Origin of the sequence: Rothia sp. HMSC069C03, from assembly GCF_001811075.1 — a bacterium.
Taxonomy (GTDB): Bacteria; Actinomycetota; Actinomycetes; order Actinomycetales; family Micrococcaceae; genus Rothia; species Rothia mucilaginosa.
Map to the genome: position 1 here is coordinate 326,727 of NZ_KZ627137.1, position 57,671 is coordinate 384,397.

42 protein-coding genes (1 of these 42 only partly in view) are annotated in these 57,671 nt (G+C 61.7%); 20 read left to right on the forward strand and 22 right to left on the reverse strand.

The genetic code is table 11. The features are described from left to right. The first annotated feature begins 454 nt into the window (after positions 1–454). Positions 455–775, forward strand: coding sequence for a ferredoxin (gene fdxA, locus HMPREF2779_RS05570; protein ID WP_049354209.1), 321 nt, complete (start codon positions 455–457; stop codon positions 773–775). A 194-nt stretch (positions 776–969) separates the two neighbouring features. Then, the gene (gene dapC / locus HMPREF2779_RS05575) at positions 970–2,109 is read left to right on the forward strand and encodes a succinyldiaminopimelate transaminase (protein ID WP_105361017.1); all 1,140 of its coding nucleotides are present in this window, start codon (positions 970–972) and stop codon (positions 2,107–2,109) included. A 152-nt stretch (positions 2,110–2,261) separates the two neighbouring features. Here dapC and HMPREF2779_RS05580 read toward each other — a convergent pair whose 3' ends face one another. From HMPREF2779_RS05580 to dapD, 7 genes are all read right to left on the reverse strand, one after another. Then, positions 2,262–3,200 (reverse strand): amino acid ABC transporter permease, encoded by a 939-nt coding sequence (locus HMPREF2779_RS05580; RefSeq protein WP_105361018.1) that lies wholly within the window; start codon positions 3,198–3,200, stop codon positions 2,262–2,264. Next, the gene (locus HMPREF2779_RS05585; RefSeq protein WP_070685415.1) at positions 3,197–3,880 is read right to left on the reverse strand and encodes an amino acid ABC transporter permease; all 684 of its coding nucleotides are present in this window, start codon (positions 3,878–3,880) and stop codon (positions 3,197–3,199) included. Before HMPREF2779_RS05585 ends, HMPREF2779_RS05580 begins: the two co-directional genes overlap by 4 nt. Before the next feature lie 20 nt (positions 3,881–3,900). Next, entirely contained in the window at positions 3,901–4,731 is an 831-nt protein-coding gene (locus HMPREF2779_RS05590) for a glutamate ABC transporter substrate-binding protein (protein ID WP_105361019.1), read from the reverse strand. Between the two features lie 15 nt (positions 4,732–4,746). Continuing rightward, a complete protein-coding gene (locus tag HMPREF2779_RS05595) occupies positions 4,747–5,511 on the reverse strand; it encodes an amino acid ABC transporter ATP-binding protein (protein WP_105361020.1) in 765 nt (254 codons plus the stop codon). A 375-nt stretch (positions 5,512–5,886) separates the two neighbouring features. Further along, positions 5,887–6,900, reverse strand: a complete 1,014-nt coding sequence (gene galE / locus HMPREF2779_RS05600; protein ID WP_105361021.1) for a UDP-glucose 4-epimerase GalE — start codon at positions 6,898–6,900, stop codon at positions 5,887–5,889. Positions 6,901–7,101: 201 nt separating this feature from the next. Continuing rightward, positions 7,102–7,986, reverse strand: a complete 885-nt coding sequence (locus HMPREF2779_RS05605) for a DUF4253 domain-containing protein (RefSeq protein ID WP_105361022.1) — start codon at positions 7,984–7,986, stop codon at positions 7,102–7,104. A 265-nt stretch (positions 7,987–8,251) separates the two neighbouring features. Next, positions 8,252–9,217 (reverse strand): 2,3,4,5-tetrahydropyridine-2,6-dicarboxylate N-succinyltransferase, encoded by a 966-nt coding sequence (dapD, locus tag HMPREF2779_RS05610; protein WP_005505235.1) that lies wholly within the window; start codon positions 9,215–9,217, stop codon positions 8,252–8,254. A gap of 101 nt (positions 9,218–9,318) precedes the next feature. Between dapD and dapE the strand changes: the two genes are divergently transcribed. The 4 genes from dapE to HMPREF2779_RS05630 all read left to right on the forward strand — a co-directional run bounded on the left by dapE (position 9,319) and on the right by HMPREF2779_RS05630 (position 13,048). Then, on the forward strand, positions 9,319–10,497 hold the full coding sequence (gene dapE / locus HMPREF2779_RS05615; RefSeq protein WP_105361023.1) for a succinyl-diaminopimelate desuccinylase: 1,179 nt from the start codon (positions 9,319–9,321) through the stop codon (positions 10,495–10,497). Positions 10,498–10,602: 105 nt separating this feature from the next. Then, positions 10,603–11,004, forward strand: coding sequence for a taurine ABC transporter substrate-binding protein (locus HMPREF2779_RS05620; protein WP_105361024.1), 402 nt, complete (start codon positions 10,603–10,605; stop codon positions 11,002–11,004). Between the two features lie 5 nt (positions 11,005–11,009). Next, positions 11,010–12,365: a hypothetical protein gene (locus tag HMPREF2779_RS05625; RefSeq protein ID WP_105361025.1), complete on the forward strand. Its 1,356-nt coding sequence runs from the start codon at positions 11,010–11,012 to the stop codon at positions 12,363–12,365. A 305-nt stretch (positions 12,366–12,670) separates the two neighbouring features. Further along, the gene (locus HMPREF2779_RS05630; RefSeq protein ID WP_070685402.1) at positions 12,671–13,048 is read left to right on the forward strand and encodes a twin-arginine translocase TatA/TatE family subunit; all 378 of its coding nucleotides are present in this window, start codon (positions 12,671–12,673) and stop codon (positions 13,046–13,048) included. A gap of 122 nt (positions 13,049–13,170) precedes the next feature. On the opposite strand, the gene HMPREF2779_RS05635 is transcribed toward HMPREF2779_RS05630, so the two are convergent. From HMPREF2779_RS05635 to HMPREF2779_RS05645, 3 genes are read right to left on the reverse strand one after another with little or no spacing between them, the layout of a single operon-like run. Next, complete coding sequence (locus HMPREF2779_RS05635; protein WP_105361026.1) at positions 13,171–14,373, reverse strand: P-loop NTPase; 1,203 nt, start codon at positions 14,371–14,373, stop codon at positions 13,171–13,173. Next, the gene (locus tag HMPREF2779_RS05640) at positions 14,363–15,295 is read right to left on the reverse strand and encodes a DUF1003 domain-containing protein (protein ID WP_105361027.1); all 933 of its coding nucleotides are present in this window, start codon (positions 15,293–15,295) and stop codon (positions 14,363–14,365) included. The genes HMPREF2779_RS05635 and HMPREF2779_RS05640 overlap by 11 nt, the downstream gene beginning before the upstream one ends. Further along, entirely contained in the window at positions 15,288–16,616 is a 1,329-nt protein-coding gene (locus HMPREF2779_RS05645; protein ID WP_105361028.1) for a magnesium transporter MgtE N-terminal domain-containing protein, read from the reverse strand. The genes HMPREF2779_RS05640 and HMPREF2779_RS05645 overlap by 8 nt, the downstream gene beginning before the upstream one ends. Positions 16,617–16,746: 130 nt before the next feature. Between HMPREF2779_RS05645 and HMPREF2779_RS05650 the strand changes: the two genes are divergently transcribed. Next, the gene (locus HMPREF2779_RS05650) at positions 16,747–17,733 is read left to right on the forward strand and encodes a hypothetical protein (protein ID WP_105361029.1); all 987 of its coding nucleotides are present in this window, start codon (positions 16,747–16,749) and stop codon (positions 17,731–17,733) included. A gap of 138 nt (positions 17,734–17,871) precedes the next feature. On the opposite strand, the gene HMPREF2779_RS05655 is transcribed toward HMPREF2779_RS05650, so the two are convergent. Then, positions 17,872–19,401, reverse strand: a complete 1,530-nt coding sequence (locus tag HMPREF2779_RS05655) for an aminopeptidase P family protein (protein WP_070685394.1) — start codon at positions 19,399–19,401, stop codon at positions 17,872–17,874. A 214-nt stretch (positions 19,402–19,615) separates the two neighbouring features. On the opposite strand from HMPREF2779_RS05655, the gene HMPREF2779_RS05660 reads away from it, so the two are divergent. Both HMPREF2779_RS05660 and HMPREF2779_RS05665 read left to right on the forward strand, forming a co-directional pair. Continuing rightward, a complete protein-coding gene (locus HMPREF2779_RS05660) occupies positions 19,616–20,584 on the forward strand; it encodes a PHP domain-containing protein (RefSeq protein ID WP_105361030.1) in 969 nt (322 codons plus the stop codon). A 632-nt stretch (positions 20,585–21,216) separates the two neighbouring features. Beyond that, the gene (locus tag HMPREF2779_RS05665) at positions 21,217–22,875 is read left to right on the forward strand and encodes a transcriptional initiation protein Tat (RefSeq protein WP_233992286.1); all 1,659 of its coding nucleotides are present in this window, start codon (positions 21,217–21,219) and stop codon (positions 22,873–22,875) included. A gap of 50 nt (positions 22,876–22,925) precedes the next feature. On the opposite strand, the gene HMPREF2779_RS05670 is transcribed toward HMPREF2779_RS05665, so the two are convergent. The 5 genes from HMPREF2779_RS05670 to HMPREF2779_RS05690 all read right to left on the reverse strand — a co-directional run bounded on the left by HMPREF2779_RS05670 (position 22,926) and on the right by HMPREF2779_RS05690 (position 29,193). Continuing rightward, positions 22,926–23,753: an S-layer homology domain-containing protein gene (locus HMPREF2779_RS05670; protein ID WP_233992287.1), complete on the reverse strand. Its 828-nt coding sequence runs from the start codon at positions 23,751–23,753 to the stop codon at positions 22,926–22,928. A gap of 205 nt (positions 23,754–23,958) precedes the next feature. Next, on the reverse strand, positions 23,959–25,224 hold the full coding sequence (locus tag HMPREF2779_RS05675) for a DNA-methyltransferase (protein WP_105361031.1): 1,266 nt from the start codon (positions 25,222–25,224) through the stop codon (positions 23,959–23,961). Between the two features lie 8 nt (positions 25,225–25,232). Beyond that, complete coding sequence (locus HMPREF2779_RS05680) at positions 25,233–26,975, reverse strand: DEAD/DEAH box helicase (RefSeq protein WP_105361032.1); 1,743 nt, start codon at positions 26,973–26,975, stop codon at positions 25,233–25,235. Positions 26,976–27,480: 505 nt separating this feature from the next. Further along, positions 27,481–27,708, reverse strand: a complete 228-nt coding sequence (locus HMPREF2779_RS05685) for a DUF3107 domain-containing protein (protein WP_005505268.1) — start codon at positions 27,706–27,708, stop codon at positions 27,481–27,483. Between the two features lie 222 nt (positions 27,709–27,930). Further along, positions 27,931–29,193 carry a glutamyl-tRNA reductase gene (locus HMPREF2779_RS05690; protein ID WP_070685381.1) on the reverse strand — a complete coding sequence of 421 codons (1,263 nt, stop codon included), beginning with the start codon at positions 29,191–29,193 and terminating at the stop codon, positions 27,931–27,933. A 221-nt stretch (positions 29,194–29,414) separates the two neighbouring features. On the opposite strand from HMPREF2779_RS05690, the gene hemE reads away from it, so the two are divergent. The 7 genes from hemE (at position 29,415) to hemB (ending at position 37,932) form a co-directional block, all read left to right on the forward strand. Beyond that, positions 29,415–30,608, forward strand: a complete 1,194-nt coding sequence (gene hemE / locus HMPREF2779_RS05695; protein ID WP_105361033.1) for a uroporphyrinogen decarboxylase — start codon at positions 29,415–29,417, stop codon at positions 30,606–30,608. Positions 30,609–30,746: 138 nt separating this feature from the next. Further along, the gene (gene hemG / locus HMPREF2779_RS05700) at positions 30,747–32,297 is read left to right on the forward strand and encodes a protoporphyrinogen oxidase (protein WP_105361034.1); all 1,551 of its coding nucleotides are present in this window, start codon (positions 30,747–30,749) and stop codon (positions 32,295–32,297) included. A gap of 132 nt (positions 32,298–32,429) precedes the next feature. Beyond that, positions 32,430–33,251, forward strand: a complete 822-nt coding sequence (gene hemQ / locus HMPREF2779_RS05705; protein WP_005505272.1) for a hydrogen peroxide-dependent heme synthase — start codon at positions 32,430–32,432, stop codon at positions 33,249–33,251. Further along, positions 33,248–34,672, forward strand: coding sequence for a ferrochelatase (locus tag HMPREF2779_RS05710; protein WP_105361035.1), 1,425 nt, complete (start codon positions 33,248–33,250; stop codon positions 34,670–34,672). Before hemQ ends, HMPREF2779_RS05710 begins: the two co-directional genes overlap by 4 nt. A 175-nt stretch (positions 34,673–34,847) precedes the next feature. Next, positions 34,848–35,981, forward strand: coding sequence for a hydroxymethylbilane synthase (locus HMPREF2779_RS05715; RefSeq protein WP_105361036.1), 1,134 nt, complete (start codon positions 34,848–34,850; stop codon positions 35,979–35,981). A 5-nt stretch (positions 35,982–35,986) separates the two neighbouring features. Next, complete coding sequence (locus HMPREF2779_RS05720) at positions 35,987–36,895, forward strand: uroporphyrinogen-III synthase (protein ID WP_105361037.1); 909 nt, start codon at positions 35,987–35,989, stop codon at positions 36,893–36,895. A gap of 35 nt (positions 36,896–36,930) precedes the next feature. After that, on the forward strand, positions 36,931–37,932 hold the full coding sequence (hemB, locus tag HMPREF2779_RS05725; RefSeq protein ID WP_105361038.1) for a porphobilinogen synthase: 1,002 nt from the start codon (positions 36,931–36,933) through the stop codon (positions 37,930–37,932). Between the two features lie 106 nt (positions 37,933–38,038). Here the strand turns inward: hemB and HMPREF2779_RS05730 are convergent, their stop codons facing one another. The 4 genes from HMPREF2779_RS05730 to HMPREF2779_RS05745 form a co-directional block, all read right to left on the reverse strand. Then, a complete protein-coding gene (locus tag HMPREF2779_RS05730; RefSeq protein WP_105361039.1) occupies positions 38,039–39,220 on the reverse strand; it encodes a sugar dehydrogenase in 1,182 nt (393 codons plus the stop codon). A gap of 32 nt (positions 39,221–39,252) precedes the next feature. After that, positions 39,253–40,602, reverse strand: a complete 1,350-nt coding sequence (gene hemL / locus HMPREF2779_RS05735; RefSeq protein ID WP_105361040.1) for a glutamate-1-semialdehyde 2,1-aminomutase — start codon at positions 40,600–40,602, stop codon at positions 39,253–39,255. Positions 40,603–40,811: 209 nt separating this feature from the next. Continuing rightward, positions 40,812–42,179, reverse strand: a complete 1,368-nt coding sequence (locus HMPREF2779_RS05740; RefSeq protein ID WP_070685364.1) for a threonine/serine exporter family protein — start codon at positions 42,177–42,179, stop codon at positions 40,812–40,814. Positions 42,180–42,345: 166 nt separating this feature from the next. After that, the gene (locus HMPREF2779_RS05745; protein WP_049353292.1) at positions 42,346–43,041 is read right to left on the reverse strand and encodes a 3'-5' exonuclease; all 696 of its coding nucleotides are present in this window, start codon (positions 43,039–43,041) and stop codon (positions 42,346–42,348) included. A gap of 190 nt (positions 43,042–43,231) precedes the next feature. Here HMPREF2779_RS05745 and HMPREF2779_RS05750 point away from each other — a divergent pair, with 190 nt between their 5' ends. Beyond that, positions 43,232–47,110: a UrvD/REP family ATP-dependent DNA helicase gene (locus tag HMPREF2779_RS05750; RefSeq protein ID WP_105361041.1), complete on the forward strand. Its 3,879-nt coding sequence runs from the start codon at positions 43,232–43,234 to the stop codon at positions 47,108–47,110. A gap of 79 nt (positions 47,111–47,189) precedes the next feature. Further along, positions 47,190–51,971, forward strand: a complete 4,782-nt coding sequence (locus HMPREF2779_RS05755; RefSeq protein WP_105361042.1) for an ATP-dependent DNA helicase — start codon at positions 47,190–47,192, stop codon at positions 51,969–51,971. A gap of 1,054 nt (positions 51,972–53,025) precedes the next feature. Here HMPREF2779_RS05755 and HMPREF2779_RS05760 read toward each other — a convergent pair. Continuing rightward, positions 53,026–54,027: a phosphotransferase gene (locus tag HMPREF2779_RS05760; RefSeq protein ID WP_105361043.1), complete on the reverse strand. Its 1,002-nt coding sequence runs from the start codon at positions 54,025–54,027 to the stop codon at positions 53,026–53,028. 327 nt (positions 54,028–54,354) lie between these two features. Between HMPREF2779_RS05760 and HMPREF2779_RS05765 the strand changes: the two genes are divergently transcribed. Then, on the forward strand, positions 54,355–56,286 hold the full coding sequence (locus HMPREF2779_RS05765) for an ATP-dependent helicase (RefSeq protein ID WP_105361044.1): 1,932 nt from the start codon (positions 54,355–54,357) through the stop codon (positions 56,284–56,286). After that, entirely contained in the window at positions 56,270–56,908 is a 639-nt protein-coding gene (locus HMPREF2779_RS05770) for a M48 metallopeptidase family protein (RefSeq protein ID WP_070685357.1), read from the forward strand. Before HMPREF2779_RS05765 ends, HMPREF2779_RS05770 begins: the two co-directional genes overlap by 17 nt. Positions 56,909–57,083: 175 nt before the next feature. Here the strand turns inward: HMPREF2779_RS05770 and HMPREF2779_RS05775 are convergent, their stop codons facing one another. Continuing rightward, positions 57,084–57,671: the final stretch of a zinc-dependent metalloprotease gene (locus tag HMPREF2779_RS05775; protein ID WP_105361045.1), read on the reverse strand. The gene runs 876 nt beyond the window's last position; only the last 588 of its 1,464 coding nucleotides appear in the window; its start codon lies off the right edge, out of view; the stop codon is at positions 57,084–57,086.

Sequence of the window (57,671 nt, forward strand, 5' to 3'; positions counted from 1 at the left end):
AGGGGCGTTCCGGCTAGCCGGAACGCCCCTCCTGCTGTTTTTGGGTGCTACACCGCTGCTGTCTTCTAAACCCGCCGGATAGAGGGTAATAGGGAAGAAAATTTATGCGTTATTCGGTGAATTTAGCGGGGTGGAAATAGTGGTGACTTCATCAAAAAATTCATGTGACGAAGATTTCATTTTTGGCTTAATCTATTTTTAAAAGCCAGCCGACTAGTCATAATGTAAATAAATACCAGGTCAGCCTAGCCTAAAAAATACCCCCGCAAACCCAATGACCCACTGTCTGATACACCACGAAAATACTGTTAAACAGTCAGCGCGCGATAGACTATACACAGACTTCCCCGCCGGGTACCAACCACTCGGCGGTTTATTCTGTAGATTTTGCCCTGCAGCAGACGACCCGCAGAACGGCGGGCACGGGGCGAACAGCTTCTAGAAAGGCACACCAATGACCTACGTAATCGCGCTTCCCTGCGTGGATGTCAAAGACCGCGCATGCGTTGAAGAATGCCCCGTCGACTGCATCTACGAAGGCGAACGCACCCTGTACATCCACCCCGATGAGTGCGTGGACTGCGGCGCCTGCGAGCCCGTCTGCCCCGTAGAAGCAATCTACTACGAAGACGACGTCCCCGAAGAGTGGACCGAATACGTCAGCGCCAACGCAGACTTCTTCGACGACCTGGGTTCCCCCGGCGGCGCAGCAAAGCTCGGCCCCACCGGCAAGGACGTGCCCTTCATCGCGGCACTGCCCCCTCGTGGTGAGTAGTAGCCTGCGGCTAATAATAGGTACAACCGCATAGACTGCCCGCACCCGCTAACGGGTGCCAAGAGCCTCCATCACAGCACCCGGTGCCCACGCACCGTCTAGGCGCTGGAATGGAGGCTTTTGCTGTAGGCACGCCAGCGCCCGGACGCTAGACTAAAATGACGAAAACTATTCCCAAGCAACCAGGTGACACAATGACTTACGGCCTGAACCTGCCCGAATACCCCTGGGAGGCGCTCGCCCCCTACCGCGCAACCGCGGCCGCCCACCCGGACGGCCCGGTGGACCTGTCCATCGGCACCCCGGTTGACCCGACCCCGCAGAACATTCGCGAGGCGCTGGCGGCTGCCTCTGACGCTCCCGGCTACCCGACCACCCACGGCACCCCCGCCTTGCGTGAGGCTATTGCCGAGTGGTTTGAGCGCCGACGCGGCGTGAAGGGCCTGAGCCCGGAGGCAATCATGCCCACGGTCGGCTCGAAGGAGCTTGTGGCGTGGCTGCCGTTCCTGCTGGGCCTGGGCCCGGGCGATGTGGTCGTGTACCCGCGCGTTGCGTACCCCACCTACGATATGGGTGCCCGCTTCGCCCGCGCCGAGTCTGTGCCCGCCGATAGCTTGGATGAGCTGGACGCTGACACCCGCAGCCGTGTGAAGCTGATTTGGGTGAACTCCCCGGCGAACCCGAACGGCACGGTCCGTACCGTGGAGCAGCTGCGTGAGATTGTGGCGCAGGCGCGTGAAATCGGTGCCGTGGTGGCATCCGATGAATGCTATGCGGAGCTTGGCTGGGGTGCTTGGGATGAGGCGCGCGGCGGTCAGCCGGTGCCGTCCATCCTGGATCCTCGCGTGTGCGATGGTGATTTTACCGGCCTGTTTGCCGTGTACTCGCTGTCGAAGCAGTCGAACCTTGCCGGTTACCGTGCCGCGTTCATTGCCGGTGCCCCCGAGCTGATGCCGAACCTGATCAATAGCCGCAAGCACGCCGGCATGATTGTGCCCGCCCCCGTGCAGGCTGCCATGATGGTGGCGCTGGCTGATGAGGCGCACGTGGCGGCGCAGAAGGACCTGTACCGTGCCCGCCGCGAGGTACTGCAGGAGGCGATTGCCGCCGCCGGTGGCCGCATTGAGAATTCTGAGGCTGGCCTGTACCTGTGGACCACCTTCGGTGAGTCCACCTGGGATTCGATTGGTCGCCTGGCGGAGCTGGGTATTATTGCTGGCCCCGGCGTGTTCTACGGTGAGGACGGCGAAGACTACGTGCGCATCGCTCTGACCGCCTCTGATGAGGCGGTGGCGAAGGCTGCTGAGCGTCTGAAGGCATCTGCATCTAAGTAACGTTGCCGCTAAGTAGTCCCGACAGGCATGTAGTCCCGACGGGTCTAACTAGCCCGCATAGCAGAAAGCCCCCGCACCCTCCCGAAAGGGGAGTGCGGGGGCTTTGCCGTATCTGCTGATTGTCGTTGGCCGAGGGGCCCGAACGAGAAGGGCTACTTGCGGTCGCCGGGCAGAACGAACATCTGAACGGTCGGCGGGTTCGGGTTATCCAACGCATCCGGAATCAGGTTTCGGGTCACCTTCGCGGAGGTGCGCGACGCCAGCCTGTCCGTAATGCCGGTTGCTACAGCCGTCAGAACAAAGTTCACCGTTACGAAGAGTGCCGCCGCCAGAATCAGGGTCTGCAGCACGTTGCCGTCACCGGAACCGATGCGGCGCGCCGAGGCGAGTAGCTCCGGGTAGGAGATGATGTAACCGAGTGCGGTGTCCTTCAGAATCACCACGAACTGGCTGAGCATCGAGGGCATCATTGCGGTGAACGCCTGCGGAAGCAGAATCCGAATCAGCGTCTGGGTCGGGGTCAGACCGATCGCAAGACCCGCCTCGCCCTGACCGCGAGGAAGCTGCTTCACGCCCGAACGCAGCAGCTCAGCAATCACCGAACCGTTGTACAGGGTCAGACCAATGACCACGGCGATGAAGGGCAGCTGAGCAGGCGGAAGACCGCTGTACTTGCCCAAAAAGAGCCAGAAGAAGATCATCATGATCAGCACCGGCACGGCGCGGAAGAACTCCACCACCACGGTGCCGAACCAGCGGATAACGCGGTACTGGGAGAGTCGAGCAATACCGAAGACCACACCGAACGCAACCGAGGTAACCACCGAAACCGCTGCCGCCGACAGGGTCGAGGCGAGGCCCGGCAGGTAGTAGGAACTCCAGGCGCGGGCGGTGAACAGATCAGTCCACTTTTCTGCCTCCAGCTGCCCCTTCTGACCCATCACGGTCAGCACATACACCGCAAATAGTACAAACAGGACTACCGCAGCAATGTTGAAGATGCGGATACGACGCTGCGCAATAGGACCCGGCTCATCGAAAAGCACCGAAGAAGCGGCGCGGGTGTCATTACTGATAAAAGGGTTTTTCATCGCTTTACCGCCAGCTTACGGGATGACCAAGTGGTCAACGCACCAATGGGAACAACAATGATGACGAAGCCCAACGCAAACATGATGAAGATAGCGAGCACCATGTTCGCGTCGAACTCAATCATGGATTTCATCAGCCCGGAGGCCTCAGCCACCGACGCGACCGAAGCGACAGTGCTGTTCTTCGTCAACGCAATCAGAGTATTGCCGAGCGGGGTAATGGCGCCGCGTAGAGCCTGAGGGAAAATCACCAGGCGGGCGGTATCGAAGAAACCCAGACCGATAGCGCGTGCCGCCTCAGCCTGACCCTTCGGCACGGTGTTCACACCCGAACGGATCGCCTCGCAAATAAACGCCGAATGGTAAATCGACAGGGCAATGACCGCGTACACGAAGAAGTTCGTGTCGAAATCGTGCGAGAAAGAGAGCTGGAACTGCGTCCACACACCCAAAATGGCGAAAGTCATCATGATGGTGAGCGGAGTATTACGGACAGTGTGCACATAGGCGGTGCCCACCCAGCGCAGGGACGGGACGGGGCTGATGCGCATGAGCGCCAGCACGGTACCGATGACGAAGGAGCCAATAGCCGCCCAGAAGGTCAGCTGAATATTGGTCATGAAGGCACCAACCACATCGTACTTGGACAGGAGGGTGCCGAGTTGGTCAAAGAATGACATTCGTGAACCTCTCTAGAGGCCTAGGCGCAGGAGGTGCCCAGGTGCGGCGGGTTGGTTTCGGTGTTGTAGTGGTAGCCGGTGCCTTCGGTGTACTTGGTGATGAGCTTCTCCCAGGTGCCGTCGGCAACCATCTCGTTGATGGCGTTGTTCACGGCTTCGCACTTGTCGGTGCCCTTGGGCAGGCCCACGCCGTAGCGTTCGGTCGTAAAGGGGGAGCCGACCACTTTCAGCTTGCTCTTGTTCGCTTTGGTGGCTGCCAGACCGGCGAGGGTAATGTCGTCGGTGGTGACGACGTCCACCACACCGCCGTTGAGGGCGACCACGCAGTCGGAGTAGCTGTTCTGCTTGACCAGGTTCACGTTCTTAGCGAACTTATCCTGCACCTTCTGGGCGCTGGTGGAGCCGGTGACGGAGCAGAGGTTCTTGCCGTTGAGGTCGTCGGGGCCGTGAATATCGGTGTTATCGGCACGCACGAGCAGGTCCTGACCAGCCGTGTAGTAGGGGCCGGCGAAGTCCACGGTCTTCTTGCGGCTTTCAGAGATGGAGTAGGTCGCAAAAATCATGTCTACCTGACCGGTGTTGAGCATGTTTTCGCGGTTAGCGGCGGGGGATTCGACGAACTCAATCTGCTCTTCGGAGTAGCCGAGCTTGCCGGCGACGTAGCGTGCCACCTCCACATCGAAACCGGTGTAGGTGTTGCCGTCCTGGTAACCGAGGCCGGGCTGGTCTACTTTGATGCCGATGCGGATCTTGTGGTCGCTGTCTGCGCTGGAGCATCCGGCGAGGACGCCGGTCAGAGCGAGGGATGCTGCTGCGGCGAGTGCCGCGAGCTTGCGTGAATATTTTTGCATGGTGGTCCCTCTGCTTCAGTGGTTGATGATCTTGGAGAGGAAGTCCTTGGCGCGCTCGCTCTTCGGGTTGGTGAAGAACTCGTCCGGGTGCGCCTCTTCGACGATCTCGCCGTCGGCAAGGAAGACGATGCGGTCTGCAGCCTTGCGGGCAAAACCCATTTCGTGGGTCACCACGATCATGGTCATGCCCTCCCTCGCGAGGGAGACCATGGTGTCGAGCACTTCGTTGACCATTTCGGGGTCGAGCGCGCTGGTGGGTTCGTCGAAGAGCATGACCTTAGGTCTCATGGCGAGTGCGCGGGCGATGGCGACGCGCTGCTGCTGACCGCCGGAAAGCTCTGCGGGCATCTTGTGCACCTGGGAATCCACGCCGACTTTCGCGAGCAGGTTCATGGCTTCTGCTTCTGCCTCTGACTTGGATATCTTGCGGATTCGGCGGGGTCCAAGGGTTACGTTATCGAGGATGTTCTTGTGCGCGAAGAGGTTGTATGACTGGAAGACCATGCCGACTTCGGCGCGGAGCTTGGCGAGGGCGCGGCCTTCTTCGGGTAGTTCTTGTCCGTCAATGGTGATGGATCCGCTGGTGATGGTTTCGAGGCGGTTAATGGTTCGGCAGAGGGTGGATTTGCCGGAACCGGAGGGGCCGAGGAGGACGACGACCTCACCTTTTCCCACGGAAAGATTGATGTTCTTCAGAACGTGGTTGGTGCCGTAGTACTTGTTGACGTTGGCGATTTCGATGAGGTTTTTCTGCGCTTCGGGAGCTGCCTGTGCGGACATTTTGAACCCTTTCACGTGAGGTGCGTCTATGATGCGGGTTGTCTGTATGCTGAGTTTTCAGCTTACGCCTCAGGCGGTTTCCTGTCTGCAAAATATTCACTTTACTGTGTAAGCAATGTGAATTTTTAAGCATGAATGCATAGTTATAGTATTTTTGACGTAAAAATATGGGTAAAAAACACCCCATCTTCATAAAAGGCTCTGACTAGGGAATATATTCTGCCCTTTCTCTACGCACTCACGAGGTGTCAAACGTCTTTAGGGAGGTAGTCACGACTTGGTAAAAATTTCGAAAAAAGCGTAAAAAAGTGCCCGATAGGTGAGATAACACCTATCAGGCACTCTTCCACACCCCTCACAAGGGTCTAAAACAGCTTAGGCTTCGTAACCGTTGGGGTTGTTCTTCTGCCAGTTCCAGTGGTCGCGAACCATGGTCTTAATGTCGCGGCTAGCGCTCCAACCCAGATCCGCCAGAGCAGAGGAAGGATCAGCGTAAGAGACCGCAACGTCACCGGGGCGACGATCCACAATCTTGTACGGCAGCTCCTTACCGCACGCCTCCTCGAACGCGTGCAGAACCTGCAGAACCGAGTAGCCGTTACCGGTACCCAGGTTCCAGGTGTGCAGACCGCCGTGCTGGGTAATGTAATCCAGCGCCTTCAGGTGACCGTCAGCCAGGTCAACCACGTGGATGTAGTCGCGCACGCCGGTACCGTCAACGGTCGGGTAGTCGTTACCGAAGACGTTCAGGTACTCGCGGCGACCCACAGCAACCTGCGCGATGAAGGGCACCAGGTTGTTCGGGATGCCCGCCGGGTCCTCACCAATACGGCCGGACTCGTGCGCACCAACGGGGTTGAAGTAACGCAGCAGAGCAATGTTCCACTTGGAGTCGGAAGCAGCCAGGTCAACCAGCATGTCCTCGATGTGCTCCTTGGTGCGGCCGTAGCAGGACTGCGCATCCATGTTCATCTTCTCGATCAGAGGCATGGACTCGGGCTCACCGTACACGGTAGCGGAGGAGGAGAACACGATGGAGCGGCAGTCAGCCTCGTCCATTGCGTACAGCAGGTTCAGGGTGCCAGCCACGTTGGTCTGGTAGTACCACAGCGGCTTCTCAGCGGACTCGCCCACAGCCTTCAGGCCCGCAAAGTGAATCACAGCGTCGGGGCGAACCTGCTTGAAGAGAGCCTTCATGCCTTCGAGGTCGAGCAGGTCAACCTTGTGGAACTCGGGGGCGCGGCCAGCGAGTTCAGCGACGCGCTTGAGGGACTCCTCGGAAGAGTTCGCGAGGTTATCCATGACGACGACGTCGTGGCCTGCCTTGAGCAGTTCAAGTACAGTGTGGGAGCCGATGTAGCCGGCGCCGCCGGTAACGAGTACCTTCATGATGTCCTTTCGGGCTTTATCTATCCGGAAAAAGTGCTCCGGATGGGGGACAAAAGCTGTTGAGCTGTATCTAATGGTACAGCCGTGCATGCGGTGTAAGTACTGCGGAACACTGTGCGCTTGTGCACTCTGATGTGAGCATGTGGGAGGCGTTATTGAGGTGTGTCGCCACTCGCCCCCACCTCGCTGTATAGCTTGCGTCTAATCCCACCAGAAATACCACTGGCGGCTCTGGTGAATAAACTCCGTCAGCTGCTCAAAATCCTCAAACACCTGGAACGGAAGATCGGAACAAAATGCGAATTGCTCGACCGCCAGATTCTTCGCCTCGACCGGGTCGGTGACGGGGCGTTCCACCAGAAACTCTAGGCAGTCAGCACCGTCAAGAGCCGACGGGATGGCACCGTACTTTTCACGCCAGTAGTGGGTGAACGCCAGCTGCGTTTCAGCGCCCGGGCAGTCATTCCAGCCGCCGAAGGGCAGGTACGCGGGAATATCGGCGGGGTCATCGGTCGGAACCTGCAGCAGGAGCATCTCGCCTTGATCCTCCTCATCCGCAAGCTCGTAGCAGAGCAGAGCAGAAAGAGTCGGGGCGTCAGCTTCGGGCTCCTCATCGGGAAGAAAATCGGAGCTCATAAACTCGTTAACAAGCTCGTTGAGGTTGAAGTCGTCAGAGCCCTCCTCGTGAGCATCTTCGCCGTCATCGGCAACCCGGCGCAGCTGCTGGGCAATGACGGCGCTACCGTACTCTTCGGCGGAGGCGCCACCCCGGGCGGTACGGTAACGCTGCAGAACAGCACGAGTGTAGGCGCTCACCTGCTCGGGGGTCAGAGTCTCAACATCGTCAATGATGTCGTGCTCAAGGGACACCGCAATGACCATGCTTTCAAGCACTGTATCGTTCAGGTTCAGGAAGAAGGGGACGAACCCCTCCGCGTGCCCCAGCTTAGCCAGCTCATCGTAACGAGCCATGGCATCAGCTGCAGGAGCGCCCACCGCAATACGCTCGTGCGGGTAGGGGAAGAGACGCGTAAAGTGCCGGTAGGTTTCGCTCATCGTCGACTCTGGCTTAGTTGATTCGGGCATCTGAGTTCCTCTCTGAACTATACAGGTGGTCAGTCATGGCGGGTGCGCTGTACCCGGTACTACCAGCCTAGCGAAAGCCCGAGCATCCCGCCCTGAAAACGGTCATCGTAGCCGTCGCGGATTCGCGCCCAGCCTGTAAGAGCGACGAAGAGAGAACACAGGGCGCAGAAAAGGGGCCGGGATGCTTCACGCGTCCCGACCCCTAAAGTTCACTGGCCGATCCCCAACGTTCGCAAGGGCAACCAGAGCTAGTCCAGACCCAGCACTAGTTCAGGTGCAGTGCCTCGTTCAGCTCCACGGTGTTCTTCGCACGCGGCAGAACCTCAATCGCGCCGCTGATCGAATTGCGGCGGAACAGCAGGTTCGACACGCCGGACAGCTCCGCAGCCTTCACTACGCGCGCCTCCTGACCGGGCAACAGAACACTCACGCGCGAACCGGCGGTCACATACAGGCCAGCCTCAACCACGCAGTCATCACCCAGGGCAATACCGATACCGGACTCCGCACCCAGCAGGGAACGCTCACCAATGGACACGCGCTGAGTGCCGCCGCCGGAAAGCGTACCCATCGTGGAGGCGCCGCCACCCACATCCGAGCCGTCGCCCACCACAACGCCCTGAGAAATACGCCCCTCAACCATGGAGGTGCCCAGGGTGCCGGCGTTGAAGTTCACGAAGCCCTCGTGCATCACGGTCGTGCCGGACGCCAGGTGCGCGCCCAGGCGCAGACGGTCACCGTCGCCAATGCGCACACCGGCGGGAACCACGTAATCCACCAGGCGCGGGAACTTATCAATGTGGCTCACGCTCAGGTGGCCCAGCTTGCGCAGACCAATCGCCAGCTTCTGGAACTCGGCGGCAAGCACCGGGCCGTGGTTAGTCCACGCAACATTCGCCAGGGTACCGAACAGGCCGTCCAGGTTCAGCTCGTTGGGGCGAACCAGAGTGTGGGAGAGCAGGTGCAGACGCAGGTACGCGTCGACTGCGTCTTCGGGTGCCTCATCCAGGTTGATGGAGGCGGTACGCACCTCGGTACGGGCGTTGCGCGCAGGGTGCTCAACGGCCAGGTCCTCCAGCTCGTCCGCGATGGACAGGTCGGGGGTCTGGGTGAGGGAGGGGGCGGGGAACCAAGCATCCAGGACGGTGCCGGCGTGCTCGCCAGAGACAACAACATTGACCAGTGCAACGCCGGAGGCGTAACGGGGAGTGTTTTCAGACATGCCTCCCATTATAGTTTTGGGGGTGAGAGCCCCTTCAAGACCGTCTCATATGCTCGATATGGGAGTTATGGGCGCGGGTGTGTGTACCGGGGAACCTGTAAGGTGGAAGGATGAGCGTTTCCCCGAATATTTCTGAGCGTCACCCTGTACCGCAGCCGCCCCTGAACCTGGACGTGTCCATGCCCGAGCTGACCCGTGCCCTGCTGGATTACAAGTCGGTTTCCGGCAATGAGCAGCCAATTGCTGACGCCGTGCACATGGCGCTGTCGTTCTGCCCGCACCTACGGCTGACTCGTGACGGGGACGCCGTTATCGCCCGCACCGAGTTCCCGCCGCTACCCGGCGCTGAGGACGAGCGCACCCGCATTATTCTCGCCGGTCACCTGGATACCGTGCCCCTGCCCACCGTTGCGGGCTCGCTGGGTACCGTGCCGTCCACGGTGCGTGAAGAAGAGGAGGGGTATGTGCTCTACGGTCGCGGCGCCACCGACATGAAGGGCGGCGTGGCGGTTCAGCTGAAGCTCGCCGCCGAACTGACCGCGCAAGACACCGACTACAACCTGACCTACATCTTCTACGACAACGAAGAGGTCGCCAGCGAGCTCTCCGGCCTGGCGCGTCTGATTCGCAACCACGGCGAGCTCATCACTGACGCAGACTTCGGTGTGCTGCTTGAACCGACCAACGGCACCATTGAGGGCGGCTGCAACGGCACCATGCGTTTCTTCGTGCGCACCCGCGGCCTCGCCGCCCACTCGGGACGTGCATGGCGCGGCGAGAACGCAATTCACACCCTGGCGCCGGCGTTGGTGGCGCTCGCCTCCTACGAACCGAAAACTATTGCGGTGGAGGGCCTGGATTACCGTGAGGGCCTGAACGCGGTGCAGATTGCTGGTGGCGTTGCCGGTAACATGATTCCTGATGCGGCGGCAATGCACGTGAACTACCGGTTCGCGCCCGATAAGACCCTGGATGAGGCGGTCGCCCACGTGCGTGAGGTCTTCGCCGGATACGAGCTGGACTTTGTGGATCTTTCCCCGGCGGCACGCCCCGGCCTGGACACCCCGCTGGCAGCTTCCCTGATTGAGGCGGTGGGGCAGGAGCCTCAGCCGAAGTACGGTTGGACGGACGTGGCGCGCCTGAGCGAGATCGGTATTCCCGCCGTGAACTTCGGCCCCGGTGATGCCCTGCTGGCTCACACCGATAATGAGCACGTGAGCTTTAGTCAGCTGACCCGCTGCCACGCGGATTTGCGTGCCTGGCTACTCAGCGACCGTGACGAGGACTAGTCGCGGCGCTAACTCTGGTTGGTGCTGATTCTGCCGGTGCTGGCGCTACTATTTGAATTTAGGTGACCGTCAGGGGTTGACGGTCCTGCATGATATGAGATTGACATGAACTTTCTTCTGATTCTGCTTGCCCTGCTGATTTCGGGCATTGCGGTGCTCTCCGTTGTGGCGCTCTCCGGTGAGCGTGCCGTGCCCGGTGCCGCGTTCTTCAGCGGTGTGGGCCGTGACGGTCTGGGCACCTTCGACCGTGTGGAGGATTTCGGCTTTATCGCTCCTCTCGTCGGTGCACCCGAAGATAACAAGGTACTCGAGAACGCACCCGCCGCGGAGGCAGCCGCTTCTATCACAGAATCTGCTGATGCTAACGTCGCTGCCGCTGAGCCGGTTCGTCGCAGTGCGGTTCCCCTGTCTGATGATGCGGAGAGCACTTTGAGCGCGCATGACTTTGTGGAGAAGCGAAAGAACCCGCAGGCTGAGGGTGCGCTTTCGGTGGCTGAGGGGAGCTAGCGCCGGTGAGTGTTCCTTCTCAGCACACTAGTCCTGGTCCGCCTGCCCGCGCTGACTCTGCCACTCTCACCGCCTCCACGAAGGAGCAGGGCGAGTCCTTTGATGAGTTGCTGACCTGGGCGTATACCGCCGCCGGTGAGCGCCTGTACCGGGTGGGGGAGCGTCTGCGTGCCCTGCCCGCGTGGCTGTCGGTACTGCTGATTTACGGTCTGTCCCGCGTGTGGGGCTTCATCGTGTTTGCCGTGGTCGGTCAGCAGCAGCTGCGCAGCCCGTGGGGTCAGCATCTGGATTATTTGTCGTTCATTAGCATCTGGGATGCCGGCTGGTATGAGCAGATCGCGGTGCAGGGCTACCCGAGTGAGCTGCCGGTGAATGCGGCGGGTGTGGTTCAGCAGAATCAGTGGGCTTTTTACCCGATTTTCCCGCAGCTTTCCGGCGCTATTAGCCATGCAACGGGCATCGGCTATTACCCGGTGGCGGCGACGGTTGCTCTGATCGCCGGTTTCGCGGCGGCGTGGGTGATTTACCTGCTGTTTGAGGCGTCGTTGAAGGCGACCGGTTTCAAGAGCGAGGAGTCTCCTTCTGCGCTGTCCATGTGGGCTGTGGCGTTGGTGTCGTTCTTGCCGGTGGCGCCGGTGCTTCAGGTGCCGTACGCGGAGTCACTGAACCTGGTGTTCCTTGCCGGTGCGCTGCTGTGCCTGGTTCAGGGACGCTACGGCCTGCTGGTTCCTGTAACGGCGTTGGCGTGCCTGTCCCGTCCGGTGGGTGTGCCTCTGGGCGCGGCAGCCGGCCTGTGGTGGTTTGCATGCTGGGTGCGTTCGAGCCGCCAGTCGGGTATGGGCACGGCGTTTGTGCGTCATCTGGGGCAGCTGGTGAGCGCCTTGGTGGTGTGTGCGTGTGCGCTGGTGTGGCCTGCGATTGCGTGGTGGGCTACGGGCCGTGTGGATGCGTACACTGCCACGGAGACGGCGTGGCGCGGTACCCATTTGGCGCCGATTCAGCCGTGGCTTTCGCAGGGGTACCTGTACTTTGGGTATGCGGCTCCGGTGCTGCTGACTCTGCTGATTTTGGGCTTTATTGCTCTGTGTTTGAGCCCTCTGGCGCGTAGGGTTTTGGCGGCTCCCTTGAACCTGTGGTGCCTGAGCTATTTTGCGTATTTGATTCTGTTTTTGAATCCGCAGTCGTCGACGTTCCGTCTGTTGTTGCCGTTGTTCCCGCTGGTGATTGTGGTGGCGGCGGCGAGCCGTTCGCGGGCGTATCGTTGGGCGTTGTTGGTGGCGGGTGCGTGTGCGCAGTGGGGCTGGGTTGGCTGGCTGTGGCATTGGAAGCAGCTCCCCGGCGGCGGAGACTACCCGCCGTAAACCGAATATCGTGACTGGAGACCGCCGGTGCGCTGCCGGCGGTCTTTTGCGTTCGGGAGGCGGGCGTGCCTGCGGTTGGAGCCGCAGCGTTTTAACCCGGCGGCGGAGACTACCCGCCGTAAACCGAATATCGTGACTGGAGACCGCCGGTGCGCTGCCGGCGGTCTTTTGCGTTCTTAGCCGTGGGCGCAATGCCCCTCCGCGGTGCTGTAGCGTACACCTTCTGCTTGTCCAGAGCTTAAAGACACGTCCAGAAAGCGCCGCGGGTTCGGCGGTGCTGGCTCGGAACTGATAATCTATATTCTGTGTTTGGTATTAGTGGCACCGAGTTTATTATTTTGGCCGTTATCACGTTCTTTGTGATCGGTCCCGAACGCATGCCCGAATACGCCCGACAGATCCGTGAATTCGTCAAGACCGTGCGCCGTATGGCGTTCGATGCGAAGGACGACTTCAAGGAAGCCCTGGGCGAGACGGGTCTGGAAGATATTAACTGGCGCCAGTACGACCCCCGCCAGTACGATCCGCGCGTGATTGTGAAGCAGGCATTCGCTGAGGATGACGCCGAGCGTGCGCGTGAGGCAAGGGAACGTGAAGAGGCGCTGCTGAAGGAGAAGGAAAAGGCTGAGAGCCGTGCTCTTCCGCGAGGCGCATACGCCCCCTTCGACGTGGACGCCACCTAAGATTTTGAATAGATAAGAACCCCGCACCGTGATGGTGCGGGGTTCTTTCTGTTCTCAGCTGTCTGGTCGTCAGCTTCTAGATGCTTGGTCTTAGACGGCGACATCTCTAGACGGCTAGATCTCTAAACGAAGAGCGGCAGGCTCTGACCCGCCCTCGACTCGCCCGACTGCAGCAGCTGCGAGGCGATGGACTGAATCTCTTCGGCGGTGGGGGAGTTCGGGTGGCTCCAGACCACCGGGGTGCCCTCGTCGCCGCCGGTACGCAGGTTCACATCCAGCGGGACAGAACCGAGCAGCGGTACCGGATAGGAGAGCGCCTCCGAAAGACGCTCAGCGAGCACCTGACCGCCGCCAGAACCGAACATATCGAGCACGGTACCGTCCGGCAGGGTCATGGCAGCCATGTTCTCCACCACGCCCACGACCTTCTGACCGGTCTGCAAGCTCAGGGTGCCGGCACGCTCCGCCACATCCACCGCGGCGTGCTGCGGGGTGGAAATGAGTACCAGCTCCGCATTCGGCAGCAGCTGAGCCATGGAGATGGCAATATCGCCGGTGCCGGGCGGCAAATCGAGCAGCAGCACATCCAGGGCGCCGAAGTGCACGTCCATGATGAACTGCTCCAGGGCACGGTGCAACATGGGGCCGCGCCACGCCACCGGCTCGTTGCCCTTGAGGAACATGCCGATAGAAATCACGCGAATAAAGCCGCCGCTGACCTTTTGCTCACCCCAACGCTGGGCGGGGGCGGGAACGTCCACGGTTGGCGGAAGAATCAGGTCATCCAGGCGGGTCGGGGCGTCGGCAATACCCAGCAGACCCGGAATCGAGAAGCCGTGCACATCCGCGTCAATAATTCCCACCGCAAGCCCGCGCGAAGCGAACGCGGCGGCAAGATTCGCGGTCATGGAGGACTTACCCACACCGCCCTTACCGGACACCACACCGAACACGCGAGTCAGTGAACCTGGCGCGGTAAACGGGTTGGAACGCTCCGGCTTGAGCATCGAACGCAGGGCGGAACGCTGCTGCGGGTTCATCGCACCCACCTGCAGCTGCACACGCTCAATACCCTCAACGGTGGCGGCGGCGTCACGAACCTGCTGCTCGATGGTGTTCTTCAGCGGGCAACCCTCAATGGTGAGTAGCACCGTGACCTCAGCCCAGTGACGGCCGGGAATCGGCTCACCGTGCTCATCCAGTTCAGGATGCACGAGCGCAGTCTCCACCATGCCCAGCTCCGTAATGGGGCGGCGCAGTTCGGGGTCCTCGACGCGGGCGAGTGCCGCGTAGAGCGCATCCTGCAGGGGTGAATTAGCGGTCACGGGCGCCTCCTTCACGGGTGCGCTCTGCCTGCTGCTGTGCCTGCTGGGATTCGCGGCTCTGAGGCTGGCTCAAATCGCCTCGGTGGGAATCCTGTGGGGAGTCCTTCGCAGAGCGTTCAGCCTTGTCAGGCGCCTGCTCGGCACCGTTCTCGGTGCCTTCAGGGCTCTTGCCCCCAGAGTTCTTATCCTCAGCCTCCTGCTCCTCAGCGTCCTTTTCCTCGCCCTCGGAGATATCGATATCGTCGATAGCCTCCTCCAGGTCCTCAATGTCCTCACTGATGTCCTGCAGCTGCTCGGCGTGACGCTCCTGCTCCTGCGCAATGTTCTGCAGTTCCTCAAGAATGTCACGCAGCTCGCTACGAACGAAGTCACGAGTCGCAACCTCACGCAGAGCAATACGCAGCGAAGCAATCTCGCGGGTCAGGTACTGGGTCTCCTCCAGGTTCTGCTGGTCACGCTTACGGTCCTCAGAGGCCACCACGCGGTCGCGGTCATCCTGACGGTTCTGCGCCAACAGCAGCAGGGGAGCAGCGTAAGAAGCCTGCAGGGACAGCATCAGGGTCAGCAGGGTGAAGTTCAGGCTACGCGGGTCGAACTGCATCTCCTCCGGCGCCAGGGAGTTCCACGCCAGCCACACGCCACAGAAAATGGTCATCCACATCAGGAACTGCGGGGTACCCATGTAGCGCGCAAAACCCTCGGTCATGCGGCCGAAAGCGTCCGGGTTGGGGCTCGAGAACAGCTTCGGCTTGCGGGTGCCGGGGGTGCTCAGCTGCGAGTCGCTACGCTGCGGGCGGGAGTCGCCGCGCTCGCGGTTGCGTTCAGCGTACTTCTTCTCCAGGCGGTCCTTGAGGATGCGCGCCTTATCGATGCGGGGGTTCTCTTCGGTACGGTTTGCGTCGCGGCGGTTCGAATCAGGCAAAGCGTCGTCCTACCTTTCGTACGGGAGTTCCATCATCGTAAGTGCGCCAGTCTTCGGGCAGGAGCGCATCGAGCACGTCGTCGATGGTCACTGCGCCTACCAGGCGGTGCGATTCGTTCACAATGGGAACGATGGTCAGGTCATAGGTCGCCAGCACGCGTGCCAGCTCTTCCAAACTTGCCTGGTCAGAGACAGGCTCAGTGTCGGTATCGAGGATGTGACCAATCGGCTCACTCGGCGGCACACGCAGCAACTTCTGCATGTGCACCAGACCCAGGTACTTGCCGGTCGGCGTTTCCAGGGGCGGGCGGGTCACCATGACGGCAGCCGCCATCGCCGGAGGGATCTCCTCGGCGCGGATGTGCGCGAGCGCCTCCGCAACGGTCGCCTCGGGGGAGAGGATAATCGGCACCGGGTTCATGAGCGAACCGGCGGTACCTTCGTCGTATTCGAGCAGTCGACGCACGTCGTCTGCTTCCTCGGGTTCCATGAGCTCGAGCAGCTTCTCACGCTGGGCGTCGTCCAGCTCAATGAGAAGGTCGGCGGCGTCGTCCGGTTCCATCTCTTCGAGGACCTGCGCGGCACGCTCGTCGTCCAGGTGCGAGAGAATCTGCACCTGGTCTTCGGCGGGCAGCTCCTGCAGAACGTCCGCGAGGCGTTCATCCTGCAGTTCGGCGGCGATTTCGACCATGCGCTTATCGCTCATCTCGTGGATGGCGTCCGCAAGGTCGGCGGGCTTGGAGTTCTCGTGGTTCGCAACGAACGCGGTTGCTGCCTGCGGTTCCACATCGGTGGAGAGCACCGCTTCGTCCCAGTCGACGATCAGGGTCTCCTTGGAGCGGCGGCGCCACGTGCTGGAGGAGGAGCTGACGCGGGAAACGAACAGCTCGGTCACGCCCCAGTCGCCGTTGCGGCGCTGCTCAATGGCGACGTCCTCAATGACGGCATCGCCGCTGCCGTCGAGCAGGCGCACGCGGCGGTCAAAGAGCTCACCAACGATAAGAGTCTCAGAGTTGCGCTGCTCAAAGCGGCGCAGGTTCACCAAGCCGGTTGAAATGATCTGTGAAGCGTCGATACTTCGCACACGGGTCATGGGCATGAACACGCGTTTCTTGCCAAGCACCTCAACGATGATGCCGACAACAATGGGTTCGCTGCCCTTGGCGGGGCGGGCGCCCGCAATGGACGCGCCCAGGCCGCGTTTGAGCACGACGACATCGCGGAGACGGCCGAGGCGGTCACCGAAGGGGTCAAAAACGTCGAGGCCCAAAAGGCGGGCAATGTAAATCTTGCTGGGGGTGCTGAACTTCGAATTGCTCACCTCTCTAGGGTACGCCCCGCCGCGGGGATTCGCACTTTGAGAAGCCTAATTGAACAGGTGTTCGCTACGCCTGTAGAAGAGCTGACTGCCCACCGGGTCCAGGGTTAGGGCGGGCGGTAGAATAGGAGCCATGACTTCTAACCTGCCGAATATTCCCTCGACCCCGCCTTCTTCGTACTTGGCCTCGCGCCTGGCGCAGGCTCAGGGCAAGCCCCTGCCCGCCGGTGAGGCGGTTGCCTCCTTCGTTCGTCACGATGATGCGCTCGCCGCTTTTGACGTGCTCAGCGAGCAGGATTATCCGGTCACGGCGCTGTACCTGGTCAATGACGGTATCCGCCAGGTGGAGTACCCGGTGCAGCCCGGTTATGGTCGTGCCCTGATTTCTGCGGCGATTCAGGGTGCGTCGATGGGCCTGGTGTTTTCGGTGCTGTTGACGCTGACCGGTGACTCTTTTACGTCGGTGGCGCTAAGGTACGTGCCGCTGTCGGTGGCTGTGTTTGTGCTGTGGCAGATGTATATTCTTCGTCGTAATCGCGGTATTCGTTACCCGATGCGTACCGAGGCGATTCCCTCGCGTACCGTGATGTACGCTCTGCCGGAGTACGCTCAGGATGCGCGCCGCGTGCTGGGTGCGCACCCTCGCTTCTCGGCGGCGGTTGCGGCTGCGCGTGCGGCGGCAGCCCCGGAGGCTTCGCAGGCGCGTGCCGCTCAGAGCACCGTCTCGATGAATGGCGCACCGGTTCCGACCGGTGCGCCGAAGGCTCCCTCGTACCGTGCGCAGGCGGGTAGCCAGCCGGCGCCGAACCAGAACCTTCCCGAGCATGATACGACCGCGCAGAACGCGATTGCTCAGAGCGCGGCGCAGAACATGCCCGCACCGGTTGCCCCCGCACAGTCCGCTCAGTCTGCACAGTCTGCTGAACAGGCAGATACTGACCAGGCGACCGCCCAGAAGTCAGATACGCAGAAGCGCCCGGCGCAGCGGTACGGTCTGCGCGTGGACGACCCGGAAGAATACGCGAAGCTGATTCAGCCCAAGCCGCAGCGTCCGACCCCGCGCCCGCAGGGCCTGCACGATAAGTCCTCCCACGATAAGTCCTCCCAGGAGTCCGAATAACCAAATCTGCAACGGCGGTAGCCGCCCATCACGGCGGGAAACAGGCATAGAAGACACAAGAAAGCCCCTCACCGAACGAATCGGTGAGGGGCTTTCCCTATAAGACGTTACTAACGTAACTGGGGGGGGGGCTAGGCGTTACTTCGCCAGCTTCGCCATCCACTCCTCAATGCCCTCAACGGTGCGCGGCAGCGCAGCGGAGAGGTTCACGTTGCCGTCCTCGGTGCAGAGCACGTCGTCCTCAAGGCGGATACCGATACCGCGGTACTCCTCGGGGATAGACATGTCCTCTTCCTTGAAGTACAGTGCCGGCTCAATGGTGAAGACCATGCCCGGCTCCAGCTCAGCCCACATGTACAGTTCAGCCTTCGCCTGCGCGCAGTCGTGCACGTCCAGACCCAAGTGGTGGCTGGTGCCGTGCGGCATCCAGCGGCGGTGCTGACCGCCCTCAATGGTGAGGGAAACCTCAGCAGAAACCGGCAGCAGGCCCCACTCTTCCAGACGGTGAGCCAGAACCTCCATAGCGGCGTCGTGAAGTTCGTGGAACTTACGGCCCGGCTTAGCCACAGCGAATGCGGCGTCAGCAGCCTCCAGCACAGCGTTGTAGACCTTCGCCTGAACCTCAGTGAACTTACCGTTCACGGGGAAGGTGCGGGTCACGTCTGCGGTGTACAGGGTGTCGTCCTCAACGCCTGCGTCCAGCAGCAGCAGCTTGCCGTCATCGACGGTGCCGTTGTTACGGATCCAGTGCAGGATGGTTGCGTTGTTACCGCACGCTGCGATGGTGTCGTAGCCCAGGTCGTTACCGTCGGTACGTGCCACGGAGAAGAACGCAGTCTCAACGACGCGCTCACCGCGGTGGTGCTCCTTAGCCTTCGGCAGTGCACGAATGACCTCTTCGAAGCCCTTGACGGTCATGTCAACGGAACGCTGCAGGTTCTCAACCTCGATAGCGTCCTTAATCAGGCGAGCCTCGGAGAGAGCCACAGCCAGTTCGGAGTCCAGCTTGTCAGCCTGCTCCAGCTCCACGCCGGTGTTGTAGCGGGAGGTATCAACCAGCGCGTCAACAGCCGGGTCAACGTTGCGGACCAGGCGGATGTTCACGCCACCCAGGCCCTGGTTGCCAGCGTTCTTAGTGATAGCAACCTCAAGCTCGGACAGGTCGCGAGTACGCAGACCGTAACGCTCGGAGAATTCCTTCAGGGTGGGGCGGGGGCCAACCCAGAACTCGCCGTAGCGTGCATCCGCGTAGAACTCTGCGGTGTCGCGGCCAGCCAGCGGACGGAAGTACAAGGTGACCTCGTGGTTGGAGCCGTTGTCGCCGGTACCCTCTTCGACGGGCTCAAAGACGAGCACTGCATCCGGCTCGTGGTCGATGCCCAGACCGGTCTGGTGCGCAAACGCCGAGTGGGGGCGGAAGCGGTAGTCGCAGTCGTTGGAGCGGACCTTCAGCGGGCCTGCGGGCAGGACGAGGCGCTCGCCGGGGAATGCCTTGGAGATCTTGGCGCGGCGCTCAGCTGCGTAGTCTGCTACGGGCTCGCGGGTGTAGCCGTCATCTTCGGCAGGTGCCCAGTTTGCGGCAATGAATTCGGTGAACGCAGACGCCTTAGGGGTGCTGCGGTGGTCAGTCTTCTGAGCTTCGGTGCTCTTCTCGTTGTTCTCAGTCATGGGTTAATCATATCGCCTTCACCACAGGCGGGCAGGTGTTTTAGCGCTTTGACCATAAGAGAGGGTGCGGTGGGACAGAATATATCTTTGACCTGCGACTGGGTGCCTGATATTGCGCCGCCGATATTGGTAGGGTTGAATCAGAAGAGTAGATGACATGCCTTAAACCCCGCTGAGGTGGCGACGAACTAGCAGGGGCGGGGAAGGAGAGAATATGACGCAGACAGAACACCGAAACAATGCACCTAATGCGAAGCATGCACCGCAGCCCGCTGAATCGGGCGCGCCTGAAAACCTGAACCGTGCCGGGCGTTACGATCTGCATATTCACTCCGCTATTTCTGACGGCACGCAGAGCCTGACCGAGCTGGTGCCGCTGATTGCTCGCGCCGGGTTGGCTGGGTTTGCGCTGACTGATCACGATACGACGGCTGGTTGGGCGCAGGCGGCTCAGCTGGCGGGTGAGTACGGTCTGGATTTTCTGCCGGGTGCCGAGTTCTCCTGCCGTTACCGTTACACCGACGGTGAGGGCCGCGCACGCACGAAGACTATTCACCTGCTCGCTTATGGTTTTGACCCTGTGGGTTCGGAGTTGGCGCGCCGTGTGGAGGCGATTCGTGCCAGTCGTGAGGGCCGTGCGCAGGCTATTGTGGGCCGTCTTGCCGCCGACTACCCGCTGACCTGGGATGACGTGTTGGCGCAGGTGGGGGAGGGGAACACAGCGGTGGGCCGCCCCCATATTGCTGATGCGCTGGTTGCTGCCGGTGTGGTTGCTGATCGTTCTGAGGCTTTTGCGAAGCTGCTGTACACGGGCAGCCCCTACTATGTGCCGCAGGATGCGCTGGACCCGCTGGAGGCGGTGCGTCTGGTGCGTGAGGCTGGGGGTGTGCCGGTGATTGCGCATCCGATGAGTACGATGCGTGGACCCGCGTTGAGCCTGGAGTACCTGGGGTTGATGGTGGATGCTGGCCTGGCGGGCGTGGAGGTGTATCACCGTGAGAACTCCCCGGAGGACCGGGCGCGTCTGCTGGAGTTCATTGAGCGTCAGCGCGCGGCGGGCCGTGAGGTGCTGGTGACGGGTTCGAGCGATTATCACGGTGCGGGTAAGCCGAACCTGCTGGGTGAGAATACGACGGATGCGGCGACGGTGGCTCGCATCCACGAGCTACTCGCAACTCAGTAGTAAGACCCAGTAGTAAGACGAAAGAGTGTGGGGCGGGTTCCCGATAAGGAACCCGCCCCACACTCTTTTGTGTTGCTCTAGTGTTCTGTTCTAAATAAAAGCTTTAGAATGCACCTCGAGTGTCGACTAAACGCAACACCTCCAAAGCCTGTATATGAGTGGCTTGAAATGCCATGCATCGAACCACAGCTCGTCAACAGTTGCAACGTCACCAGCTAAATATGTTCGGCCATCCCGCTAAATTCCAGCCAGGCATATGCCCGGCGCAATTCCGAACCACTGGGGATGTTGTGATGACGGTCCTCCCAACGAGGGTTCGAAATTATGCTTTATGCTTCTTTTTAGTTTTAATTTAATGTTAAAAATATTTAAAGCAAATAGATTTTATATACCTCATTAACAAATTGAAGAAAATTAAAATATTTACGTAAAACTTGAAATGAATTTATGTAAAAATCATAAATTTTCTTGCAAAGAGAAGAAAAAGCGATACACACTAGAGATACCTTCTGCAGCGCACTAGAGATACCTTCTGCAGCGCAGCACGGTGCTACGTGCAGAAAGTATCCGCCCACTAACATCACTTCGTCGTGATGAAGGGCGAATAATTCACTCACCTCTAGGAGACATCGATGTCTGAATATCATGCGCCATCGCGGCGCGCCCTTTTGGCAGGAGGAGCTCTTGCCGCAACCACTGCAGGAGTCTCAGCTTTCTCCCCAGCCCATGCGGAGCAAGCAAATAAGACTGATGAGTTCATGACTCCCGCCCCAGAATGGGTAGAGAATCCAACGAAGCGGCTAGACGAGTTCCGTACGCGCCTACAATACTTCGAGTACAATACCAAAGCGAGGCAGCGCACAGTCCACAATCTTGCAAAGAACGGCCTTCACGTTAATGTTCTGGATTACTGCGTAGACCCCACGGATGTAGTGGACTGTACCGATCAGCTGAATAAGCTGGCAGAGCGACTATATTGGCTTGGCGGAGGGTCAATTGAGCTACCTGCCGGTATTTACAAGGTGTCGCACCCCTTCATTCACTTGCTCGATAAGGTGGAGTTTTTCGGGCATGGAATGTCTACCCGAATTATTGCGACGTCCACAGATGCGCTTACCAAGGCAGCGGGTACCTCTGATGAATGTTTCGGCGTTTTTCATACGGGAACTTATCAAAATCCGATATCTAATGCGACAAATAATCGTCCGATGCGCTTCGGAGTGCGTGACATATGGATTCGCACAAGTACCAAGAAAGGGGATATCAACGTAGATCAGCTTAGGGATAATATGCATGCTGGGGAGCCACTAGCTCATGTTGCAGGGGTTATTCTGCATACTGAGTTTACGGGTAAGCCCAATGACCCTGAAGCAGTCCCTTCCCTCTCTAACCTAGAAATTTGGGATGTAGATATGGGCGTTGCGATTTTGGGGCTTCATGACCGAGGTATGAAAGTCGATAAAATCCGTGTCCGCAAGTCTTTGCGCCAAGGCTTGCTGGTTGGCAAACCTGTCGGTCATCCGTTGCGCAGGATAGATGACAATAATCCTGGCGGTGCAGATAATAAGTTCCTTACAGTAGATATCTCCGATGCCAACCTTTCAGGGAAAAACTACGCTGGAATTGAAATCTACGCCTCCCAATGCAAATTTTTTGGGTCAACCAGCTGGTACAACCGCCGCTCCGTACCCAAAAATCCTATCTACGTAACGCGGAAAGAGAACCAGTCCGACGATCAATACACCGCCAAGGCCGGTGCTGGATGGTATGTCGCCGGAACTCGTAACCTCTTTCAAGGATGCACGGCACAAGAGAACGGCGGCCACGGATGGTTCGCCCTCATGCCACGGAATAACTATGTAGGCTGTATCGGTGAATCCTCCAGCTGGCATGACGCAGTCTCAGGTACAGCGGGTAATCATGAGGCAGCGAACTGGTATATCAGCTCATGGGCTAGCGACTGCACCTTTACAGGAGTACGCTCAGACAACCCCTACGGGCCAAGCAAAGAAGTATCACTAAAAACAATCCTTGCTTCGCTGTGGGGCTTCTATCTTGAAGGTAGCGTTAGGCGTTTGAATATTATTGGCGCCAATGCATACGACCAATGCCACATGGACTACGAAGACGATAACAAACCTAAACCCAAGGCGCTGGAAGGTGCATGGAAGTTTTTTATTAAAAATTCCCTGAAACCACCCTACAAGATTGAAATTAATCAGTATGTCTATAAATCTACTGAGGATTCAGCAGATATTTCTAATAAAAAAGATTTTCCAATCACTGAATAAAAATTACTAAAATGTGCGCCTCACCTAACATTAGGTGAGGCGCACATAGTTTATTTAAATTTGAAAGATTTATCTGCTAGACGAATCACTTCGATAGCCTGCTCATAAGTAGCGTAAGCCAACCATTCAAATTCATCGTTAGGCGATACGATACCATACCGTCGATACGATACGTTCTCAATAGAATCTTCATTATTTGGATTCTGAAGACCATAGTGTAACCAGGTGTATGCCTTATGAAGCTCCGAATTATATGGCATATTCGGCCATTTTTCCTTCCAAGGAGTAGGGGGGAAATACTTCTCAGGGTCATATGCAGCTACCGTTACTTTTGGACTGCCCGCCAACCGATACACCATCAAGGCAGTAGAAGACTCACTAGCAGGGGTATCGTAATGGAAATTCCCATCACTCCAACCCCAGGTAATGCCCCGCTCACGAGCCCACATCACCACAGGAAAACGCGGGTCATCAGTCTTAATATCACCATACGGAGACTGCGCCGGAAGATTCTTCACCTCAGGAGAACCCGACAGGCGATACAAATACTCCACAAAATGGCCACGAGAGATAACACTATCTTTCTTGACCATTTGGTGCTTCTGATACTCAGAAATCAGACCGACACACTGTGCCCAACTAAAAATAACGCGACGCCCCAACTCGCCATCTTGCCGATAGTACTCATATTCTGCACGGTCGTTACAGGTCACTGCCGGTTCATTGGGCTGCACAATGGGGATCACCTCATGAGGCTTCAAATGCCCTGTAGCATACGCCGGAACACTACCGCACACCATGGCACCTGCCAGCAGTACCGTGCCACCGGCCTGGATGGCCCGCTTCGTGGGGCGGGCAAATAATTGTCGAAGCAACATAGCTCCTTCAAGCTAAGGGGGAGGCACAATCTTTGTGCGCCCCAGTGAGTAGAACGTTCTCAGCGTATCAAAAATCCTAACCTTCAGGTAGAGATTTAGGGAACATGCAATGAGGTGAAAACAAAAGACTGTGGGGCGGGTTCCTTATCGGGAACCCGCCCCACACTCTTAACACGTGCTCTAACGGACGCGCAGACAAGACTGCCTAGACGCTCTCACGCGACGCATGATGCTGCAACACCGCACCCGCAGCAACCGCATCCCGCTGAGCCCGCGCCGCACGAGCCTTAGCCCGCGCCTGATGCTGACGCTGACGACGCAACTCATCACGCCCATCAATACGCATCTTCTTATCCACCGCATCCATCGACCAGTGACGCACAAACCGGCACGACGCACCCTCAACCGGCTGCGTAGTCTCCGTCAACGTATCCAACACAGCCTTCAACGCATGACGGCTCGCTGCAGTCAACGCATCACGACTCGTACCGCCACGAACACCCACCGTACGCTTCGGCGTGAACAACACACTCGCCCCACGCGGCACACCGCGATACTCAGCGAACGACACCGAATCCACGCCCAGGCGCTTAGCCATCACCTCAATAGCCGGCGGATTCTGATCCACACACACGAACTTACGACCCAGCTGAGCCGCAGCCGCACCCGTAGAACCAGAACCAGCGAAGAAATCCAACACCCAATCACCCGGGCGGGAACTCGCCGCAATCATACGACGCAACAAACCCGTAGGCTTCTGCGTGGGATAACCTGTCTTCTCCTTACCCGTAGGCGACACAATAGTATGCCACCACACATCAGTAGGGAGCTTACCGCGAGAAGCCTTCTCCTCAGTCACCAAACCGGGAGCCATATACGGTTCACGATCAACCTCCGCAGTATTGAAGTAATAGCTGCGGTGATCCTTCGCGTACACCAAAATATTGTCGTGCTTCGTCGGCCAGCGGCGCGTAGACTTCGCGCCGTAGTCGTAAGCCCAAATCAGCTCATTAATGAAGTTCTCACGACCAAAAATCATGTCGCACATAATCTTCACATAATGAACCTCACGCCAATCCAGGTGCAGGTACAAGGTGCCGTCCTGCGCGAGCAGACGATGCGCCTGCTCAATACGCGGCGCTAGGAACGCCCAATAATCCTCGAACGAGTCGTTATAGCTCGCCAGAGTCTGCAGGGTGCTCGAATAGCTCTTGCCCTTAAAACCGGTGCGGTCACCCTTCTCAGAAGCCTCCGCGCTCAACGTGCGGCGCGTCTGCTTCTTACCCGTATTGAACGGCGGATCAATATAAATCACGGTGAACGCACCATCGGGCAGCTCACGCAGATACTCCAGGTTATCTGCCTGCACCAGCAACGACGGGCCCTGCGAATCGAAAACAGCCGAATCCGTGCGGTTCGCCTCAGCGGCGGGGGAAGGCGCGGCGGGCGCCGGGGATGCTGAAATACCCAACCCCGGCCCTAGCTTTCAGAACCAGCACGGTCAGCGCCACGGCCCTTACCGCGAGAACCCTCAGAACGAGAGCCCTCAGAACGAGAGCCTTCAGAACGGCGGCGGGTGCGGCTGCGACCCTCACCCTCCACCGGCTGACCCTCAACACGGCGGGTACGGCGACGCTGACGAGGCGCACGCTCAGAACGCTCCGAAGAACGTTCGGTACGCTCGGATGCGCCCTGCTCGTTACGCTCCGCACGCTCAGAAGAACGCTCAGTGCGCTTGCGGCCCTCGGAGCGGCTACGGCGCTCGCCGCGGCCCTCGCCTGAACGACCATCGCGGCCGCCGTCACGACCGCCGCGGGAACGGCGCGAACCCTTCTCGCCGTCACGACCGCCAGAACGGCCACCCTCACGGGAACCGTCGCGGCCACCGCGAGAACGAGCCGGGCGGCCATCACGAGAATCGCGGGCGCTCTCAAAGAACTCATCGCCCATGCCCTCAGCCACACGCTCCTCGCGCGGCAGGCGGCCCTTAGTGCCAGCCGGAATGTTCAGGTCATGGAACAGGTGCTCAGAGGAAGAGTAGGTCTCAACCGGCTCAGGAACACCCAGCTCCAGGGCGTCGTTAATGACCTTCCAGCGCGGCAGGTCATCCCAGTCAACCAGAGTCACAGCGGTACCCTCATTGCCGGCGCGACCGGTACGGCCGGTACGGTGCAGGTAAGTCTTCTCATCCTCGGGCACGCGGTGGTTAATCACGTGGGTCACGTCTTCAACGTCAATACCGCGAGCCGCCACATCGGTCGCAACCAGAATGTCGACCTTGCCGGAGCGGAACGCCTTCAGCGCCTGCTCACGCGCAACCTGGTTCAGGTCACCGTGCAGGGGAGCAGCAGCGAAGCCACGGTTCACCAGCTCCTCCGCCACGCGAGCAGCGTCACGCTTGGTCTTGGTGAAGATGACGGTGCGGCCGCGGCCGGTAGCGCGCAGAATGCGGCCAATCATCTCGTCCTTGTCCAGGTGGTGCGCACGGTAGACGACCTGGCGGATCGACGCCTTAGTCTTCGAGGCGTCCTCGGGGTCAGCGGCGCTAATGCGCATGGGCTTGGTCATGTACTGGCGTGCCATCGCAATGACCGGGCCGGGCATGGTTGCGGAGAACAGCATGGTCTGGCGGTCCTCGGGCAGGTAGCGGAGGATCTTCTCAACCGACGGCTGGAAACCCAAATCCAGCATCTCGTCAGCCTCATCGAGGACCACGATTTTAACCTGCTTCAGGTTCAGGAAGCCCTGCTGGTACAGGTCGATAATGCGGCCGGGGGTGCCCACCGCAACCTCCAGGCCGCGGCGCAGCAGCTCAGCCTGAGGCTCAATCGGCACACCGCCGTACAGGGTTGCGACGCGGGCGTTGCGCAGCTTCGCAGCAATCGCCAGGTCCTCGCCCACCTGAATAGCAAGCTCACGGGTCGGAACCAGAATCAGCGCCTGAGGTGCGCCGGGATACTCCAAATCAGCCCAACCCTCATCGTCGCGGCCAACCACACGCTGAATGGTGGGCAGACCGAAGCCGAGGGTCTTACCGGTACCGGTCTTCGCCTGACCAATGATGTCCTGGCCAGACAGAGCCACGGGAAGAGTCAGCTCCTGGATGGGGAAGGGGGAGGTAATGCCAACCGCCGCGAGGGCGTCGCTAATATCCTGGCGAACGCCGAAGTCGGCGAAGGACTTTGCAGTCTGAGTGGTTTCCTGCGTGTTCGTTTCAGTCACTGGACCGTATCTTTCTACCCCTGCTCGGGGTGTGTTTCTCCCCGAAACGGGGGTGTACCAGCCAGCGCCCCAATAGTGGAGGCGGTGACGGGCGGGCGTCGAAAGCCGGCCGCGGGAAATTCTTACACGGGAAATTCTTACCGAGACACCGCCTGCACGCATGATTAATACTCATGGTTCATTCATGATGAGAAGGCGGTGCAGCCTCGGGGTCTTGAAAGGGGTACGACCGGTCATTCACTTAACCCCTCAATATTAACCCGGATTTGCTTCCGGCGCACCCCCCGACCGGTTGTGGTGTGCGCCCGTGATGGGCGATATACCGCCTCAAAACCGGGTGCCGCGAGGTTTTTGTGCGGGCGGTTTAAAATGCAAACCCCCGCATTCGCCACGGCGTAACGACGTGGCGCATACAGCGCACGCACACGGCGCATAAAGCGCGGTTACGCATCGTGACGGATGCGGGGGAAAGCTCAAGCTAAAGGGGGTTCAGCTACCGAACTAATTAGGCGCCGATACCGAAACCAACGTGACGCTTAGCGTCGGAACCCAGCTCGACATAGCCAATCTGAGCGCCAGAAATCAGGGTGGTGTTGCCCTTATCATCCATAATCTGCAGCAGCGAGCCATCCTCAATAGCCTTCGAGACCTTCTCCATGAGGATTTCCTTAGCCTCACTGGTCTCAACAACGATTTCACGAGCAATGTGGCGAATGCCAATCTTGATTTCCATGAGTCTCCTCGCAGAATAGTCCGGTGCAACCAAACGTGCGCCGGGTATGGGAACTGTCTTAGCTAGCATCTACTCTAGCGTGAATACGCCCATCGGCACCGTGAACGGGCGGTACTTCGCCGGGGGCTAATAAAATACTCGCCGCGTCACGCGTGAAAATGCGCGCGAAAAACGCCGGAAAAATGCCGGAAAATACCGGGAAGAGCGGGGGAGAGGAGGCTCTTAAGAGTCCTCCACCTGAATGCCGTAGAGAGTCTCCAGCGCCTGCACGTAATCCTCTGCGCGGCCCTCCGACGCCAGCTTCTTGGCGCGCACCGTCGGGGTGTGCAGAAGAGACTTCACCATGCGGCGCATCGCCAGCTCAAATTGCTCCGTCGCCGCACCGCAACCAAACTGGTTACGTACCTTCTCCAGCTCGGAATCCAGCACATCCATAGTGTGCGAGCGCAGCGCAACAATCGCGGAGTCAATCGTGCGGGAACGCTGACGAGACACAAACGCCGCCAGCTCAGACTCCACGATGCGCGTAGCCGTCGCCACGGATTCCTCGGTCTCCTCGGGGGCGGCAAGGCGCACCGACTCGAGCGTAATCAGCTCAACATGCGGCAGGTCAGCGACCGACGGATCAAAGTCACGTGAAAGAGCAAGGTCAAGAATCGTGTGGTGACCAGCCGGAATCTGCTCGGGAAGCAGCGGATCTGAGCCGCCAGAGCAGCCAATAATCACGTCAGCCTCAGCCATCGCCTGTTCCATGCCGTCCTCGGGCACCGCGAAGACGTCGCGCTTCGCCGCGAACTCCGGGGCGCGACCAGAACGGGAATTGACCCAAATATCGGTGCAACCGCGCTCGCGCAGAGCCGCAATGGTTGCACCCGCATAAGCACCCGTACCAAAAATTAGGGCGCGTCGGGTCGACCAGTCCTTCTCGGCAACCTCATCCGCAAGATCCAAGGCAACAGACACAATCGAGCGGCCCTGGGCGCCAAGCGCCGTGTGCTGACCTACCTGACGAGCCGTATGCGCTGCATGCTCAAATAGCTGAACCAGCTCACCGGGAAGGGACACACCGTCCTCTTGCGCCTTCGCCTGCGCGGCGGCCAGGGCGCGGCGCACCTGACCGGTGATTTCGCGCTCGCCGACCACGGCAGATTCCAGGCCGGAGGCGACCGTCAGCAGGTGGCGTGCAGCCTCCTCGTCGGCGTACACGTCGAAGCTGGAATCAACCAGTTCTTTGTCTAAGCCGGAGGTGCGTGCAATCGAATCAGCAATCAGCTCACGAACCATGTGTACATGGGCGGATACGTGTAGCTGAACATACATTTCAAGCCGGTTACAGGTGGCAAGAACGACTGCACCCTTCACGCCCAGCTGGCGTGCCATATCGCCCGCCAGAACATCGGGTACGCCGGAAGCACCGGCGCTCAACGCAGCGACGGTGGTCAGATCAACGGTGTGGTGCGATGCCACAAATGCATAAGTACTCACTAGAGACTAATCATAACCACGCCGACTAAGCCCCTGTAAAGCTCACAGAACCTAAGTTCCATCATCGTAGGGGGCAAGAAAATCTGCACGGTGGGGGAGCGGACACGAAGAGTAGGCATGAACTAAGGTTTCCCTCACTGCTAAGAAAGCCATCATTAGGTAAGAGTCACCATGACATAGTGTCGCAAAAACGCCCACATAAACCTGTCACACTAGACACTATGAGCGAAAACCAGCACACTACCCCCGCGTCGGAAAATGGCCCCGCATCGGCTGCCTCACAGGCACCCGCCCTGCCCGCACACCCCACCGACGCCCAGCGACCCCTGCTCACCGACGAACAGCTCGCACACCTACCCGCAAACCACCCCCTGCGCGCAGGCACCACCGCCGACTCGCCCATGCTCCGCGCCCTCACCGGCCGCCCCTCCAGCCACCGACCCGTCTGGTTCATGCGCCAGGCAGGCCGCTCCCTGCCCGAATACCGCCAGGTACGCGAAGGCATCCCTATGCTGGACGCATGCCTCACCCCCGACCTCGCCGCAGAAATTACCGTGCAGCCCGTCCGACGCCACAAGGTCGACGCCGGTATCTTCTTCTCCGACATCGTCATCCCCATGAAGCTCGCGGGCGTCAACGTCGACATCGTGCCCGGTAAGGGCCCCGTACTCGACCAGCCCGTACGCACCCTCGACGAGGTGCGCGCCCTGCCCGAACTCAAAGACAGCGACCTCGACCCCATCCGCGAAGCCGTCGCCGCCACCGTAGAAATGCTCGGCGACACCCCGCTCATCGGCTTCGCCGGAGCTCCCTTCACCGTTGCCGCCTACATGGTCGAAGGCGGCCCCTCCCGCGACCACCTGCGCCCGCGCACCATGATGCACGCCGACCCCGACGCCTGGCATGAACTCGCCGCCTGGGCAGCCCGCACCGCAGGCCAGTTCCTGCGCGCACAGATCGAGGCGGGCGCATCCGCAGTGCAGCTCTTCGACTCCTGGGCAGGATCCCTCAGCGAAAGCGACTACCGCCGCTACGTGCAGGCGCACTCCGCAACCGCCCTCGATATGGTGCGCGAATACGGTGTGCCGCGCATCCACTTCGGCACCGGCACCACCGCGCTGCTGCCCGCCATGCACGAAGCCGGCGCAGACGTCATCGGCGTGGACTACCGACTGCCGCTGTCCGCAGCGAACACCCTGCTCAACGGCGCTGTACCCCTGCAGGGCAATATCGACCCGGCACTGCTCGCCGCAGGCAGCGAAAACCTCTACGCACACGTAGACGAGGTCCTCGCAGAAGGTAACGCCGCCCCCTCGCACGTGGTTAACCTCGGTCACGGCGTACCCCCGACCACCGACCCGCAGGTGCTCACCGACCTCGTGGCATATATCCACGAACGCACCGCGCAGGCATAGGATAAATAACGATAAATAGACGGCGCAGATGCCGGATACCCTCCGGCATCTGCACCGAACATCTGCACCCCGAACCAACCACCACACCCGTTACCGCAATGGGCAACTCCACTGCAGGCAGACCAAAGGAGAACCACCATGGGCCACACCAACCAGGCACCGCACCGCACCGCACAGGTCAGTTCCTCCGCCGCGCCCCAGAACGCACGAGCTTTCACCCGCAACGAGAAGGCACCCACCGCCATCGTCATCGGCGGCGGCCCCTCCGGCCTGATCTCCGCACGCCGCCTCGCCGCAGCCGGTATGCGCGTCACCCTGCTAGAACAGCGCCACCACCTCGGCGGTGCCGTTGGTGCCCACGAAGTTGGCGGCCTTCTGCTGGACTCCGGCGCAGAATCCTTCGCAACCCGCAGCCCCATTGTCAGCGACCTCGTCAAGGAACTCGGCCTGGGCGACCAGATCGTCAGCCCCAACTCCTACGGCTCCTGGCTGTACCTGCCGCAGGGCGCCCGTCGCACCCCCAGCACCGGCATCATGGGCATCCCCGGCAATGTGAACGATAAGTCGCTGATCCCCGTCATCGGTAAGAACGGTCTGCGCCGCGCCCAGGTGGACAAGTTCCTGCCCGTCTCCGCAGGCGAAAACGCGAAGACCCTCGGTGAGCTCGTGCGCATCCGCATGGGTCAGAAAGTGCTCGACAGCCTCGTCGCACCCGTCGCCTCCGGCGTGTACTCCACCCACCCCGACAAGCTCGACGTCGATGCGACCATCCCCGGTCTGCGCGAAGCCTTCCGCAAGCACCGCTCCCTCTCCGCCGCAGCGCACGCTTTCCGTTCGGCAGCCCCCGCAGGCTCACAGGTCGCCGGTATCGTGGGCGGCATGAACCAGCTGTCCGAACGTCTCGTCGAAGACCTGTACGCCTCCGGTGTTCGCATCGTCACCGGATTCGACGTCATCGCCGTTGACCGCGACGAATCCACCGGCCAGTGGTTCATCATCCAGCGCCACACCACCGACGGCGAAAACACCCCCCTCTACGCCGACTACCTGGTGCTCGCCACCGACGGCCCGACCGTGGCACGACTCATCGGCCCGCACGTCTCCACCGCACTACCCGCCCTGGAACCCGGCCCCGAAGTCGCTCTCGTCACCCTCGTCGTTGATGCCCCCGCCCTGGACAAGCACCCCCGCGGCACCGGCCTGCTCGTCTCCGAAGAAGCCACCGCCGTACGCGCCAAGGCACTCACTCACGCCACCGCCAAATGGCAGTGGGTCGCCGAGGCCGCAGGCCCCGGACGCCACGTTGTGCGCCTCTCCTACGGCCGCGGCGGCGAAGACGCCCGCTTCTCAGAAGTGGCACTCGCCGATGAACAGCTCATCACCCTCGCCCTGCGCGACGCCACCCGCATGATGGATGTAGCCCTCACCCGCAGCAACCTCGTCGACGCGGACGTCGTACGCTGGCGCGGCGTACTGCCCGCCTCCACCCCCGGCCACCGCGACCGAGTTAAGGAATTCCGCGAACGCGCCAGCGAACTCGGAACCCTCAGCACCGTCGGCTCCTGGGCGGCAGGCTCCGGCCTGGTCGTAACCGTCAAAGACACCTACGAGCAGATGGACCGCCTCATCTACCACGCAGCACAGGACTGGGAAGGCGTCACCTCCCCGAAAGCCGCAACTGCCAAGTAGACGGCGCGGCGGCAGAAGCTTAGCCAATAACTCAGCTCAGCCAGCAACTAGACCAAAAAAATTGAGAAAACGCGCAGCTACGGAAGCCGCGCCTCCAGCACAGCGAACCCTCGCTGAAGAAAGGAACACACAATGTCTCACGATCACGCAGCACACGGCCACGGCGGCGCACACGGCGCAGGTCAGGGCGGCTACACCCACGCAGGCCACGGCTACGGCGGCGCACCCAAGGGCTACGCTGTCCAGCACTCCGCAGCTGACGAGAACCGCCGCGGCCGCGAAGAAGGCGAAACCCTGCACTACGCCCTCTACACCGTGTTCGCACGCTCCGGCGCACGCCCCGCAGAGTCCAACACCGACGAGGCACGCGCAGAGTTCGAGAAGGTCGCAGAACAGCTCGCAGCAGACGGAGTGACCCTGCGCGGCATCTACGACGTCTCCGCAATGCGCGACAACGCAGACGTCATGATCTGGACCCACGGCGCAACCCCCGAAAAGCTGCAGGCAGCAGTCCGCAAGATCCGCCGCACCGCACTCTTCGCAGGCACCACTATCGTCTGGTCCACCATGGGCGTACACCGCGAAGCAGAATTCACCCGCAACCACGCACCCGCCTACGCACGCGGCAAGGCACCCGAAGCATGGGTCTGCGTCTACCCCTTCGTACGCTCCTACGACTGGTACTACATGAATCCCGAACGCCGCGCAGAAATGCTCAAGAACCACGGCATGAAGGCAATCGACTTCCCGCAGATTCTGGCAAACACCGTCGCAACCTTCGGCATGAACGACTACGAGTGGGTCCTCGCCCTCGAAGCGCCCCAGCTCGTTGACCTCGTCGACATGATGCGCCACTTCCGCAACACCGAAGCACGCCTGCACGTACGTGAGGAAACGCCCTTCTACACCGGCCGCCGCATTGGCGCAGATGAAGTAGCAGAGGTTCTGGCGTGAGCCATCAGCCGAACAACGGCGTAACCCTCAACGGCACGCTCCTGCCGGACGATGTGGTACCCAACCGCACCGACCCGGCGAACACCGCCGTGCTCAACGAGCAGACCCTCGGCGACTACCGAAGCGAACGCAGCATCACCCGTGAACGTGCCGAAGAGGCACGCCCCTACGACCTGGTGATCCTGTCCTCCTTCGGTGGCCCCGAGGGGCAGGAGGACGTCATCCCGTTCCTGCGCAACGTGACCGCTGGCCGCGGTATCCCGGATGAGCGCCTCGAAGAGGTCGCCACCCACTACCGCGCCAACGGCGGCGTCTCGCCCATTAACGAGCAGAACCGTGCCCTGCTCGCCGCGCTGCAGCAGGCGCTCGCGGAACGCGGCCCGCGCATCCCGATCACCTGGGCGAACCGCAACTGGAAGCCCTACGTGAAGGACGTGCTCGCCGAAGCCTACGAGAACGGGCACCGTAATGTGCTCGTGCTGGCGACCAGCGCCTACCCCGGCTACTCGAGCTGCCGCCAGTACCGTGAGGACTACGGCATGGCGATTGAGCAGCTCGGCCTGGAAGGTCGCGTGCACGTGGGCAAGATCCGTCAGTTCTTTGACGTGCCCGGCTTTTCCCGCGCTTTTGCTGACGGGCTGAAGGACGGCCTCGCCACGGTGCGTGAGCAGCTCGCCGCACGCGATAGCGGTTCGCTGAACCCGCGCCTGCGCATCATGTTCTGCACCCACTCGGTGCCGACCTCCGCGGCGAATGAGGCAGGTCCGCGCGGCGTGAACTACGAGGGCGGCTCCGCCTACGTGGAGAAGCACCTGCAGGTCGCTCGCGCCGTGCTTTCGCTGGTTCGCGATGAAGCCCCGCAGCTTCTGCAGAACGTCGAATGGGAGCTGGTGTACCAGTCCCGTTCCGGCCCGCCGTCCATGCCGTGGCTGGAACCGGACGTCAACGACGCCCTGGAGGCGCTATCCACCCCCGCCAATCCGGCGGAGGACGGCGAAGCCCCCGTGGAAGGCGTCGTGCTGGTGCCCCTCGGCTTCGTCTCCGACCATATGGAAGTCAAGTGGGATCTGGACACCGAGGCGCTGGACACCTGCGAACGCCTGGGCGTGGTTGCCGTGCGCACCCCCACCCCCGGCACGCATCCGGCGTACGTGGAGTCGCTGCGCCGCCTCATTGAGGAGCGCGTGGAGAACGGCGTTTCAGCCGACCTGCGCCCCGAACGTGAGAGCGTCCTCGCCCCGAGCGCGAGCGGTCAGTACGGCTGGTTCGACGAGTGCGAACCCGCCTGCTGCAAGCCCGGCCGTGGCGCGCCGAAGCCGGTCATCGCCGAGTACGCAGCCGGTGCTGATACCGCCGAGTCTGAGGAAGCTCCCGCCAGCCGCTCCGGTGGATGCGGCTCCGGCGGATGTTGCTCCCACTAACACCATCTGTAGCTCCGGCTCGCCCCAACACCCCCTGACCGGGGTGTGCGGGCGGGTCGGAGCCGCACTGCCTACAAGCCCACACACAGCTGTGGCGCACAGAGTTGCAGGCACAGCTCAACGCACAGACACACGCACCTACGGGCTATCACACACATCACCGAAAAGGAGAGATATGAGCCATCACGAGTACATCTTGGGCACCCGCGGGTCTGCTCTCGCCCTGACCCAAAGCCGTATTGCCGCTGAAACCGTCACCTCCCTCTACACCGAACACCAGGCACACCACGGCGCCGCAGATGCCGAGGTCGTTGACTTCACCCTGCGCACCGTCAAAACCGAAGGCGACGTGCTCACCGGGCCCCTGGCAACCCTCGGCGGCACCGGCGTATTCGCGGCGGCACTGCGCCAGCGTCTGCTCGACGGTGAGAACGCCTCCGAAGAAAACCGCGTGGACATGGCAGTACACTCCCTCAAGGACCTGCCCTCCGCACCCTGCCCCGGCCTGGTGGTCGCTGCAACCCTCAAGCGTGAAGACCCCCGCGACGCCCTCGTGGCACGTGACGGTCTGACCGTAGACACCCTGCCCGAAGGCTCCCGCGTGGGCACCGGCTCACCCCGCCGCGCCGCCCAGCTGCGTGCACTGCGCCCCGACCTTGAAATCGTGGACATTCGCGGTAACGTGGGCACCCGCATCGGCCGCGTGAAGGGCCTGGAAGAGCACGCCGGCAAGCAGGTCGTACTCCGCCAGAACACCGAAACTTCCGAGCGCGTCGACCACGGTGTAGGCACCGAACGCAGCGGCGACTGCGATGCCGTGGTGCTCGCCGTCTCCGGTCTTAAGCGCCTGGGCAAGGAAGAACTCATCACCGAGTACCTTGACCCCACCCGCATGCTGCCCGCCCCCGGCCAGGGTGCGCTCGCCCTGGAAGTGCGCGAAAGCGAATTCGAGAACCCGGACCCCGCCGTGCTCGCCGACCCCGAGGTGGCGCGCCCGGTGCGTGCCCTCGGCCGTGCCCTGCTCACTGCAAACCACCACGAAACCCGCCTCGCGGTCAGCGCCGAACGTGCCCTGCTGCGCCGCCTCGAAGCCGGATGCGCCGCACCCATCGGCGCGTACGCGCACGTGGTTGAAGGCGACCTGGTGCTTAACGTTGTGGTGGCGTCCCCGGACGGCACTGACATGCTGCGCCACACCTCGGCAACCGCCGAGCTGGATGTGCCCGGCGCCAAACGCCTGGGCGTGCGCGTGGCAGAAGACCTGCTGCAGATGGGTGCCGCCGCCCTGGCCGGTTTGGACCTGAAGTAGGCGCCATGTCTGCCTCGTGTTCTGAATCCCGGCAGGCTGAATCCCCGCAGGCCGAATCCCTGCAGGCTGATGTCCCGCGCACGGTTCTGCTGACCCGCTCCGCCGCCCAGGGAGCCCCCTTCGCACGAGCCCTCGCCGAAGAAAGCGCACAGAACGGGTTAGGGGAGCCCCGGGTACTCTTCGCCCCGCTACAGCAGGCACGCACCGTCAAACCGGGCGCAGAGCACGCCGCCGCGCTCGAGGCGCTCGCCTCCGGTCACTATGCGTGGGTGAGCTTCACAAGCGCCAACACGGTTCGCGCCTGCGCCGAGCTGTGGGGCGACGAGTTTGCCCGCGCCTGCGCGAGTGGGGGAGTGCGCATCGCCTGCGTGGGTGCGGCAACCGCCCGCGCCGTGCACACCCAGCTGGGGCTGGGCACGGATTTTCAGCCGCAGGTGCAGAGCGCCGCCGGTATGCTCGCGGAGTTTGAAAAGCCTGCAACCGAGCCCGCCGCCGTGCTGGTTCTGGAAGGCTCCAACGCCCGCCCGACCCTGCGCGAAGGCCTCAAAAACCTGGGCTGGGACAGCCACCGCTGCGTGCTCTACGACATGGTGCCCGCCGAGCAGGTAGCACCCGGCGAGCTGAGCCTCAGCACCGCCCGCGCGCTCGTACAGGGGAATGCCGCAGATGCCCCCGCCCCGGAAACCCCAGCGCTGGATGTGCTGGTGGTGACCGCCCCCTCCCGCCTGCACGCCCTGCTGGACAGCACCCCCGCGCTATCGCCTGAATCTGTACCGCCCGAATCGGTGCCGCCGGTGGTTGCGATTGGGGCGAGTACCGCCTCCGTATGCCGCGCCTTGAACCTGCGCTACGTGCAGGCCGATTCGCCGTTACCGCAGGATTTGGCGCGTGCTGCTGCATCCCTCATCTACTAAGACCACATATTTTTATCGAGTTTTCAGGAGAGATCATGAACCTCACCCGCCGCCCGCGCCGCCTGCGCACCACCGCAGCCATGCGCTCCCTCGTCGCTGAGACCACCCTGCGCCCCGCGCAGCTGATTCAGGTGTTCTTTGTTCGCGACGGCATCGACGAGCCGCAGCCGATTCGTTCGATGCCCGGTCAGTACCAGCACACCCTGGAGAGCATCATCCCCGCCGTGCGCGAGGCCTACGAGGCGGGCATCCGCTGCATTGACCTGTTCGGCATTCCTCGCGATGAGGATAAGGACGAGATTGGTTCGACTGCGTGGGATCCGCAGGGCATCCTGAACCGTGCGATTGCGGTGTGCCGTGAGGAGTTCGGCGATGACCTGGTGGTTATGGCTGATACCTGCCTGGATGAGTTTACGAGCCACGGTCACTGCGGCGTGCTGGTCGATGACGGCCACGGCACCCTCGTGGTGGATAATGACGAGACTGTGGAGCTGTACTGCAAGATGGCGGTTGCGCAGGCGCGTGCGGGTGCGCACACGGTGTCCCCCTCGGGCATGATGGACGGCCAGATTGCGGCGATGCGCGCCGCCCTGGACGAGGCAGGCTTTGAGGATGTGTCGATTCTGGCGTATTCGGCGAAGTACGCTTCTGCGTTCTTCGGCCCGTTCCGTGACGCGGTGGAGTCCAGCTTCACGGGTGACCGTAAGACCTATCAGCAGGACCCGGCGAACCGCCGCGAGTCACTTCTGGAGGTGCGCGCTGACCTAGAGGAAGGCGCGGATATGGTGATGGTGAAGCCTGCCGGTAGTTACCTGGATATTGTGCGTGAGGTGGCGGAGTTTTCGCCGGTGCCGGTGGCGGCGTATCAGGTATCGGGTGAGTACGCGATGATTGAGGCGGCTGCGGCGAACGGCTGGATTGACCGTAAGGCTGTGGTGCTGGAGTCGCTGCGTTCGATTCACCGTGCCGGTGCGGACGTTATCCTGACCTATTACGGTACGGAGGCGGCAGGCTGGCTCCGCGAGCTGGACGCCTAACCCCTCCCTTCTTTGGATGCCGAGAAGCCACATGTGTTTCGAAAAGCCACGTCTTTGGTGGCTTCTCGAAACACATGTGGCTTCTCGTGGTATATAGGCTGCAGGTTTACTTGTACTGCGCCTTCTGGAAGGATGCGCGGCGTGCCGCCTCCTCCGCATGCTTACCGGCAGGCTTGTACCCCATGGTTGTGCAGATGACGCGGCCGTCCACGAAGTACTTCGCCAACATTTCACGGTCCGCCGGCGAATCCAGCTGCGCCCAGCGTCCCTGCTCAATATTGAACGCAATCTGCGCCACCAAACAATCAATCTGGTGATCATTCAGTAAATAGTCGTGCTTGCGGCCGCCGGGGAGCAGAATCTCCAGCGTCCACTGGCTCGCGTCCTTCGGGTTCAGCTTGATAGCGTCCGGGTTCTTCGGGTAGACACGGAATGCGCGAACCTCAGAGTAGGGGCGGGACTTCGCCGGAAGGAGCAGACGCCCAGCCTGGAACGAATCCGGGTTGTACAGCACATAATCGCGGCTACGCATCAGCAATATGATGATTAGCAGAACGCCCGCCGCCAGCAAGAACCAGGATGCGTGACCGATATAGATCGCTTCCCAATCCTCGTCGATGCTCCAGCCCGCCAGCGAAACCAGGAAGACCGAGGCGAGCAGGAACGCAATACCACCGAGGATCCAGTAGGCGGTGCGGTCATCACGAATCGGCTCCACGCCCGGCACGGTGCCGCGCACACGGAACGGTGCGCTCAGCTTACCCAGCGTCGCCGAGTAGATGCGCGGCATGCCCAGCACACGGTCGTCCTTGCTGTAACCGCGAACTGCACGCCACTGACGGCGGCCAATACGCGCACCCAGGTACACCATAAGGAACGGCAGAATCAGCGCCGGCAGTACAACGCCGTCGTACACGATATCCCAGTACAGGGTGAAGATAGAGACCGCCACAATCCAGCCCCACAGGTACATGACCGTGTGGAACCAGCCGCTAAACACGCCGGCGCCCTCAATAGAATCCAACTTCTTCTTCGCCTTCTTCGTGGCGCTACCCTTACGGGAGGAGCTCAGCGGCGCACCCATCGCGGTGCGTTCCGCGGTGGCGCGGCGCGCCTCATCAACGGGCGAGCCGGACACCTCAAGGTACAGGTCGGCTGCCTTCTCCTTCTTGATGGGCACCGGGTAGGCGATATCCACCAGCAGGCACAAGCCCAGGTACACCATGAAGGCGATCAGCCACACGTCGCGTAGCTGCTCCATGGGCAGTCCCAGAGCGCTCAGATCCATGAGCGGCTCACCTCCTTACTTCTCTCAAACCCTTATGCGGATGCGGCAGCGGCGGCAGCGGCCGGGAGAGCCGAGATGATACGGTCCATCGCCTCATCGTCGTGGGAGGCAGAAACGAACCATGCCTCGAATGCGCTCGGCGGCAGGTACACGCCGGATTCGAGCATGGAGTGGAAGAACGCGTTGTAGCGGCTGGTTGCCGAGGCCTTGATGTCGGCGTAGTTGTGCACGCCCTCCTGAGAGGTGCCAAACGCGACCGAAAAGAGGTTACCGGCGCTCTGGATGGAGTGGTCTACACCGGCGGCGTTGAACGCCTCGGTCAGAGCCTGCTGCAGCTGGGCGCTACGCGAATTCAGGTGCGCGTAGACGGCAGCATCAGCCAGGGTCAGGGTCGTAATACCCGCCGCAACCGACAGCGGGTTACCCGAAAGGGTACCAGCCTGGTAGACGGGACCGACCGGCGCCAGGTACTCCATGACCTCACGCTTACCGGCCAGCGCCGCGATGGGCATACCGCCACCAATGACCTTGCCGAACGTGAAAATATCGGGAACCCAGCCGCCATCCTCGGGAGCCGCGTAACCCCAATAACCAGCCGAAGACACACGGAAACCGGTCAGCACCTCATCAAAAATGACGAGCGCACCGTTCGCGTGAGCAATCTCGTGCAGGCCACGGTTGAAACCGGGCTTGGGGGTCACCACACCCATGTTGCAGGGCGCCGCCTCAGTAATAATTGCGGCAATCTGACCCTCATGGTTTGCGAACGCCTCACGCACAGCGTCCAGGTCGTTATAGGGCAGAACGATGGTCTCCGAGGCGGTTGCGGCAGTCACGCCAGCAGAACCCGGCAGTGCCAGGGTAGCCACACCCGAACCAGCCTCAGAGAGCAGCGCATCCACGTGACCGTGGTAGCAGCCCGCGAACTTAATAATCTTGTCGCGACCGGTCACACCGCGCGCCAGGCGAATCGCAGTCATGGTCGCTTCAGTACCGGTGGACACCATACGCACCTGATCAATCGCGCCGGGAATTGCCGCGTTAATACGGTTGACCACCAGCTCAGCCAGCTCAGCCTCCGGCGCGCTCGCCGCACCAAAGGACAGGCCGCGCTCAGCCGCCTGCTGAACCGCCTCAACCACCTGCGGATGCGCGTGACCCAGAATCGACGGGCCCCACGAGCAGACCAGGTCAACGTACTCGTTGCCGTCCGCATCGTATAGGTACGCGCCCTTAGCCTTCGCCGCAAATGCAGGAGTGCCGCCCACAGAATTGAAGGCGCGCACCGGGGAATTCACACCACCGGGAATCACCGCGCGAGAACGCTCAAACAGCTTCTCGCTGGCTTCGTGGTGCAGCGGATGGGTAGAGGAAGGAGTCATCGTATCGGTGCCTTTCAACAGGGACGGCGAACTAAAGAATTACAAGGGACGACGCACGGCAGGCGACAGAGTCCGCACGTTACTAACGTCCCGTACCTAACCATCATAGGCGCTACAGATGAACCGCAGGTGACAAGCACCTGAACGTACCGAAAGGTGACGATAAAACACAACAAACAAGTTAGGGAACAGAGAGGACGCGCAACGCGCTAACGCATATGCCGGTCAGTATCCAGACGGTTCAGCACCTGAGTGTCCTGATCGAACAGCCAGTTCTTATCAAAGAGCAGACGCACAAACGCCAGGCCCATACCTAACGCCATGAAAATCAGCATGGACTGCACAAAACCGGTCGTCGCCGAATACATATCACCGCTAGCAAAATGCGACATCGAACGGTAGAACAGCACACCCGGAACCATCGTCACCACCGCCGGAACAGACAGGGAAATACGCGTGTACTTACGGTGATGCAGCGGCGCCACAATCTCAGCCAAAATACCCACACCAAACACGGCAATCGTCGCCGCCATATGCGCGGGCATACCAGCCTCAACCATGTGAATACGGGCGGGATTCGCCACCGCAGCAATCACGCCACCCCACAGACACGCCACCGGGGAGGCTGCAAAAAGCATCGCGAAACCAGCCGCCGCAACACCCGAAGAAAGCACCTGCAGAAGCAAATACAGGGTCGGATCCAGGTTAAGAGGCGCCGGGGCAGCCAGCGGCAAATGGAACATCGAGCCCAAAAGCCACACCGCAAACGACGCACTAATCAGCAGCAAACCCACATAGGTCAGGCGTGAAATACCCGCCAAAAAGTCCATGCGAGAAATGTCGAGCATACCCGTCACCATGGGGAAGCCCGGCACCAAGAACAGCACCGACGAAATAAAACCAATCATATGGTTCGGGCTAATCCAACTCGCCGCGACCAGCACATTAACAATCGCAATGTACAGGCCCGCCGCCAGGAAGCCACACGCCATCCACGTCGCCATGTGGCTCACACCGCGCTTGAGCAGAGTCGAACGCAAATACTGGCCGGCACCCGCCGCCAAGAATACAACCGAGCACTCCACCAGGCCGCCACGGTTCAGGAACGCGAACCCGGCACACGCCACAGCCGACGCCAGCGCCAACATCCAGCGGGTGTACAGAGGCTTCGCCGAATCGATAAGGTCAAGCTCAGCATTCGCCTCCGCAGGGGTGATCTTTTCAGGAAGCTCAGAAATGAACTTACCCAGCTGATCCAGCTTATGAGCGTTAATGCCCATCGTGCGCTGCTCAGCCACCTCAGTACGGAAATTACCGTCAGTGTACGAAGAAGTCGAAATTTCGGTGAAGGTCACCTGCGCGTGATGCTCCTTCAACCCCACAGCCTTCGCCAAACGCGCCATCGACGCCTTAATACGGTATGCGCTCGCACCCGACTTCATCAGGATGCGGCCCAGGCGGAGCACCACCTGCGACTGCGCCACCAGGTGCTCATGAGCCAGACGGGTAGACCCCAGATAAATACTGCGCGTATTAGTGTCAGGGTACGGCTCGGTAGTGCGGGGCTGATCATCCATGAGAGGCCTTCCGGGTCGTGCTATTCACGTGCTATTCGTGTAGGTATGGTTCCATATCTAGCATAGGGGAGAAGCCCAAACGGGGATAGTGTCAGCCCGTCAGTAAAGGAGAGGTGTTTGGGGATGCTGCCTAGGTTTTTAGCGGCGCAGGTTTAGAGGCGCAGTTTTATCGGCGCACAGGCCAGCGGCCGTCAATAACCTCAGATTCCTTACCCGGCTGCGTACGCAACCACGCCTGGAAGCTCGCCGCCTGCTCCGCCGCCCACTGAATCTGCTGCTCGTGCAGCTGGCGTGCATCCACGTTGAGAACCTCGGGGAACTGCTCGGTCAGCTTCACCAGCAGACGCTCCGCCGCCAGGGCATCATCAGCGGAGGTGTGCGCATTCTCCAGGGAGACACCGTACTCGGCGGCAAGAACCTCAAGGGTGCGCTTGCCGCGCTTACGCGGAATCACGTGCTTATGCAGAACGTACGGGTCGAGCACCACACCCGGCGGCAGCTCACCGTTGGCAATATTGTGGCGCAGCATCTCGTGGTGCAGCACCGAAAAATCGTAGGCGGCATTGAACGCAATAATCGGCACACCATCAATATTGAGCGCACCAATCGCGCCGGCAAGCTCCCACACGACCTCGCGGGCGGGACGGCCGTGCTCACGCGCGTACTCAGTCGTAATACCGTGCACGGCGGCGGCACCGGCGGGGATCTCAACACCGGGGTCAGCCAGCCACTCGCCACGGCGCACCACATTACCCTGAGGGTCCAGCAGGATCAGGGAAGCAGTCACGATGCGGGCGGTGGTGACGTCCACACCGGTGGTTTCAAGGTCAAAAGTGGCGCGCAGGCCGTTCATCCAGGTCATGCTATAAGACTAACCCAGCGGCGGTGTAGGCGCGCGCCCGGTGGTCACGCGGCTGTGGATACCCCCCCGGCAGAGCAGCATTAAGCCCTGGGAGCGGCATATTAAGTCACCGAGGCGGCACATAAGTAGCTGACGAGCCCACAAGACCACCGACAAAGTACAACCGCGCTACAGCCGATAGACTGAAACCATGACAACCCAACTTCTCACCGGCATCCCCGGAAGCGGTAAAACCTACAACCTCACCGAACGTGCCCTGCGCTACCTCGCCGACGGCAACGACCCCGCCCGCCTGCTCATCCTCGCACCCACCCGCACCGCCGCAACCCGCATGCGAGACACCATCGCCGCATCCAGCGACCGCAGCCTCTCCGTAGCGCCCACCCGCGCCTGGGCCGCATACGCCTTCGACCTGCTCAAACGAGCCCAAACCCGCGGGCTACTCAGCGGCGTAGAAGGCAACCTCAAACTTCTCTCCGGTCCCGAACAAGACGTCATCATCGGCGAACTACTCGCCAACCACGCCGAAGGCATCGCCCCCGGACCCGCCTGGCCCGACGTACTCCGCGACGCCCTCGCAACCCGCGGCTTCCGCCACGAAATCCGCGACTTCTTCGACCGCATGGCAGAATACGACCTCACCGCCGAAGACGTACACGCCCTCGCCACCGAACACAACCAGCCCGCCTGGCACGCCCTCGCCCAACTGCACACCGAATACCGTGCCGTGCGAGCCCTCCGCGCCAAAAACGCCTACGACCCGGCAGTACTCATCAACGACGCCTGCCGGCTGCTGCTGCGCACCCCCGAATTCCTCGCCGAAGAACGCCGCCGCTACGACCTAATCCTCATCGACGACGTGCAGGAACTCAGCCCCTCCATCTACCGGCTGCTGCGCCTCATCGCAGCAGAAGTCGCCCCCGCAGACGCCGCGCACCTGACCGAAACCCACCCCGACCTCTTCGCTGAAGGTCCCCAGGTTGTCATAACCTACAGCGATGAAGCCGTGGTCCAGGGCTTCCGAGGCGCCCGCCCCGACCTCGTCACCACCCTGCAGGCAAGCTTCCCCAGCATGCGCACCCGCACGCTCACCACCTCGTACCGCCTGCCCGCACTCATGATGCCGCTCGTGGCGGACATTCGCCGCCGCCTGCCGCGCTACACTCGGTTCGTGCCGCTCACCGCTGAACAGGAGGGGGCGAAGAATGGTGCGCAGGGAGGTGTAAAGAACGGCGCGCCCGCAACCTTCGGACGTATCAACACCACCCCCGCCGACGAAGCCCTCACCTGGGGCGCCGCCGACGAACCGCTGCTGCACCTGGGCGCCGACGGCAAAATCCTCGACCCCGCACACTACCGCACCGCACCCGCCGGCGTGTATAAGTATGCGCTCTCCAGCTCTCAGGATGAGGCGAACCTCATCGCCCAAATGCTGCTCGAAGAACGCATCTACGGCAACCACCCCTACCGCGAGTCCGCCATCATCGTGCGTAGCAGCGCGGACGTGGCACGTATCCGCCGCGTGCTCTCCTCGAACGGTATTCCCTCGCGTACCTCCGCGGCGCTCGTGCCGGTGCGCGACGAACCCGCCGTACGCCCCTTCCTGGACGCGCTCAGCCTGCTCGTCTACGCCCGCAAGCGCGGCGAGAAGGCACTCAACCCCGCCGTGCACATGCCCGCCGCAGAAGGTGCAGAAGGTGCGGAGGCGGCGGAGCGTGGCGGCTACGAAACCCTCAGCGCCACCGAAGCTGAAGAGCTCATGCGCCGAAGCCTCGACGACGTCATCGCCGAAGAAAGCCGCGCCAACCCCCTCGGCGGCGCGCAGAGCGCCATCACCCTGCTCACCTCCCGGCTCGGTGGCGCATCCAGCATGGACGTGCGACGACTCCGCCAGCAGTTGCGATCCATCGAACTGCAAAGCGGCGGCCACCGCCCCAGCGACGACCTGCTCCTCGGCGCCCTGCTACACCCCGAAACCCTCCCCGAAGAGGGCGTAGGACGCGCCGTGCACCGCATCGCAGCCGTGCTCTCCGCCGGACGTAAAGCACTCGCCCGCCCCGAATCCACCAGCACCGAAGTGCTCTGGGCACTCTGGGAAGCCAGCGGCCTCGAAAAGTCCTGGGTCGCCCAGTCGCGCGGCGCAGGCCCCGACGCCGACGCAGCCCACCGAAACCTCGACGCCATGATCGGTCTCTTCGAAGCCGCCGACCGATTCGACGAGCAGATGCGCGGCGCCGGTGCCGAGCAGTTCCTCGACTTCATCGACGCGCAGAACCTGCCCATGGACACCCTCGCCGCCCGCGGCGTACGCCAAGACGCGGTCGAGATTCTCACCCCCGCACTCGCCGCAGGTCAGTCCTGGCGCACCGTATATGTATGCGGTCTGCAGGAAGGAACCTGGCCCAACACCACCGTGCGCGGCTCCCTGCTGAGCACCGGCGACCTTACGGACCTGTGCGATGCGCGCCTCCGCCAGCGTGCCCAGCAGGCAGAACAACAGGCGGGGGAGAGCGAGCAGCCGGTGCCGCCCGCCCGCATCCGTAGCTATCCCGAACGCGTGCGCGACACCCGCCACGACGAGCTGCGCATGTTCGCAGTCGCCGCCACCCGAGCCAGCACCCGCCTTGTGCTCACCGCCGTACGCAACGACGATCAGGCACCCGGCGAGTTCTTCGACTTCGTGCTACCCACCGACGCGGTCGGCGACTCCACGGACGTGCCCATCACCCGTGTGCGCCGCCCCGCTACCCTGCGTTCCCTCGTGGCGGAGCTTCGCCGCACCCTCGTTGAGGAATCGATGAACGCGATGCGCGCCGAAGACGCCCAGCAGAAGGACACACAGCAGAACGGCGCACCGATGCACAGCGCACCGGAGGAAGAGGCGCTCACCCCGGAGGCTTCCGCGTACCGACTCGATGCCGCCTCCCGCACTCTGGCGCGCCTGGCGAATGCGCAGGCGCCCGGTGCCGCACCCGACGAGTGGTGGGGCCTGCTGCCGCTTTCTAGCACGGAGCTGCTCTTTGCGCACCGCCTGACAGACCACGCTGAGCTGGACGAAAACCACGGTGAAGACGGCGAAGAACAGGCTGAAAACCCTGCAGAAAGTCCCGGCCGCCGCACGATTACGCTTTCGCCCTCGCGTCTGGAAACCATTCACAGCTCCCCGCTGGACTGGCTGGTTTCCGCCGCCCGTGCGGAAGCCCAAACCGACCTGTCCCGCTCGCTCGGCACGCTCGTTCACTCCATCGCCGAAGAGTACCCGACCGGCACCCTCGAAGAGCTCCAAACCGCCCTCGACGAGCGCATTAGCTCTCTCGGCGTGCCCGCCCGCAAGGAGGACGAAACCGACGAAGAGTACCGCGAGCGCGTGCCCTGGGAATCCTACGCCCTCTACGAGCGCGCCAAGCGCATGATTCTGCGCCTGAGCTACTACTACCGTCAGCACATGGGCGACGCCGGCTGGCAGAACCTCGGTGTTGAAGGCTCCTTCGCGGTACGTGTGCCCGTGCCCTTCGACCCCGCCGGTGAGGTCGGCGAGCTGGATGCGCTGCTCACCGGTCGTGTGGACCGCCTCGAGGGTACCGCCCCGGCGGAGGACGGCACCCGCCGCTACGCCATTGTTGACCTGAAAACAGGTAAGTCTAAGCCGACCGGCTCGGAGATGGAGACGCATCCGCAGCTTGCCGCCTACCAGATCGCAGTGGAGGCTGGCGCGGGTGAGCAGCTGGAGGAGCGTTACCGCGCCGAAGCTGCCGCCCTGGAGACGGGTGAACCGCTACCGGATGCCCGCCCCCAGGAACTGGAATACACCGGCTACACGGGTCATTCCGCAGGCGCGGCGCTCGTGCAGTTGGGCGCCTCGGGTGTGAATGACGAGAGCAAGACTCGTCTGCAGGTTCAACCCGCTCTGACGGAGCATGATTCGTGGGCGGCTGAGTTGGTGCAGCACGCCGCGGAGCTGATTGCTGGCTCGCAGGTGCAGGCTCGTCACCGTGAGGGCGGCTATGGGTGCCGCCTGCCGGAGATCTGCCCGATTTGTACGCGCGGCCGCCAGGTGACTCAGCCCTAGTAGCCGCGTACCCTACGTTTACTTTTGATATCACTCACCCCGAACCTCCCATGAGAATGATCCATGAGGAAGAGGAATCATGACTGACTCTGGCGCATATGGCGCTACTAACCCGGGCGCTACTACCCCCGGCGCTCACCCCGGTTCTGGCACCGGCATGCTCACCCCCGCCCAGTGGTGCGAGCACAATAGCTGGCAGCTGCCCAACGGCGTGCTCTTCTCGGCAGAAGCCGTCGCGAACAACCCCGCGCTGAAGCCTGCCGACTACCGCAGCGCCCTCGACATTGCCGAGATGCTCAACGGCGCCGACGGTAAGAAGCCGACCCCCGAGCAGGTCCGCATGATTGAGGCGGGCCCCGCCCCGACCCTCGTCATCGCCGGTGCCGGTTCGGGTAAGACTGCGACCATGGTTGACCGCGTGATTTGGCTGGTCGATAACGGTTTTGTGCGCCCTGAAGAGGTGCTCGGCGTGACCTTCACCCGCAAGGCGGCAACCGAGCTGCGCAGCCGTATGCGTGCCGGTCTGAACACGCTGCGCCGTAGCCGCCGCGTCGCCCCGACCGATGAGGAGCTGCGTGAGGGCGTTGCTGACCCGACCGTGCTCACCTACCACTCCTACGCGAATAACCTCGTCAAGGAGTACGGTCTGCGCCTGGGTGTGGAGCAGGACGCGCAGATGCTTGGCGATGCGCAGAAGTGGCAGCTTGCCGCGCAGATTGTGCAGTACTGGGAGGGGGAGCTTCCCCTCGATAAGGACGGCGTGCCGGTGTCTGCGGCGACCATGATTAACCAGATGCTGCAGCTCTCTGACGAGTGCGCGGAGCACCTGGTGGAGCCGCAACAGGTCATTGACTTCTGCACTGAGCAGTTGGCGGCGTATGCGGCGGTGCCCGAGCCTCGCCGTGAGACGAAGACTGAGAAGGACATTCAGAAGGTTCAGCGTCTGTTGCGTAACCGCCGAGTGTACGCGCGCATGGCGATGAGCTACGCCCGCGTGAAAGCGCGCATGCAGGTGCTGGATTTTGGTGACCTGATGCGTTTTGCCGCCCGCATTGCGGAGGCTGACCCGGCGATCCGTGAGGGTGAGCGTGCCCGTTTCAAGGTGGTTCTGCTGGACGAGTTCCAGGACACTTCGCACGCGCAGATGAGCTTGTTCTCCTCGATTTACGGTGCTGATGAGGCGGCGGGTATTCCGGCGCATCCGGTGATGGCTGTGGGTGACCCGAAGCAGTCGATTTACGGTTTCCGTGGTGCTTCGGACGGTCAGATGTTCAGCTTCTACCGTCATTTCCCGACCGAGCATGTGCGGCCGCTGTTCCTGTCCATTGCGTGGCGTAACGACATTTCGGTGCTGAACGCGGCGAACCACGTGGCGGAGAAGCTGAAGGAGGTTTCCGAGTGGGTGCGTGCCGCCGACGGCGATATTACCGCCGCTCAGGTTCCTGACCTGCGCCCGCGCTGCGCCCTGGTGGGGGAGCCTGGTTCGCCCGCTTTTGAGCAGGCTGCCGCGGGCATGGTGGGGCGCGTTGATTTGACGTACCACGACTCTGACCGCGAGGAGGCTGTGGCTATTGCCGAACGTATTGCGGCGATGCGTGCGCAGGCGGTGCGCGAGTACGAGCGCGCCTATGCGGCGCATCGTTCCGGTGATGGTTCGGTGCGTCCGCGCCTGAAGATGCCTGAGATTGCGGTGTTGGCGCGTGTGCACGGTCAGCTGGACCCGATTCGTGTGGAGTGCGAGCGCCTGGGCATTCCGGTGCAGCAGGTGGGTTTGGGCGGTTTGCTCTCCCAGCCGGAGGTTGTGGATTTGGTGTCGGCGTTGCGTGTGCTGGCTGATCCGAACCGTTCGGATGCTCTGGCGCGCCTGCTGACGGGTGCGCGTTGGCGCCTGGGTGCGGCGGATATGTTGGCGCTGGGTGATTGGGCTCAGTCGTTGGTGCGTGAGCGTGAGCGTGCCCTGCGTGAGCAGATGGCGTTGCGTATGCTCGCCGAGGCTGAAGACGCCGACGACGCAGCTGCCATCAACCTGCAGGCGGAGCACCTACGTGCCGCTCAAGAACGTCTGGACGAAACCCTCAAGGGCGCGGTGGAGGATTCCTCCGGTTACGCCTCCCTGATTGAGGCGGTGGAGAACCTGCCGCAGGACGGCGCGGACGGCGAACCTCTCTACGGTGAGCAGTATCGCGGCCGCCGTTTCTCCCCGGCGGCGCTGGAGCGTCTGCGTGCTTTTGCTGAGCAGATGCGCGTGCTGCGTGCCGGTTTGAGCGAGGATTTGGGTACGCTTCTGTACGAGATTGAGCGGACCATGCTGCTGGATATTGAGCTGGCGGTCCGCCCGGGTACCGACCCGCTGGGTTCGCGCGCGAACCTGGACGCTTTCCACGAGGTTGCCGCCGCCTATGGCATGTCGGCGCCGCGTATTAACGCGATGATTTACGCCGGCTCTGACGGCGTGAGCGCGGAGGAGAGCGACCCGGGTGCACGCCGCTTCCTGCTGTCTTCGGGCGGCGTGAGCTACGTGATGGGCTTCCTCGCGTGGCTTGAGCGTGCCGATGATGAGGAGAAGGGCCTGGCGCTGGGCACTGTGGAACCTGACCCGAATGCGGTGCAACTGATGACCATGCACGCGGCGAAAGGCCTGGAATGGGATCATGTGCTTCTGCCGGGTCTGTGCGGTAGTGCGACCGGCGGGCAGACCCCGAACCTGTGGCAGATGTCGGCTAGTACGGCTCTGCCCTGGCCGCTGCGTGGCGACCGCGAGTACCTTCCCTCGATTCTTGAGACCCCGGAGGAGATTACCGCCTTCGAGAAGGCGAAGGAGCTTGAAGACTACCTAGGCGAGCATAAGGATGATGCCGCCGAGCATGCCGGCATGGAGGACCGCCGCCTCATGTACGTGGCGATGACCCGTGCCCGTAACCTGCTAGCGATGAGCGCCTACCGCTGGAAGAGCGCCGCTATGCTCCCCCTGCCTGTGCAGCCCTTCTGGGAGGAGCTTATGGAGATGCTTTTCAAGTCGCTCTTTGACATGGGCACCCCCACGGTAGATGCGCCCTCTGCGCGCTTCGAAGAGACAATGGATACCCCCTGGGCGGCGCCGCAGTTGGTGGGCATGGGCCTGTCGTACACGATGCCGAACCCCGCCGATAAGCGCAAGAAGGTGCACCTGAACCATGTGCGCCGCTGGGCTGAGCAGCTGGCTGAGTCGAAGTACCGCCTGGCTGAGCCGGTGACCCTGGTACACGGCACGGTCGTGGATCCCTCGAACCTGCCGCCCGCCCCCGATGAGGCGGCGCTACTGGAGGACCTGGAACTCTACCCCGTAGACGCTGACGAGCTCACCCCCGAGCAGGCGGAGGCGCGCGCGAACGCCCGGGCGACCTACGCCGAGCAGGTGCAACGCTACGCCTGGGCGCTGGTTGAGGTCATGGCTCCCGCCCTCGCGCAGGATTGGCAGCAGGCGGCTCCTTCTGTACGAGCACGCACCGTGGCGGAGAACTGTACCCGCCTGAACCTGCCGGTTCCCGAATGGATTATCGAAGCCACCGAGCGGGAGAAATGGCGTGAGGCGCAACCGCCTCAGCCCGGTTTCTCACCCACGGTGGCGGCGGCGCTACCGATTGAGGTGCGTGGTCAATTCGCCCAGAAGAACTACGAAGACAGGAACCCGAACCTGGGTGCGGTGCTGACCGCCATGTGGCCTTTTGACCCGCTGGAACGCCCCGTGATTTGGCGTTGGGCTTCTGACGATGCCCTCAACCGGGGTACGGAGGCGGTGCTTCGCCGCGGCCAGCATGAGCATCTAGAGCGTGAGATTGCGATTAACTCCTCGAGCCGTCGCGAGGCGGTGGAGCGTGCCGCCCTGGCGGTGGAGCTTGCCGTCGGCGCGGGTGACGAGGGCGCCGAGTCTGAGGGTACCCCGTATGGGGGTACCGAGTTTGGGGCGGCGGGGGAGAGCACAAGCTATACTGCACCCGCCGTATCCACGGCGCACGGCGAGTCCGCCATTCCTGAATCCCTGCGCCAGCAGGCGGTGGACTGGGAACGCGAAGCTGACCTGCTACTGCTCATGATGGGTCAGACCGACCCGGTGCTGAGCGATCAGCTGCCGGGGCACCTGTCCGCATCCACGTTCATTCGCCTGCGCGAGGACCCGCAGGGCACGGTGCATCAGCTGATGCGCCCGGTGCCGCAGCGTCCCTCGCGTGCGGCAACGATTGGTACGGCGGTGCACGCGCTGATTGAGGAGCACTTCGGTGTTGCGCCGAGCGCCGACCCGCTGGAGGCGCCCGATGCGGAGGACACGGTGGGGGCTGACCTGCCTGGTTCCGCTGCCTCCACCTCCGCCGCGCCCGCTGATCCCTCTGAGTCTGCAGACCTGCAGGAACAGGACGAGTTCACCTTCGAGGACGCCTTCGAGGAATCCGAGAGCGAACTGGAGGCCTCCGTTCAGCGTCTCTGGGAGCGCTTCGCCACCAGCGAGTGGGGCAGCGATGAGTGGAAGGACCGCATCTGGGCGGTCGAATACCCGGTCGAAACCCACATCGAGGGTGTAAGCCTGCGCGGCCGTATCGACGCGGTGTTCCGCACCGAGGACGAGGACGGCGAACGCTGGGTCCTGGTGGATTGGAAGAGCGGTTCCCGCCCGAAGATGGCGACCATGCAGTCTCGACGCTTCCAGCTGGGCCTGTACCGCATCGCGTTCTCCCGCATTATGGGCGTGGATCCGGAGCGTATCAGCACCGTGTTCGTGTATCTGGGCGGCAAGGGCGTTGCGGAGGTGTGGGATCACCAGATCCGCGGCGGCCTGCCCACGGAGGCGCAGCTGGCGAAGGTGATTCGTGAGGCGCGCAAGGGCTAGGCAGCAAGGCTAAGCGGCGGAAGCATGCGCTCGCGTATTAGCGCCCGCCGTAACCGAATATGGAAAAGCAGCTCACGGAGGCATTGCGCCTCGTGAGCTGCTTTTCTGTGTGGACTTCTGCGGTTAATGGCAGAGAACGCCTCTTCACTCCACTGCATTAGGGTGATGAGGCGTCCTCAGCCGCTGAAGAACTATAGAGGTACTTCGTGCCCTCGCACGCTCCGGAAAGAATTGCGCCGAACGACTGCCGCTCTCGCGACCTCACTCGCATCGCTGGCGCCCCGTGGGGTTTGCGTGCGTCTTTACTCTCAAACACAACCTCGAAAGTAACTCTATAGATTTCTGCCATCGGTGATTGGTTGCGCGGTGCATGAATCCGGCTCGGGTCTGACATGACCGGTCAGGGTCCCGTCCAATCTGTCTCCCCAATTTATCGCTGCCACGATATCAGTGCTGGTCAGTGCGCTATGGGGAGTGTGTCCGCTGGTTTTCTCGCGGCACAGCAAAAGTATTCCAGGAGTTTTTGAAAAAATCTACGGGGTAAGTTTTTACCCTAAAATGCACTATTTTGAGCATAGTTCAAGGTAGAGTTGAGGCTCTGTGGGTTCTTGAAATCAAAAGTTGGTTTATGTGGGTTTATGACGTATTTGGGTTCGGGAAATATTGTGAATAACACCTTTATCACACCTTCAAGTCTCAGCCTTAATTTGAGTCATTCATGCACAAAAATGCAAAACTGGTGCTCAAAAGGTGAGGGGAAACACTTAAAGAAATTTCGGCAAAAAGCCCACTAAAGCCCCTCCACTAGCCCTTATAGGCATAGTTCCGCCGGTTTGGCAGACAGTCAGTGACAGACAGTCAGGAGAGCTAGTTTCACCGGGCGCGAGGCAGTGGATATACAGCCCAGTAGATATACAGCCCAGTAGATACAGTTCAGCCCCGCAGTGCGGTACTGCGGGGCTGAACTGAAAAACCTATGCGGCAGGTGACACCTGGCTGGCAACAACCTGGCGGCTACTTACCTTATGAGCTACTCGGCGGGGCCGACCAATATCTATTCGGCGGGGCCGACCAGCGGACCGACCTCCTCCTGTCCGAGCAGTTCGCCGGAGGCGCGCAGGTCGTCCTGAATGTCCAGGAGCATGGACACGGCGTGGGTTGCGCCGTCGCGGTCGCCAACCTCCATGGTGTGGGTGAGCCACTGGGCGATCGCGAACTCTGCGTAGAAGTTCGCGCGCTGCGCCAGGTAGGCGTCGGGCAGCTGAGGCATCTGCTGGCGGTACACCTCGATTGCCTCGTCGGTGAATTCGATGTCCTGGCAGGAGTACAGCCAGGCGAAGTCCTGCGCGGGGTCGCCCACGTGCACATCGGACCAGCCGGTGACCTCCACGATGCGAGCTGTCGAGGGCGTGACGTGCAGTACGAGGTTCTCGGCGCCCATGTCACCGTGGACTACGCGCGGGCGGAACTGCCACATGGGGCCAGGGGAGAGCACGGTACGCCAGTGCGCGAGCAGGTCGGCGGGCACCTTGCCGGTTGCGGCGGCACGCTCGAGCTCAGCGTTCTTGCGCAGACGAATCTGCTCCGAAGAGTAGGAGGGCAGATCAGCTTCGTAAATAATGTCTTCGGGCATCACGTGCAGGGTCGCAATGTCCTTGGCGATGATGGACGCCAGGGAGGGGCGGTTCGCCGCAACTTCGCGGCGGCTCAGCTCGGCGAGCTGGTCCACGTCGTAGATGGTGCCGGGGATGTGCGTGTACACGAACACGTTGCCACCCGCGTAGGGTACGGTGCCGGCGACGGTGGGTACAGCGAAGGGCAGTCGAGCGCGCAGACCGGGGCTGAACGACTGCAGGATGAGGTGTTCAGCTTCCAGGCGCATGCTGGCGTCGGGGCGGCGCGGGGCGCGCACTCGCCAGCGGCGACCGGTGGAGTCGGCGATGATTGCCGAGTCGAAGTCGTCGCTGTCTTCGCGGACCGGTTCGGCGCCGACGGGGTAAATCCCGGGCACTCCGGCGGAGACAATGGCTGCTAGCTGAAGGGGAGATAAAGTCACGGGTTAAGGTTACCAAACCAATGTGTGCCGTTTAGTAGTTTTTGGGATCTTTATGCCAAGTGGTGAAGATACTTGTGGATAAGCCTAAACGTGCTCGCCTGCGCTGCCCGTTGAGCTTCTACTTGCCCACTCCAAAAGAGGCGGGTTCCTCACGCCCTGAACGAAAGCAACAGCCAAGAAGCCGCGGCAGGTCTGGAGAACACAGTCTGGGAGAATACAATGGAAGACCGGCTATCACCGCCTCGCGCACCCGCATACACACATGCCCGCATGCCCGCGCGAGCGCATGCCGTCTGCCCGTACCGCCCGCCTTACTGATGGAGCATTATGACCGCCACACCTCAGCAGCCTCAGCATATGATCTCCGCAGACGATATTCTTGCCGGGCTTGACCCGGATCAGCGTGCGGTCGCCACCGAGCTGGACGGCCCCATGCGCGTGCTGGCGGGTGCCGGTACCGGTAAGACCCGCGCGATTACGCACCGCATCGCCTACGGCATTGCGATCGGTCGCTACCAGGGCCCGCGCGTGCTCGCCCTGACTTTCACCCTGCGCGCGGCGGAGGAGATGCGTACCCGCCTGCACCAGCTGGGTGCGCATGGCGTGCAGGCGCGTACCTTCCACTCGGCGGCGCTACGTCAGCTGGCGTATTTCTGGCCGCAGGTGGTAGGCGGTACGTTCCCGTCCATTGTGCAGAACAAAGCCTCACTCATTACGGAGGCGGCGAACCGTCTGCGCATCAGCACGGACCGTTCCCTGTTGCGTGATTTGGCGTCGCTGATTGAATGGGCGAAGGTTCAGCTACTCACCCCGGACACCATCATGCAGCGTCTGAGTGAGAAGCAGCTGCCCTCGGCGATTACCCCGCAGAATATGCAGCGTATTTTCCAGGCGTATGAGGATTTGAAGGATGAGCGTAACCTCATCGACTTTGAGGACGTGCTGCTGCTGACCATCGCCATGCTGGAGGAGGACGAGAAGCTTGCGGCGACCGTCCGCAACCAGTACCGCCATTTTGTGGTGGACGAGTACCAGGACGTTTCCCCGCTACAGCAGCGTCTGTTGGATGTGTGGCTGGGTGGCCGCGACGATATTTGCGTGGTGGGCGACGCCTCCCAGACGATTTACTCTTTTACCGGCGCGACCAGCCGTTACCTGCTGGATTTTCCGCGCCGGTATCGTGGCGCGCACACGGTGAAGTTGACCCGTGACTACCGTTCCCACTCGCAGGTGGTGGAGTTGGCGAACCGTCTGTTGGCGGCGCGTCATCCGCATCCGGATTCGAGCCCGCATTCGTGGGCGCCGCCGCTGGAGCTGATGTCTCAGCGTGGCCCCGGCGTGGATGTGGAGTGGTTCGGCTATGCCGACGATGAGCAGGAGGCCGCCGGCATTGCCGAGGATATCCGCGACCTGATTGAGAAGGACGGCGTGCCGCCTTCGGAGATTGCGGTGCTGTTCCGCACGAACGCGCAATCGGCGGCGATTGAGTCTGCGCTGGCTGCCGCCCACATTCCGTACCAGCTACGTGGCGCGGAGCGTTTCTTTGAGCGCCCCGAGGTCAAGCAGGCGATGCTTGCCCTGCGCGGTTCGGCGAAGTCCACGGACGGTACCGAGGACGTCACCCGCTACACCCGCGATGTGCTCGGCGGCCTCGGCTATAAGGAGGAAGGCCCCCTTTCGGGAGGCGCCACCCGCCAGAAGTGGGAGTCCCTCGCCGCCCTGGTGCATATGGTGGATATGATGGCGCAGCACCGCCAAGAGCAGCTTCAGGAGCACCGCGCGAATCCTCGCCCGGGCGTGCCCGAGCCGCTCCCTTTGACCATGCACGAGGTGGTGGCGACCCTGAACCACCGCAGCGAATTCAACGACGCACCGCAGGTCAACGGCGTAACCCTCGCCTCCCTGCACGCGGCTAAGGGCCTGGAGTGGGACGCCGTGTTCCTGTGCGGCCTGAACGAGGGCCTCATGCCCATTACTTTTGCGACCACCCCGGATGAGGTGGATGAGGAGCGCCGCCTGCTGTACGTGGGTATTACGCGCGCCCGTAAGTACCTGTGGCTGACCTGGACGATGACCCGCACCGTGGGTGGTCGCGGTCAGCGTAAGCGTTCGCGTTTCCTGGACGATATTGATCCGGCGAAGCGCCGCCGCAGGGCTGAGAGTGCTGGCTCGTCGTATAGCCAGCGTTCAACACAGCCTCGCTCAACACAGCCCCGCCGTTCGTCGAAGGGAAGAGGAGACTATGGCTCAGCGTTTTAAGCGTGAGATTCTGCCCGCCACCGAGGACCGCCCGCAGATTGAGCTGGTCCGCTCGGCGCGCCGCACCCGCACCATCAGCATGCAGCGTGACGGCGTGGACGAGCACGGCAACCCCGCCTACCGCCTGCTCATTCCCGCCGCGAGTACGAGCGAAGAGATTGACGAGCATATTGCCCGCCTGCTGCCGCGCATTCAGCGTCGTGCCGCCCGCCGTGAGCGTGCCACTCAGCTGACGGTCACGGACGAATACCTGCGCTCCCGCGCCCTGCACCTGGCGCAGAAGAACCTGCCGGAGCTGGTTGCCTCGGGCAGGCTCGAGAAGCTGTCGATTCGCTGGGTGAGCAACCAGCGTCAGCGCTGGGGCTCGGCAACCTACGCGAACACGCAGATCCGCATCTCCTCGGAGCTGCAGGGCGTGCCCGAGTACGTGCTGGATTCGGTGATTCACCACGAGCTCTGCCACCTGCTGCAGCCGAATCATTCGGCGGCGTTCCGTGCCCTGGAGGCGCGCTACCCGCAGCTGCTGCGGGCGCAGGCCTACCTGGAGGGGTACGCGTTGGGGCGCTCGCGGGCTGAGGGTGAACGTGCTGAGGGCGAGCGCGGCGAAAACAGCGCCGGCTAAAATCCTGCCAGCTAAAATCCAGCCGGCTAAAGCGCTTCTCGAAAGTCAAAGAATCAAAAACCAACCGAACACTCAACCAAAACACTCGAGCGGGGGTGGCTTGTGAATACACAAGCCACCCCCGCTCGAGGTGTCAGCTATTTACTTTCGCCGCTCAGCTTTACTTCGCTCAGCTCTACTTTTCTTCGGGCGCGTCGCCGAAGCCGCCGTCCAGCAGCTTCTGCAGCTCTGAGTCGAAGTCCACGTCGTCCAGGCTGATTTCGTTCATGCGTGCATCGTATGCGGTGAAGTCTTCCAGCTCGGCGGGGGTGGGCAGGGTCTCCGGGGTGTCCCAGAGGCCGTCGCGTGCCTCAATGCCGTGGGCGTTTTCGTACCAGCGCCAGAACTGCTGTGCCTCACGCACCAGGCGCGGGCGCAGTTCCAGACCGACCAGGTTCTCGAAGACCTGCTCGCTGGGGCCACCGTCGATGCGGCGGCGCGCCATGATTTCGGTCAGCTGCGGTGCCTTGGGCAGGTTGCGGGTCGCGTCTTCGGTTACGACGGATACCCAGCCTTCGATGAGCGCGAGCAGACCCTCCAGACGCTGCATCGCCAGTTCCTGGTCTTCGGTGCGCTGGGGGCTGAACATGCCGCCTTCGAATGCTTCCTGTACGGCGTCGGGGTTGCTCATATCCACCTGGGATGCGGCGTCCTGCATGCGGTTCATGTCCACGCGGATGCCGCGGGCGTAGCGCGCCACGAGCTGGACCAGGTCTTCACGCAG

What these genes read in the sequence shown, in the direction of transcription:
- fdxA (WP_049354209.1), top strand. Translation starts at nt 455, where the DNA reads ATGACCTACGTAATCGCGCTTCCCTGCGTGGATGTCAAAGACCGCGCA.
- dapC (WP_105361017.1), top strand. Translation starts at nt 970, where the DNA reads ATGACTTACGGCCTGAACCTGCCCGAATACCCCTGGGAGGCGCTCGCC.
- HMPREF2779_RS05580 (WP_105361018.1), bottom strand. Translation starts at nt 3,200, where the DNA reads ATGAAAAACCCTTTTATCAGTAATGACACCCGCGCCGCTTCTTCGGTG.
- HMPREF2779_RS05585 (WP_070685415.1), bottom strand. Translation starts at nt 3,880, where the DNA reads ATGTCATTCTTTGACCAACTCGGCACCCTCCTGTCCAAGTACGATGTG.
- HMPREF2779_RS05590 (WP_105361019.1), bottom strand. Translation starts at nt 4,731, where the DNA reads ATGCAAAAATATTCACGCAAGCTCGCGGCACTCGCCGCAGCAGCATCC.
- HMPREF2779_RS05595 (WP_105361020.1), bottom strand. Translation starts at nt 5,511, where the DNA reads ATGTCCGCACAGGCAGCTCCCGAAGCGCAGAAAAACCTCATCGAAATC.
- galE (WP_105361021.1), bottom strand. Translation starts at nt 6,900, where the DNA reads ATGAAGGTACTCGTTACCGGCGGCGCCGGCTACATCGGCTCCCACACT.
- HMPREF2779_RS05605 (WP_105361022.1), bottom strand. Translation starts at nt 7,986, where the DNA reads ATGCCCGAATCAACTAAGCCAGAGTCGACGATGAGCGAAACCTACCGG.
- dapD (WP_005505235.1), bottom strand. Translation starts at nt 9,217, where the DNA reads ATGGGAGGCATGTCTGAAAACACTCCCCGTTACGCCTCCGGCGTTGCA.
- dapE (WP_105361023.1), top strand. Translation starts at nt 9,319, where the DNA reads ATGAGCGTTTCCCCGAATATTTCTGAGCGTCACCCTGTACCGCAGCCG.
- HMPREF2779_RS05620 (WP_105361024.1), top strand. Translation starts at nt 10,603, where the DNA reads ATGAACTTTCTTCTGATTCTGCTTGCCCTGCTGATTTCGGGCATTGCG.
- HMPREF2779_RS05650 (WP_105361029.1), top strand. Translation starts at nt 16,747, where the DNA reads ATGACTTCTAACCTGCCGAATATTCCCTCGACCCCGCCTTCTTCGTAC.
- HMPREF2779_RS05655 (WP_070685394.1), bottom strand. Translation starts at nt 19,401, where the DNA reads ATGACTGAGAACAACGAGAAGAGCACCGAAGCTCAGAAGACTGACCAC.
- HMPREF2779_RS05660 (WP_105361030.1), top strand. Translation starts at nt 19,616, where the DNA reads ATGACGCAGACAGAACACCGAAACAATGCACCTAATGCGAAGCATGCA.
- HMPREF2779_RS05665 (WP_233992286.1), top strand. Translation starts at nt 21,217, where the DNA reads ATGTCTGAATATCATGCGCCATCGCGGCGCGCCCTTTTGGCAGGAGGA.
- HMPREF2779_RS05670 (WP_233992287.1), bottom strand. Translation starts at nt 23,753, where the DNA reads ATGTTGCTTCGACAATTATTTGCCCGCCCCACGAAGCGGGCCATCCAG.
- HMPREF2779_RS05685 (WP_005505268.1), bottom strand. Translation starts at nt 27,708, where the DNA reads ATGGAAATCAAGATTGGCATTCGCCACATTGCTCGTGAAATCGTTGTT.
- hemE (WP_105361033.1), top strand. Translation starts at nt 29,415, where the DNA reads ATGAGCGAAAACCAGCACACTACCCCCGCGTCGGAAAATGGCCCCGCA.
- hemG (WP_105361034.1), top strand. Translation starts at nt 30,747, where the DNA reads ATGGGCCACACCAACCAGGCACCGCACCGCACCGCACAGGTCAGTTCC.
- hemQ (WP_005505272.1), top strand. Translation starts at nt 32,430, where the DNA reads ATGTCTCACGATCACGCAGCACACGGCCACGGCGGCGCACACGGCGCA.
- HMPREF2779_RS05715 (WP_105361036.1), top strand. Translation starts at nt 34,848, where the DNA reads ATGAGCCATCACGAGTACATCTTGGGCACCCGCGGGTCTGCTCTCGCC.
- HMPREF2779_RS05720 (WP_105361037.1), top strand. Translation starts at nt 35,987, where the DNA reads ATGTCTGCCTCGTGTTCTGAATCCCGGCAGGCTGAATCCCCGCAGGCC.
- hemB (WP_105361038.1), top strand. Translation starts at nt 36,931, where the DNA reads ATGAACCTCACCCGCCGCCCGCGCCGCCTGCGCACCACCGCAGCCATG.
- HMPREF2779_RS05730 (WP_105361039.1), bottom strand. Translation starts at nt 39,220, where the DNA reads ATGGATCTGAGCGCTCTGGGACTGCCCATGGAGCAGCTACGCGACGTG.
- hemL (WP_105361040.1), bottom strand. Translation starts at nt 40,602, where the DNA reads ATGACTCCTTCCTCTACCCATCCGCTGCACCACGAAGCCAGCGAGAAG.
- HMPREF2779_RS05740 (WP_070685364.1), bottom strand. Translation starts at nt 42,179, where the DNA reads ATGGATGATCAGCCCCGCACTACCGAGCCGTACCCTGACACTAATACG.
- HMPREF2779_RS05745 (WP_049353292.1), bottom strand. Translation starts at nt 43,041, where the DNA reads ATGACCTGGATGAACGGCCTGCGCGCCACTTTTGACCTTGAAACCACC.
- HMPREF2779_RS05750 (WP_105361041.1), top strand. Translation starts at nt 43,232, where the DNA reads ATGACAACCCAACTTCTCACCGGCATCCCCGGAAGCGGTAAAACCTAC.
- HMPREF2779_RS05755 (WP_105361042.1), top strand. Translation starts at nt 47,190, where the DNA reads ATGACTGACTCTGGCGCATATGGCGCTACTAACCCGGGCGCTACTACC.
- HMPREF2779_RS05765 (WP_105361044.1), top strand. Translation starts at nt 54,355, where the DNA reads ATGACCGCCACACCTCAGCAGCCTCAGCATATGATCTCCGCAGACGAT.
- HMPREF2779_RS05770 (WP_070685357.1), top strand. Translation starts at nt 56,270, where the DNA reads ATGGCTCAGCGTTTTAAGCGTGAGATTCTGCCCGCCACCGAGGACCGC.